Origin of the sequence: Pasteurella bettyae CCUG 2042 (genome assembly GCF_000262245.1) — a bacterium.
GTDB lineage: Bacteria > Pseudomonadota > Gammaproteobacteria > Enterobacterales > Pasteurellaceae > Basfia > Basfia bettyae.
The window spans coordinates 115,343-173,013 of sequence record NZ_AJSX01000047.1 but is presented as its reverse complement, the minus strand read 5'-3'; the positions used below and the strand labels follow the sequence as shown (position 1 = coordinate 173,013).

56 protein-coding genes, 1 pseudogene and 1 other annotated feature (2 of these 58 running past the window's edge) are annotated in these 57,671 nt (G+C 37.7%); of the genes and pseudogenes, 18 read left to right on the top strand and 39 right to left on the bottom strand.

The window, feature by feature from the left end; translation table 11 throughout:
* From dnaA to HMPREF1052_RS11160, 5 genes are all read left to right on the top strand, one after another.
* On the top strand, positions 1 to 977 hold the 3' portion of the coding sequence (dnaA, locus tag HMPREF1052_RS10840; RefSeq protein WP_005761847.1) for a chromosomal replication initiator protein DnaA. It extends 397 nt beyond the left edge of the window; 977 of the gene's 1,374 nt are visible here — the last part of the coding sequence; its start codon lies off the left edge, out of view; it ends in the stop codon at positions 975 to 977.
* Positions 978 to 991: 14 nt separating this feature from the next.
* Entirely contained in the window at positions 992 to 2,089 is a 1,098-nt protein-coding gene (gene dnaN, locus HMPREF1052_RS10835) for a DNA polymerase III subunit beta (protein ID WP_005761731.1), read from the top strand.
* A 46-nt stretch (positions 2,090 to 2,135) separates the two neighbouring features.
* A complete protein-coding gene (gene recF / locus HMPREF1052_RS10830; RefSeq protein ID WP_005761885.1) occupies positions 2,136 to 3,224 on the top strand; it encodes a DNA replication/repair protein RecF in 1,089 nt (362 codons plus the stop codon).
* Positions 3,225 to 3,561: 337 nt separating this feature from the next.
* Positions 3,562 to 4,749 (top strand): TonB-dependent receptor plug domain-containing protein, encoded by a 1,188-nt coding sequence (locus HMPREF1052_RS11165; RefSeq protein ID WP_005761820.1) that lies wholly within the window; start codon positions 3,562 to 3,564, stop codon positions 4,747 to 4,749.
* Positions 4,750 to 4,766: 17 nt separating this feature from the next.
* On the top strand, positions 4,767 to 5,975 hold the full coding sequence (locus HMPREF1052_RS11160; RefSeq protein WP_005761705.1) for a TonB-dependent receptor domain-containing protein: 1,209 nt from the start codon (positions 4,767 to 4,769) through the stop codon (positions 5,973 to 5,975).
* 44 nt (positions 5,976 to 6,019) lie between these two features.
* Here HMPREF1052_RS11160 and HMPREF1052_RS10815 read toward each other — a convergent pair whose 3' ends face one another.
* Complete coding sequence (locus HMPREF1052_RS10815; protein ID WP_005761750.1) at positions 6,020 to 6,784, bottom strand: MmcQ/YjbR family DNA-binding protein; 765 nt, start codon at positions 6,782 to 6,784, stop codon at positions 6,020 to 6,022.
* A 162-nt stretch (positions 6,785 to 6,946) separates the two neighbouring features.
* Between HMPREF1052_RS10815 and HMPREF1052_RS10810 the strand changes: the two genes are divergently transcribed.
* Entirely contained in the window at positions 6,947 to 7,822 is an 876-nt protein-coding gene (locus HMPREF1052_RS10810; protein WP_005761785.1) for a DMT family transporter, read from the top strand.
* Between the two features lie 54 nt (positions 7,823 to 7,876).
* On the opposite strand, the gene HMPREF1052_RS10805 is transcribed toward HMPREF1052_RS10810, so the two are convergent.
* The 5 genes from HMPREF1052_RS10805 to HMPREF1052_RS10785 all read right to left on the bottom strand — a co-directional run bounded on the left by HMPREF1052_RS10805 (position 7,877) and on the right by HMPREF1052_RS10785 (position 12,905).
* Positions 7,877 to 8,518 (bottom strand): bifunctional 4-hydroxy-2-oxoglutarate aldolase/2-dehydro-3-deoxy-phosphogluconate aldolase, encoded by a 642-nt coding sequence (locus tag HMPREF1052_RS10805; protein ID WP_005761725.1) that lies wholly within the window; start codon positions 8,516 to 8,518, stop codon positions 7,877 to 7,879.
* An 88-nt stretch (positions 8,519 to 8,606) separates the two neighbouring features.
* Positions 8,607 to 9,548, bottom strand: a complete 942-nt coding sequence (locus tag HMPREF1052_RS10800; protein ID WP_005761867.1) for a sugar kinase — start codon at positions 9,546 to 9,548, stop codon at positions 8,607 to 8,609.
* An 11-nt stretch (positions 9,549 to 9,559) separates the two neighbouring features.
* The gene (uxaC, locus tag HMPREF1052_RS10795; protein ID WP_005761763.1) at positions 9,560 to 10,963 is read right to left on the bottom strand and encodes a glucuronate isomerase; all 1,404 of its coding nucleotides are present in this window, start codon (positions 10,961 to 10,963) and stop codon (positions 9,560 to 9,562) included.
* Positions 10,964 to 10,978: 15 nt separating this feature from the next.
* Positions 10,979 to 11,824, bottom strand: a complete 846-nt coding sequence (locus tag HMPREF1052_RS10790; RefSeq protein WP_005761858.1) for an SDR family oxidoreductase — start codon at positions 11,822 to 11,824, stop codon at positions 10,979 to 10,981.
* Between the two features lie 85 nt (positions 11,825 to 11,909).
* Complete coding sequence (locus tag HMPREF1052_RS10785; RefSeq protein ID WP_005761741.1) at positions 11,910 to 12,905, bottom strand: TRAP transporter substrate-binding protein; 996 nt, start codon at positions 12,903 to 12,905, stop codon at positions 11,910 to 11,912.
* Between the two features lie 226 nt (positions 12,906 to 13,131).
* On the opposite strand from HMPREF1052_RS10785, the gene HMPREF1052_RS10780 reads away from it, so the two are divergent.
* The 6 genes and pseudogenes from HMPREF1052_RS10780 to HMPREF1052_RS10755 all read left to right on the top strand — a co-directional run bounded on the left by HMPREF1052_RS10780 (position 13,132) and on the right by HMPREF1052_RS10755 (position 20,353).
* Positions 13,132 to 13,623 carry a TRAP transporter small permease gene (locus HMPREF1052_RS10780; protein ID WP_005761874.1) on the top strand — a complete coding sequence of 164 codons (492 nt, stop codon included), beginning with the start codon at positions 13,132 to 13,134 and terminating at the stop codon, positions 13,621 to 13,623.
* Positions 13,624 to 13,642: 19 nt separating this feature from the next.
* Complete coding sequence (locus tag HMPREF1052_RS10775; protein ID WP_005761713.1) at positions 13,643 to 14,944, top strand: TRAP transporter large permease; 1,302 nt, start codon at positions 13,643 to 13,645, stop codon at positions 14,942 to 14,944.
* Between the two features lie 15 nt (positions 14,945 to 14,959).
* A pseudogene (locus HMPREF1052_RS10770) lies at positions 14,960 to 17,339 on the top strand (TIM-barrel domain-containing protein).
* Positions 17,340 to 17,361: 22 nt separating this feature from the next.
* Positions 17,362 to 18,111, top strand: coding sequence for an FCD domain-containing protein (locus HMPREF1052_RS10765; protein ID WP_005761700.1), 750 nt, complete (start codon positions 17,362 to 17,364; stop codon positions 18,109 to 18,111).
* 19 nt (positions 18,112 to 18,130) lie between these two features.
* The gene (gene uxuA / locus HMPREF1052_RS10760; protein ID WP_005761743.1) at positions 18,131 to 19,315 is read left to right on the top strand and encodes a mannonate dehydratase; all 1,185 of its coding nucleotides are present in this window, start codon (positions 18,131 to 18,133) and stop codon (positions 19,313 to 19,315) included.
* A 93-nt stretch (positions 19,316 to 19,408) separates the two neighbouring features.
* Positions 19,409 to 20,353 (top strand): hypothetical protein, encoded by a 945-nt coding sequence (locus HMPREF1052_RS10755; RefSeq protein WP_005761732.1) that lies wholly within the window; start codon positions 19,409 to 19,411, stop codon positions 20,351 to 20,353.
* Positions 20,354 to 20,421: 68 nt separating this feature from the next.
* On the opposite strand, the gene fis is transcribed toward HMPREF1052_RS10755, so the two are convergent.
* From fis to menB, 10 genes are all read right to left on the bottom strand, one after another.
* Entirely contained in the window at positions 20,422 to 20,721 is a 300-nt protein-coding gene (gene fis / locus HMPREF1052_RS10750) for a DNA-binding transcriptional regulator Fis (RefSeq protein ID WP_005761862.1), read from the bottom strand.
* Positions 20,715 to 21,698: a tRNA dihydrouridine synthase DusB gene (dusB, locus tag HMPREF1052_RS10745; protein ID WP_005761701.1), complete on the bottom strand. Its 984-nt coding sequence runs from the start codon at positions 21,696 to 21,698 to the stop codon at positions 20,715 to 20,717. Before dusB ends, fis begins: the two co-directional genes overlap by 7 nt.
* 142 nt (positions 21,699 to 21,840) lie before the next feature.
* Complete coding sequence (gene prmA, locus HMPREF1052_RS10740; RefSeq protein WP_005761893.1) at positions 21,841 to 22,722, bottom strand: 50S ribosomal protein L11 methyltransferase; 882 nt, start codon at positions 22,720 to 22,722, stop codon at positions 21,841 to 21,843.
* Positions 22,723 to 22,794: 72 nt separating this feature from the next.
* A complete protein-coding gene (gene panF, locus HMPREF1052_RS10735; protein WP_005761795.1) occupies positions 22,795 to 24,219 on the bottom strand; it encodes a sodium/pantothenate symporter in 1,425 nt (474 codons plus the stop codon).
* Entirely contained in the window at positions 24,216 to 24,494 is a 279-nt protein-coding gene (locus tag HMPREF1052_RS10730; RefSeq protein ID WP_005761758.1) for a YhdT family protein, read from the bottom strand. The genes panF and HMPREF1052_RS10730 overlap by 4 nt, the downstream gene beginning before the upstream one ends.
* Positions 24,495 to 24,582: 88 nt before the next feature.
* Complete coding sequence (gene accC / locus HMPREF1052_RS10725; protein WP_005761887.1) at positions 24,583 to 25,929, bottom strand: acetyl-CoA carboxylase biotin carboxylase subunit; 1,347 nt, start codon at positions 25,927 to 25,929, stop codon at positions 24,583 to 24,585.
* Between the two features lie 80 nt (positions 25,930 to 26,009).
* The gene (accB, locus tag HMPREF1052_RS10720) at positions 26,010 to 26,468 is read right to left on the bottom strand and encodes an acetyl-CoA carboxylase biotin carboxyl carrier protein (protein ID WP_040596624.1); all 459 of its coding nucleotides are present in this window, start codon (positions 26,466 to 26,468) and stop codon (positions 26,010 to 26,012) included.
* Positions 26,469 to 26,626: 158 nt separating this feature from the next.
* Positions 26,627 to 27,073 carry a type II 3-dehydroquinate dehydratase gene (aroQ, locus tag HMPREF1052_RS10715; RefSeq protein ID WP_005761836.1) on the bottom strand — a complete coding sequence of 149 codons (447 nt, stop codon included), beginning with the start codon at positions 27,071 to 27,073 and terminating at the stop codon, positions 26,627 to 26,629.
* 136 nt (positions 27,074 to 27,209) lie between these two features.
* Entirely contained in the window at positions 27,210 to 28,205 is a 996-nt protein-coding gene (gene menC / locus HMPREF1052_RS10710) for an o-succinylbenzoate synthase (RefSeq protein ID WP_005761767.1), read from the bottom strand.
* A gap of 75 nt (positions 28,206 to 28,280) precedes the next feature.
* Positions 28,281 to 29,138 (bottom strand): 1,4-dihydroxy-2-naphthoyl-CoA synthase, encoded by an 858-nt coding sequence (gene menB / locus HMPREF1052_RS10705; protein WP_005761680.1) that lies wholly within the window; start codon positions 29,136 to 29,138, stop codon positions 28,281 to 28,283.
* 204 nt (positions 29,139 to 29,342) lie between these two features.
* Here menB and yedE point away from each other — a divergent pair, with 204 nt between their 5' ends.
* Complete coding sequence (gene yedE / locus HMPREF1052_RS10700) at positions 29,343 to 30,407, top strand: YedE family putative selenium transporter (protein ID WP_005761748.1); 1,065 nt, start codon at positions 29,343 to 29,345, stop codon at positions 30,405 to 30,407.
* A gap of 35 nt (positions 30,408 to 30,442) precedes the next feature.
* Here yedE and menH read toward each other — a convergent pair whose 3' ends face one another.
* From menH to HMPREF1052_RS10685, 3 genes are all read right to left on the bottom strand, one after another.
* The gene (gene menH, locus HMPREF1052_RS10695; RefSeq protein WP_040596622.1) at positions 30,443 to 31,171 is read right to left on the bottom strand and encodes a 2-succinyl-6-hydroxy-2,4-cyclohexadiene-1-carboxylate synthase; all 729 of its coding nucleotides are present in this window, start codon (positions 31,169 to 31,171) and stop codon (positions 30,443 to 30,445) included.
* Between the two features lie 67 nt (positions 31,172 to 31,238).
* On the bottom strand, positions 31,239 to 32,945 hold the full coding sequence (menD, locus tag HMPREF1052_RS10690; RefSeq protein WP_005761781.1) for a 2-succinyl-5-enolpyruvyl-6-hydroxy-3-cyclohexene-1-carboxylic-acid synthase: 1,707 nt from the start codon (positions 32,943 to 32,945) through the stop codon (positions 31,239 to 31,241).
* Positions 32,946 to 32,947: 2 nt separating this feature from the next.
* Positions 32,948 to 34,252 carry an isochorismate synthase gene (locus HMPREF1052_RS10685; protein ID WP_005761804.1) on the bottom strand — a complete coding sequence of 435 codons (1,305 nt, stop codon included), beginning with the start codon at positions 34,250 to 34,252 and terminating at the stop codon, positions 32,948 to 32,950.
* 195 nt (positions 34,253 to 34,447) lie between these two features.
* Between HMPREF1052_RS10685 and HMPREF1052_RS10680 the strand changes: the two genes are divergently transcribed.
* Positions 34,448 to 35,662 (top strand): pyridoxal phosphate-dependent aminotransferase, encoded by a 1,215-nt coding sequence (locus tag HMPREF1052_RS10680; RefSeq protein WP_005761857.1) that lies wholly within the window; start codon positions 34,448 to 34,450, stop codon positions 35,660 to 35,662.
* Positions 35,663 to 35,709: 47 nt separating this feature from the next.
* On the opposite strand, the gene aphA is transcribed toward HMPREF1052_RS10680, so the two are convergent.
* From aphA to proC, 3 genes are read right to left on the bottom strand one after another with little or no spacing between them, the layout of a single operon-like run.
* The gene (aphA, locus tag HMPREF1052_RS10675) at positions 35,710 to 36,444 is read right to left on the bottom strand and encodes an acid phosphatase AphA (RefSeq protein WP_040596621.1); all 735 of its coding nucleotides are present in this window, start codon (positions 36,442 to 36,444) and stop codon (positions 35,710 to 35,712) included.
* A gap of 60 nt (positions 36,445 to 36,504) precedes the next feature.
* Positions 36,505 to 37,665 (bottom strand): 3-phenylpropionate MFS transporter, encoded by a 1,161-nt coding sequence (locus HMPREF1052_RS10670; protein ID WP_005761875.1) that lies wholly within the window; start codon positions 37,663 to 37,665, stop codon positions 36,505 to 36,507.
* Positions 37,665 to 38,480 carry a pyrroline-5-carboxylate reductase gene (gene proC / locus HMPREF1052_RS10665; protein WP_005761737.1) on the bottom strand — a complete coding sequence of 272 codons (816 nt, stop codon included), beginning with the start codon at positions 38,478 to 38,480 and terminating at the stop codon, positions 37,665 to 37,667. The genes HMPREF1052_RS10670 and proC overlap by 1 nt, the downstream gene beginning before the upstream one ends.
* Before the next feature lie 129 nt (positions 38,481 to 38,609).
* Here proC and rdgC point away from each other — a divergent pair, with 129 nt between their 5' ends.
* Positions 38,610 to 39,518 (top strand): recombination-associated protein RdgC, encoded by a 909-nt coding sequence (rdgC, locus tag HMPREF1052_RS10660; RefSeq protein WP_005761832.1) that lies wholly within the window; start codon positions 38,610 to 38,612, stop codon positions 39,516 to 39,518.
* 85 nt (positions 39,519 to 39,603) lie between these two features.
* Here the strand turns inward: rdgC and hda are convergent, their stop codons facing one another.
* From hda to yczE, 17 genes are all read right to left on the bottom strand, one after another.
* Positions 39,604 to 40,302 (bottom strand): DnaA inactivator Hda, encoded by a 699-nt coding sequence (gene hda / locus HMPREF1052_RS10655; RefSeq protein ID WP_005761747.1) that lies wholly within the window; start codon positions 40,300 to 40,302, stop codon positions 39,604 to 39,606.
* Positions 40,303 to 40,387: 85 nt separating this feature from the next.
* Positions 40,388 to 41,632 carry a nucleobase:cation symporter-2 family protein gene (locus tag HMPREF1052_RS10650; protein ID WP_005761726.1) on the bottom strand — a complete coding sequence of 415 codons (1,245 nt, stop codon included), beginning with the start codon at positions 41,630 to 41,632 and terminating at the stop codon, positions 40,388 to 40,390.
* A gap of 42 nt (positions 41,633 to 41,674) precedes the next feature.
* Entirely contained in the window at positions 41,675 to 42,301 is a 627-nt protein-coding gene (gene upp, locus HMPREF1052_RS10645) for a uracil phosphoribosyltransferase (RefSeq protein WP_005761838.1), read from the bottom strand.
* 151 nt (positions 42,302 to 42,452) lie between these two features.
* Positions 42,453 to 43,091: a bifunctional phosphoribosyl-AMP cyclohydrolase/phosphoribosyl-ATP diphosphatase HisIE gene (gene hisIE, locus HMPREF1052_RS10640; protein WP_005761733.1), complete on the bottom strand. Its 639-nt coding sequence runs from the start codon at positions 43,089 to 43,091 to the stop codon at positions 42,453 to 42,455.
* A 64-nt stretch (positions 43,092 to 43,155) separates the two neighbouring features.
* Positions 43,156 to 43,611: an IS200/IS605 family transposase gene (gene tnpA, locus HMPREF1052_RS10635; protein ID WP_005761868.1), complete on the bottom strand. Its 456-nt coding sequence runs from the start codon at positions 43,609 to 43,611 to the stop codon at positions 43,156 to 43,158.
* A gap of 70 nt (positions 43,612 to 43,681) precedes the next feature.
* Entirely contained in the window at positions 43,682 to 44,455 is a 774-nt protein-coding gene (hisF, locus tag HMPREF1052_RS10630) for an imidazole glycerol phosphate synthase subunit HisF (RefSeq protein ID WP_005761689.1), read from the bottom strand.
* Positions 44,437 to 45,186: a 1-(5-phosphoribosyl)-5-[(5-phosphoribosylamino)methylideneamino]imidazole-4-carboxamide isomerase gene (gene hisA, locus HMPREF1052_RS10625; protein ID WP_040596605.1), complete on the bottom strand. Its 750-nt coding sequence runs from the start codon at positions 45,184 to 45,186 to the stop codon at positions 44,437 to 44,439. Before hisA ends, hisF begins: the two co-directional genes overlap by 19 nt.
* Before the next feature lie 36 nt (positions 45,187 to 45,222).
* Complete coding sequence (locus HMPREF1052_RS10620) at positions 45,223 to 45,879, bottom strand: MOSC domain-containing protein (protein WP_005761761.1); 657 nt, start codon at positions 45,877 to 45,879, stop codon at positions 45,223 to 45,225.
* Entirely contained in the window at positions 45,879 to 46,472 is a 594-nt protein-coding gene (hisH, locus tag HMPREF1052_RS10615; protein WP_005761871.1) for an imidazole glycerol phosphate synthase subunit HisH, read from the bottom strand. Before hisH ends, HMPREF1052_RS10620 begins: the two co-directional genes overlap by 1 nt.
* 2 nt (positions 46,473 to 46,474) lie before the next feature.
* Positions 46,475 to 47,122 (bottom strand): hypothetical protein, encoded by a 648-nt coding sequence (locus HMPREF1052_RS10610; RefSeq protein WP_005761811.1) that lies wholly within the window; start codon positions 47,120 to 47,122, stop codon positions 46,475 to 46,477.
* Positions 47,123 to 47,223: 101 nt separating this feature from the next.
* Complete coding sequence (gene hisB / locus HMPREF1052_RS10605) at positions 47,224 to 48,312, bottom strand: bifunctional histidinol-phosphatase/imidazoleglycerol-phosphate dehydratase HisB (protein ID WP_005761865.1); 1,089 nt, start codon at positions 48,310 to 48,312, stop codon at positions 47,224 to 47,226.
* A 12-nt stretch (positions 48,313 to 48,324) separates the two neighbouring features.
* Positions 48,325 to 49,389: a histidinol-phosphate transaminase gene (gene hisC / locus HMPREF1052_RS10600; protein ID WP_005761734.1), complete on the bottom strand. Its 1,065-nt coding sequence runs from the start codon at positions 49,387 to 49,389 to the stop codon at positions 48,325 to 48,327.
* Positions 49,390 to 49,435: 46 nt separating this feature from the next.
* A complete protein-coding gene (gene hisD, locus HMPREF1052_RS10595) occupies positions 49,436 to 50,716 on the bottom strand; it encodes a histidinol dehydrogenase (protein WP_005761678.1) in 1,281 nt (426 codons plus the stop codon).
* Positions 50,717 to 50,766: 50 nt separating this feature from the next.
* Positions 50,767 to 51,666, bottom strand: a complete 900-nt coding sequence (gene hisG / locus HMPREF1052_RS10590; protein ID WP_005761691.1) for an ATP phosphoribosyltransferase — start codon at positions 51,664 to 51,666, stop codon at positions 50,767 to 50,769.
* Positions 51,667 to 51,705: 39 nt separating this feature from the next.
* Positions 51,706 to 51,837: a sequence feature (His leader region), on the bottom strand.
* 89 nt (positions 51,838 to 51,926) lie between these two features.
* Complete coding sequence (locus HMPREF1052_RS10585; protein ID WP_005761745.1) at positions 51,927 to 52,694, bottom strand: class I SAM-dependent methyltransferase; 768 nt, start codon at positions 52,692 to 52,694, stop codon at positions 51,927 to 51,929.
* 57 nt (positions 52,695 to 52,751) lie between these two features.
* On the bottom strand, positions 52,752 to 54,002 hold the full coding sequence (gene mtr, locus HMPREF1052_RS10580) for a tryptophan permease (protein ID WP_005761722.1): 1,251 nt from the start codon (positions 54,000 to 54,002) through the stop codon (positions 52,752 to 52,754).
* 121 nt (positions 54,003 to 54,123) lie between these two features.
* Complete coding sequence (yczE, locus tag HMPREF1052_RS10575; protein ID WP_005761685.1) at positions 54,124 to 54,795, bottom strand: membrane protein YczE; 672 nt, start codon at positions 54,793 to 54,795, stop codon at positions 54,124 to 54,126.
* A 348-nt stretch (positions 54,796 to 55,143) separates the two neighbouring features.
* Between yczE and HMPREF1052_RS10570 the strand changes: the two genes are divergently transcribed.
* The 3 genes from HMPREF1052_RS10570 to djlA form a co-directional block, all read left to right on the top strand.
* Positions 55,144 to 56,409, top strand: a complete 1,266-nt coding sequence (locus HMPREF1052_RS10570) for a NupC/NupG family nucleoside CNT transporter (protein WP_005761789.1) — start codon at positions 55,144 to 55,146, stop codon at positions 56,407 to 56,409.
* A gap of 273 nt (positions 56,410 to 56,682) precedes the next feature.
* Positions 56,683 to 57,399, top strand: coding sequence for a purine-nucleoside phosphorylase (gene deoD / locus HMPREF1052_RS10565; protein WP_005761677.1), 717 nt, complete (start codon positions 56,683 to 56,685; stop codon positions 57,397 to 57,399).
* Positions 57,400 to 57,561: 162 nt separating this feature from the next.
* Positions 57,562 to 57,671, top strand: partial view of a co-chaperone DjlA gene (gene djlA / locus HMPREF1052_RS10560; RefSeq protein WP_005761801.1) — the beginning only. Its footprint extends 769 nt past the window's final position; only the first 110 of its 879 coding nucleotides appear in the window; the start codon lies at positions 57,562 to 57,564; the stop codon falls past the right edge of the window.

Here is a 57,671-nt window from a genome sequence, read left to right as displayed (position 1 = left end):
GTAAATCAAATCAGCTAGCTCGTGCTGTAGGTCAAAAAGTCGCAAATAAACCAGGTGATAAATCGGCTAATCCACTATTTTTGTATGGTGGAACAGGTTTAGGTAAAACGCACTTATTACATGCGGTGGGTAATGGGATTTTAGAAGATAATCCTAATGCAAGAGTTGTTTATATTCACGCAGAACGATTTGTTCAAGAATATGTAAAAGCGCTAAAAGCCGAACGTATTGATAATTTTAAAAAATTCTACCGCAGTTTAGATGCTTTACTTATTGATGATATTCAATTTTTTGCTGGCAAAGATGGGACACAAGAAGAATTTTTTAATACTTTTAATTCTTTATTTGAGGGTGATAAACAAATTATTTTAACCTCCGATCGCTATCCTCGAGAAATTGAAAAAATTGATGACCGTTTAAAATCTCGTTTTAGTTGGGGATTAAGTATTGCTATTGAACCTCCTGATTTAGAAACCCGTGTAGCAATTCTGATGAAAAAAGCAGAAGAAAAGCATATTCATTTACCTGAAGAAGTCGCTTTTTTTATTGGTCAGAAGCTCCGTACTAATGTACGTGAATTAGAGGGTGCTCTAAATCGTGTACATGCTAATGCAGATTTTACTGGAAAAGCTATCACTATTGATTTCGTGCGAGAAACGCTAAAAGATATGTTAGCTTTACAAGATAAATTAGTTACCGTGGATAATATTCAAAAAATGGTAGCAGAATATTACCGTATTAAAGTATCTGATTTAAAATCTAAAAATCGTTCTCGTTCTATTGCTCGTCCACGCCAATTAGCGATGGCGTTGGCAAAAGAACTGACTAATCGTAGCCTGCCTGAAATAGGTAAAGCTTTTGGTGATCGTGACCATACTACTGTGTTACACGCTTGTCGCACTATTGCCACTCTGCGTGACGAAGATAATAATATTCAGGAAGATTGGTCTAACTTAATCCGTACATTATCCGCATAAAAGGGGAGAAAACTATGCAGTTTATTGTTTCAAGAGAAAATCTTTTAAAACCATTACAGCAAGTATGCAGCGTATTAAGCAGTCGCCCTAATATTCCAGTATTAAATAATGTTCTTCTGCAAATTTCTAATGATCGGTTAATCATTACGGGGACAGACTTAGAAGTTGAGCTTTCTACCCAAGCACAATTAGTCTCTGGCACTACGGGGAATTTCACAATTCCAGCCAAAAAATTCTTAGATATTTGCCGCAGTTTACCTGAAAATGCGGAAATCAATGTAGTATTTGAAGAAGATCGTGCGATTGTGCGTTCAGGTCGTACAAAATTTAACTTAGCTACCTTGCCTGCTGAAGAATATCCTAACCTAGCTGATTGGCAATCTGAAGTGGATTTTGAGCTTGATCAAGCCACTTTACGCCGTTTAATTGAAGCCACTCAGTTCTCCATGGCGAATCAAGATGCTCGTTATTTCTTAAACGGTATGAAGTTTGAAACTGAAGGTAACTTACTCCGCACAGTAGCCACTGATGGCCATCGCTTAGCTGTCTGTACTATTGCCTTAGAGCAAGATTTACAAAATCATTCGGTTATTGTACCACGTAAAGGTGTATTAGAGCTTGTGCGTTTATTAGATGCTACAGAACAGCCAGCGCGCTTACAAATCGGCACCAATAATTTACGTGTTCAAGTAGAAAATGTGCTCTTTACCACAAAATTGATTGATGGTCGCTTCCCTGATTATCGTCGAGTATTACCTCGCAATGCTGACCATATTTTAGAAGCAGATTGGGATATATTAAAACAAGCCTTTGTGCGTGCTGCGATTCTTTCTACAGAACGTTTCCGTAGTGTACGATTACAACTCAGCCAAAATCAAATGAAAATTACGGCAACTAACCCTGAACAAGAAGAAGCCGAAGAAATCATTGATGTATCTTATACTGGTGCTGAAATGGAAGTCGGGTTTAACGTAAGTTATGTATTAGATGTATTAAATGCATTGAAATGTAACCGTGTTCGTATGCGTCTAACCGATGCTTCATCAAGCTGCTTGATTGAAAATTGTGATGATGCAAGTGCTGAATACGTGATTATGCCAATGCGTCTGTAAAATTTTTTAAAATCTGACCGCACTTTTGTTGTATTGAGCGCAAATAATGGCAATTTCTCGTCTTATTGTTGAAAACTTCCGCAATATTGCTGCCGTGGATCTTGAATTTGACCACGGCTTTAACTTTTTGGTAGGTAATAATGGTAGTGGGAAAACCAGCCTACTTGAGGCGCTTTTCTATCTTAGCCATGGTCGCTCATTCAAAAGCTCTGTAACCACTCGTATTATTAGCTATGAACAACCGCATTTTACTTTACACGGTCGTATTCAAGAACAACAGCATGAATGGTCTGTTGGCCTGCAAAAACAGCGTAAAGACGGCAATACTATAGTCAAAATCAATGGGGAAGATGGCAATAAAATCTCTGATCTCGCCCATTTACTTCCTATGCAAATTATTACCCCTGAAGGACTTACACTACTTAATGGGGGACCAAGTTATCGCCGAGCATTTCTGGATTGGGGGCTGTTCCATCATCAAGCTAACTTTCATTCTGCATGGTCAAATTTACATCGTTTACTCAGACAGCGTAATGCCGCACTAAATCAAACCTATGATTACAATATGCTTAAACCTTGGGATATTGAGTTAGGCAAGCTTGCACATCAAGTCAGTGAATGGCGTACTTACTATGCTGAAGCCTTACGACCTGAAATTGAACAAACTTGTAAATTATTCTTACCTGAGTTAGACATTTCTGTGAGTTTTCATCAAGGTTGGGAAAAAGAAACAGATTACGCACAGTTATTAATGGAAAACTTTGAACGAGATAAAGCTATTGGTTACACCGTTTCTGGTCCACAAAAAGCAGACTTTCGTTTCAAAGCCAATGGATTACCAGTAGAAGATGTGCTATCACGTGGACAACTAAAACTTTTAATGTGTGCATTACGTTTGACACAAGGTGAACATCTAATGCAACAAAAACAACGCCATTGTATTTTTCTGATTGATGATTTTGCTTCAGAATTAGATGATAGCAAACGTGCATTATTAGCAGAACGTTTGCAGCAAAGCCATTCTCAAGTATTTATAACCGCGATTACTCAAGATCAATTGAAACAAATGCAACCCGCAAACCACCGCACTTTTTCTGTAGATAAAGGGAACATTCGACATATTGAATTTCTGTGAAATCATTCGCTAAATAAAATTTTCTTTAATAGCTTTTCTTTTTTTATTCTTATTCATTATTTATTTTATGATAATGATTCTTATTTTTAATTGTATTTCTATTCTATTTTGCTATACTCCAGCTCACGTCTTAAATCCATATTTTATTTATGTATTTAAGTTACCACATTTAACAACTTTTTATATTGTTTAGGAGAAAACAATGAACCTGCGAAAAAAACTATTTAAATTCAATATAATAGTTTGCTTTTGCCCAGTTTTATTCACTCAAGCACAAGAAAATGAAGTCTTAGAAAGTATTGAGGTTTAGGCCAAAGCCATTAAAGAAACAGACAAAGTGTTTATCAAAACGGGAGCAATTAGCTCACGAGATAAAATTATGGAATCTAACCAAACCTTAGATAATATTGTTCGTTCGGTACCTGGTGCGTTTACCCAATTAGATAAATCACAAGGCACGGTATCAGTCAATATTCGTGGTGCGACGGGCTTTGGACGAGCGAATACAATGATTGATGGCGTTAGTCAAACCTTTTATGCAAGTTCGACGGATGATGGTGGACGAGGAGGCAGTACTTCTCAATTTGGTGCTTATATTGATCCAACTTTTTTGGTTGGAATGGATGTAGAAAGAGGGACCTTTAGTGGATCTGCTGGTGGTAATTCATTATTAGGCTCTGCAAACTTTAGAACCATTGGCGTGAAAGATTTAGTTAGCGAAGGAAAATCTGTCGGTGGAATGACCAAAATGACATTTGGCAATAATGCTATTGGTCCCAATTATATGGGAATGTTAGGCGCAAAATATCAGCTAAGTGAAGATGCCTGGTTTGGTGGATTATACGGTTATAGCTGGCGAAAAATCTCACAAGATTATAAAATTGGCGGTGGCAGACGAGTAACAGATAGCTCCATTGATTTATCGAAATTTACCGATCCTGATGAAATTGCAGGCACAACCACTTCCCCCTTCAATGCTGAACATTTAAAACAAAAACCCACAAGTCAATTAGCAAAATTGGAATTTGGTACAAAATCACAAACTGTAAGCTTGTCTTACCGTGATTATCAAAGTGAATTGGCAGGAAGAAATTTAAAAAACCAGAACTACCAAATTAATTATAACCTTCACCCAGAAGATTCTCGTTGGTTAGATTTAAATGTGCTTTATGCTCTGAATCAAGGGAAACAGCAATATAAAAAAGGCGCAAGAATCAATAATAAATATTTGCTAGATAATCTAGATATTGAAAATAAAGCAGAAACTTTCAATATCGCCAATACCTTTAGAATCCCCCTATTTAGCCATACTGAACTTGAAACGACTTTTGGTTTCAATCGATTAAAAAACCGCTATTTTAAAAATCGCCACCCTGCTGAACTTAATTTTAATTTAGAAAATGGTGAAACCAACGAAGATAATGATGCAATTGGAATTGGGGCAGTACGTAAAAGCCTTTATACTCAACATTCCAACCAGATGGCGAACAGCGTTTTAATACATTTTATTGGGATAATAGCCTAACTCATGGAATATTTGTTTTGGATATCAATGCAAATATCAATTTAAGTCGTTATAAAGGCACCCGTTTTAAATACTTACCTTTTTATCGCCAAGAAATTGAAGAACAAATTTATCAGCTCAATCGTCAACATGCTTATAATGAAGCCAATGTTTTGCAAGAACAGTTAGAGAAATTAGAAGCACAATATTGCCGATATATTCCTGATCCAGATGATCCTGAAGATGAGGATCTAGCAGAATTTGAATGTGCCGATAAAAACATTTCTACAGAAAGTAAAGGTAAACATCGTTTAGTGAATTATTCGGCAACTTTGTCTGCTTATATTCACGATCTCTTTACCCCCTTTGTAAGCTATTCCAAAACTCATAGAGTACCGAATGTGAAAGAAATGTTTTTTTCAACACTTGGTGATTATGGTGTGAATACAGATCTCAAACCAGAACAAGCTAAAACGGTACAAATTGGCTTTAATGGCTTCAAGGAAAATATCTTTACCGATAACGATAAATTAGGCTTTAAAGCATTAATTTATCGAACTCGTGTGAAAGATCATATTTTTAATGTTAGCAGAGCTGCTCCCGCTTATGTTCGAGGTAGAACGATTTACCATAAAAACTACGATGAAAAAGTGAAGATGAATGGTTTTGAATTAGAACTCAATTACGATATGGGCTCATTCTATGCTAATTTAGCTTATGCTCACCAAAATAACACTCAGCCAATTTCCTTTACTGATGCCAGTGCAAGGGTAGATACGGTTTCTAATAGTGGGTTTAATGAACAAGGTTTTGGGGCAAGTAAAATTTCAATATTGCCAAGAGATTATGCTTCATTAGAACTAGGAACACGTTGGTTCGAAGAGAAGCTTCAAATCGGTGGTGTAATGAAATATTACGGTAAAAGCAGACGTGCAAGCACGAAATTCACCAATATTCTTTATCCAAATAGCACCATTGAGAAAGAAACGCTAAGACGTGATGAAACAATACCCAAACAACCAATGATCTTTGATTTTTATGTTAGCTATGAGCCAATTAAAGATCTCATCATTAAACTAGAATTACAAAATGCATTTGATAAGAAATACGCCGATCCCCTTGATGCAAACAATGATTCCGCAAGCCAAACCATTTTCAATTTAGATTTTGGTGATAAAGATATATCTGTCTTTAACAACTATGCTCGTGGTAGAACCGCTGTATTAAGTGCAACCTATAAATTCTAAAATTACCAATGAAAGTGTAGAAGATCAAAGTAATCTTCTACACTTTATACCTGCTCTAATAATTCAATTTCAGTTTTCAGGCAATAAGGCATATGCCGTGGTCCTCTCACAGCAGACACTCCAAATGCTTTCATTTTATCTCTGGTAATCAATGCGTTATCGTATTCTTTCAAACATTTCACTTTCATTACACGTTTAATCATTAAATCCTCACGTTCTGATTCATAAGGAATATTCACTTCTAGTACTTCACATTTATAACGAATAGCCCCTGTTGGCTCGGTAACATAAATATAAACTTGATCGCCTACAGCAATATTATTACTTTGTTTCCAGAGCGTTTCCATTCCTTCATGTAAATACTTTTCTACATCATAATATTTTGGATTGGCGGGCAAAATCCATTCATTATAACGAACAATACCAAGTTTTTTCTTATGCCGCTTACTTGCAGTTAAATCAAAGCTACTGTTCAGTAGAAAAATAATGGATTCTTTATCCACAGAGCCATCTAATAAAATGCTAATCCAATGTGATTTATTCATATGATAGGCGGGTAAAAATCCTGTCTGAGTCACAAACATACTTTGCATTTCAGGGCTACATTTCACATTCATCACATCTATTTTCTCTGTGCCAAGTAAACCTAAATGTTCTGCACAAACACTCATCAAAATGGCATACCATTTGTTATTATCTTGATGACGCAACACAGCATAAGTAGGATAATTTTTCCACAAATATTCAGGTTCGCAACCATATTGTTGCAAAGCGTAGTGCAAAATTTCTGTTTTTAAATTATTAGCCATTTTACCTATCCTATCGCAGTAATATCTAGGCATATCATATTACTCTTTTAATCATATTATTGATTAAAAATTTTCTATTTTTCTACTGCACTTTGAGCATAATTCATTTCTATTTCTATCATTTCCCCGTATCATATTCAAATTAATTAACGAGGAAAAACCATGCAAAAATATCTGGGTGAATTAATTTTATTCTGTGTCAGCCTATTAGCTGCATTAGGATGGTTTTTCTCTAAATATTCACTCGTAGGATTCCCTTCTGTAGGCTTTATTGCTGTGCGTTTCCTCGCTGCATTTGTCATTTTTTTACCCTTTGCCTATGCACAAATACGAACCTTAGAAAAACGCCAATTTATTATTTCATCTTTACTTGGCACATTATTCGCTACTTATTTTTTAGTGTGGATCTTAGCCATTACCCATAATACTAATTTTGGTGCTGGGGCATTTATTGTCAGCTTAGCTATGTTGATTGCCCCATTGATAGCTTGGATTATTTTCCATAACAAACCCACTCGATCTTTTGCAATTGCACTGCCATTTGCCTTCATTGGCTTATACTTTATTGCTAAAGGAAATTCTGAATTACAATTTTCATCAGATGACTGGCTTTATTTATTAACGGCAATTCTTGAAGCCATTTATTTTGTACTTAATAATCATTATGCTAAGCATATTCCAACACTCTCATTTACTACCATTCAATTTGGTGCAGGTGGCTTAGTTTGTGCTATTTATTCTTGTTTATTAGAAAGTTGGACTGAGCAAATTCCTCTTGAAAGCATCTATTGGTTGGCATTAAGCGTGTTAGTAGCAACAAATTTCCGATTTTTATTACAAACATTAGGACAAAAGCTCTGCAATATTAGCAATGCTGCTTTCATTATGTTACTTGAACCTGTTTGGACACTGATTTTAAGTGCGGTGATTTTTTCAGAAATTTTATCTTGGCAGAAGATTTTAGGTTGTTCCCTCATTCTACTTTCATTAATACTCTATCGCCTACCCAATGTGCTTAATAAAGCAAAAGTGCAGTAAAATTTTCTAAAATCCCACCGCACTTTTTATGTTATTACTTTATTTTATATGAAGTTATTGCTTCACTAACTCAACCACCTCTCTGGTCAATCGCCCAATTTCATCCCAATTTTTCTCATTGATAAGTTTTTTGTCTACAAACCATGAGCCGCCACAGGCTACAACATTTGAAATTGCTAAATAGTCTTTAATATTGCTTACACTCACCCCACCTGTTGGCATAATTTTTAAGCTAGCATAAGGACCAAGCAAGGCTTTGATCATTTTCACGCCACCACTCGCCTCAGCTGGGAAAAATTTAACTGCCGTTATTCCTAATTCTAATGCAGCTTCAATCGCCATTGGGCTGTTTACCCCTGGAGTGACGGGGATGTCTAGCTCTTGGCAATATTTCACGATATTCGGGTTAAACCCTGGGGTGACAATGCAATCTGCCCCTGCATTCTTGGCGGTTAACACCTGTTCTTTGGTCAGTACAGTGCCAGCTGCAATCAGCACTTCGGGGCAATTTGCTTTAACTAATTTAATTGCTTCCTCGGCGGCGGCTGAGCGGAACGTGATTTCTACCACAGGTAAGCCGTTTTCGGACAAGGTTTGGGCTAATGGCAAAATGTCCTCCGCATTGTCTAAGGCAATCACGGGGACGACTTTCAGTTCTGTTAATTTTTCAACAATTTGTTCGGTGGTGTAACGCATTTTTACCTCTTTCTATGCCTAGCATGCAAAGTGCCTACTAGGTTAAGCATAATTAGCCCCTTTGGGCTATAAATAATAATCTAATATCCTAAGCATTAAACTGCGCTTTCAAATTAGCGGTGGCGGCTTTATCAATAATCGCCCCTTTGTGCTGAATCACAATGCCTGCCAGCTGGTTTCCTTGTTGGCAACAGACTTCAAGCGGTTTATCTTGTAAGAAACCTGCTAAAAATCCTGCATTGAACGAATCGCCAGCGGAAGTGGTATCCACTACATTGTCCACGGCAACTGTCGGCACAAATTGCTGCTCGCCATTTTGACAGAAAATTGCACCGCACTTGCCTTGTTTCACCACGATAATTGGAATGCCAAAATCAGACAAACGAGAAATAGTGGCTTGTTCATTGCTGTCAGCCCAAAGCATCTCTTCATCATCAAAGGTTACTAACGCCACATCAACCAACGGCAGCAACGCACGATAGCATTCTTGGGCTTGCTCAAGATTTGTCCAAAGTTTCGGGCGGTAATTGCTGTCAAAGGCAATTTTTACCCCCTGATTTTTCAACTCACGAAGCTGTTCAATTAGCAAAGTGCGGTCTGTTTCTGGCAAAATTGCAAGGCTGATACCGCTTAGGTAAATCATATCCATATTTTGCAATGCTGTTAAAACCTTAGGATAATCAGGATGTTGCAACAAATAACGAGCTGCCGATTGATTTCGCCAATAAAGGAACGTGCGTTCGCCTTGTTTGTCGAGTTGAATCAGATAAAGCCCTGGCTGGCGATGTTTATCACGCAAGACAAAATCGGTGTTGATATTATCTGCTTGCCACGCAGCTAACATTCCTTGGCTGAGTTTATCCGTTCCCATTGCAGAAATGTAGCGAACTTCAATCTGATCTTGCGACGTGATTCGGGCAAGATAAGTGGCGGTGTTTAAGGAATCACCACCATAAGTTTGCCACATATTACCAAACGGCTCGCCATTGAGCTCAATCATGCATTCGCCGATGATTGCGAGTTTTTTCATTGTTACTCCTATTATTTGAAATAACGCTTCGCATTACCGTAGCAAATGTCTTTCACCATATTGCCGAGTAAATTCAGATCGTTTGGTGCTTCGCCTCGTTCTACCCAACCACCAATCATTTCGCATAGAATGCGGCGGAAATATTCGTGGCGTGTGTAAGACAAGAAACTGCGAGAATCGGTCAGCATTCCGACAAATTGGCTGAGTAAACCTAATTGTGAAAGCTGCTGTAATTGGCGTTCCATTCCGTCTTTTTGATCGTTGAACCACCAGCCTGAACCGAATTGAACTTTGCCTGCAATGCCACCAGTTTGGAAGTTACCAATCATACTTGCGAGCATTTCGTTATCACGAGGGTTGAGGCAGTACAAAATCGTTTTTGGCAATTGGTCGGTTTGATCCATATTATCTAATAAACGAGCAAGCGGCTCTGCAAACGGGCGGTCGCCAATGGAATCAAAGCCTGAATCCGCACCTAATAATTTGAACATTCTCGTATTATTGTTACGAATTGCCCCAATGTGCATTTGCATTACCCAACCTCGTTTGTGGTATTCCGTACCTAACCAAACAAGAAGTGCGGTACTAAATTGGGCAATTTCTTCTTCTGTAAGCGGTCGATTTTGCAATCTTTTTTGCAAAATGTGATCCAGTACGTTTTCATCAGGAATCGGGGCAAAACGGACAACTTCAATACCGTGGTCAGCAGATTTACACCCTTGTTGGTCGAAATGTTCAAGGCGTTTAAATAACGCTTGTTTAAGCGTATCAAAGCTGTTGATTTCAATATCGGCAACTTTGCCTAGCTGTTCGATGTAGTCATTGAATAGTGGTAACTCAATTTTGAACGCTCGGTCAGGTCGCCAACTTGGTACGACTTCAATATCAAAAGTATTATCTGTCGCAATCGCTTTGTGATGTTCAAGTGAATCAATTGGGTCATCAGTTGTGCCAACTAACTTCACATTCATTTCTTGCATAATGCCACGAGCAGAAAACTCAGGTTGCTGTAACAAATCTTTACCTTGATGCCAAATTTTTTCAGCAGTTTCAGGTGAGAAAAGCGTATTGGTAATACCAAATGGACGGCGTAATTCTAAATGCGTCCAATGGTAAATCGGGTTGCCGATACATTTTGGCACGGTATGAGCGAAAGCAAGATATTTGCTGTATTTATCCGCATCGCCTGTGATTAAACGCTCTTCTACACCAGCAGAACGCATTGCTCGCCATTTGTAATGATCGCCCTCAAGCCAAATTTCTGTCAAATCATTAAATTGGCGGTTTTCGGCAATATTTTTTGGGTTTAAATGGCAGTGGTAGTCAAAAATCGGCTGATCTTTGGCGTAATCGTGATAGAGCTTTTGAGCTATTGGGGTTGAAAGTAAAAAGTCTTCACATAAAAATTGTTTCATACAAACCTCTTTAGGTTATACACCGCTATATGCTGAGAAACCGCCATCGACAGGCACAATCACACCGTTTACAAAGCTGGAGTATTGGCTATCAACCAAGAACAGTAATGCGCCTAATAATTCTTCTGGTTCACCAAAGCGTCCCATTGGAGTATTGGTTAAGATTTTATTAGCTCGTGCGGTTGGTTTTCCATCATTATCAAACAGCAATGCACGGTTTTGGTTGCTGACTAAAAAGCCTGGTGCGATGGCATTGCAACGAATTCCCACTTTTGAGAAATACACCGCAAGCCATTGAGTAAAGTTACTGATTGCCGCTTTTGCACCTGAATAAGCAGGGATTTTGGTTAGTGGCGTAAAGGCGTTCATACTGGAGATATTAACGATATTCGCCCCTTCTTTACCAATCATATCTTTAGCGAAAACTTGGGTTGGGAGAAGCGTGCCTAAGTAGTTTAAATTAAAGACAAATTCAATTCCGCTTTTATCAAGTTCAAAGAAAGATTTGGTGCTATCGCTCAAATCAAAGGTATGAAATTCATTGTCTGTGGTCGCTTTAGGACTATTACCGCCTGCACCGTTAATTAAAATATCACAAGTACCAAAATCAGCAGCAATTTGGTCACGCACGGCTTTGATATTGTCTAATTCCAAAACGTTGGTTTGATAGGCTTTAGCAATACCGCCTGCGGTATTGATTTCATCCGCCACTTTTTGGGCTGATTCAAGGTTAAGATCGAGTAATGCTACTTTCGCTTTCGTTTTAGCAAGTTCTTTTGCTAAATAAGCACATAACACTCCCCCAGCACCAGTTATAACAATAACTTTATCCCGTAAATTATGATTTTCTGAAATATTCATAATATCTATCCTCTTTATATGAATTCTTCACATTAAAAAGATCTATTGCTACCAAATGGTAGCAATAGATATATGTAATTAATATTTATTGAGCTGGTGCCAATGTATCAATTTTCTCAATAAAACCACCAATAACAGGATTGTCTTTAGCTTCATCATGCATTGCTTTAGTTGCATCAATAAATGGTTGTTTCTCAACAGTTACAAATTCAACACCCATTTCAGCAATTGCTTTTTCTTTTTCTTCTTTAATCATTTTTATCCATAAATCTTTATGAAAAATCATTGAATTATCAGCTGCTGTTTTTAAAACTTGTTGCTGTTCTGGGGTTAATTTAGCCCAAGTCTTTTCACTAATTAATAATACATCTGGAATCATAGTATGTTCATCTAAGCTAAAGAATTTAGCAACCTCACCATGGCGGGCTAATGTCAACGCAGTTTCATTATTCTCTGCAGCATCCACTACTTTTTGTTGCAATGCAGTATAAAGTTCACCATAAGCTAAAGGTGTAGCATTTGCACCTAATAATTCCATCATTCTTACAGCACTTGGGCTTGGTTGTACACGTACTTTTAAACCTTTCAAATCAGCAGGTGTTTTTATTGGCTTACCAGCATAGAAGCTACGTGCACCGCCATCATAATATGTTAAACCGATGAAACCTTTCCCTTTAGATGCTTCTAATATTTTTTGCCCAACCTCAGGATTTTTTAATGTAGCATAGTAGTGTTCTGAATTACGAAATAAATAAGGAATATTGAATGCTCCATAAGTTGGCTCAAATGCTTCCATTTCACTTGCATTAGATTTTGCCATATCAAGTGAGCCCGATTGTAATAATTCTACTGATTCACGTTGAGTACCTAATTGACTATTAGGATAAACACGAATTACGACCTCACCATTTGTTAATTTTTTTACTTCATCAGCCATATGCTGCATAGAAATATGAACAGGATGAGTTTTATCATTATTATGATTCAATTTTAATGTTATTTTAGCTGCTACAGAAAAAACAATGCCCAAAGATAAAACCGCACCTAATGAAATAGAAAGAATAGTTTTTTTAGCGAACATATTTAGGTTCTCCTAATGTGGTTAACATTCAAAATTACAATTCGAACAATTTGCAAAATAAATTGTGAATTTAATCTTACTTTTTTTATCCTACATATCAAACCATTTTTACTAAATTGGTGAACCAGATCACAAAAACAATCTTTTTTATTTGCATAAAAATACTTTTATCCACAAAATTGGTATTCCAATTATCCCGATTAATATTAATTAAAAAAGAGGCTATATGATAAAATTTATATCCATCATAGATAAAATACTATCAACCTTATGCACATTGCTTAGCGTCATGCTTGTAATTAGCGTAATTTGGCAAGTATTCTCACGTTTTGTCTTAAATGAACCAAATACCTATACTGATGAACTTGCTCGCTTTGCTTTCATTTGGGTTGGGCTCATAGGTGCAGCTTATGCATTAGGACAAAAAAAACATTTAGCCATTGACTTATTAGCAACTAAATTAGAATCATCTCCCATAAAACATAAGCGTCTAAATCTTATTATCAATGTAATCACCCTATGTTTTGTTATTCTCATTATGTGCTATGGAGGTTTGAAATTAGTTAATGATACTCTGGCAGTGGGACAAATTTCTCCGGTGCTTGGTATCGAAATGGGTTTGATTTATGCCGCAATTCCACTGAGTGGCTTCTTTATGCTAATTTATACGATTCGTGATTTATTTAACTGCTTACAATCACCTTCATCAATTAATTAAAAACAGAGGATACTTTATTATGGAATGGTCCACAGTTATTGTTCTTTGTACTACTTTTTTCACCCTTTTATTTATTGGTGTACCAATTTCATTTTCTATTGGTATAGCCTCTCTTATCACTGTAATGATGTCAGTATCTTTTGATGCTGCGATCACAGTAATTACCCAAAAAATGGCATCAGGTTTGGATAGTTTCTCATTGCTTGCGATTCCATTTTTTATTCTTGCTGGAAATATTATGAATCGTGGCGGTATTGCTTTGCGTTTAATTGAATTTGCTAAAGTAATCGGAGGTCGTTTACCAGGTTCTCTTGCGCACGTGAATGTGTTAGCGAATATGATGTTTGGTTCAATTTCAGGTTCAGCAGTAGCATCTGGTGCTGCGATGGGCGGTATTATGTCTCCTTTACAAAGAAAAGAAGGTTATGACCCAGCATTTTCAGCAGCGGTGAATATATCTTCTTGTCCAACAGGATTACTAATTCCACCAAGCAATACTTTTATTGTCTATTCATTAATTACAGGCGGTACATCAATTGGGGCATTATTCTTAGCAGGCTATATTCCAGGTATTTTAATGGGATTATCCATTATGTTCGTCATTGGATACCTTGCTAAAAAACGTAATTATCCAGTTTCACCAAAACCAACCAAATCTGAAGTAATTAAGAAAACCTTAGATGCTTTACCGAGCTTAGGTTTAATTATCGTCATTATGGGCGGTATTATTGGTGGTATTTTTACTGCGACAGAAGCCTCTGCTTTTGCAGTGGTTTATACCTTAATTTTAGCGGTACTAATTTATCGTGAAGTGTCTATTAAAGAATTGCCGAAAGTGATTTTAGAATCAGTAGTAACCACCTCCATCGTATTGTTACTAATTGGGACTTCAATGGGAATGTCTTGGGTAATGGCGAATGCTGATATTCCTTATACTATCAGTGATGGTTTGTTATCTGTATCTGATAACCCAATTGTGATTCTGTTAATCATCAACATTATCCTCTTAATTGTTGGTGTGTTTATGGATATGACGCCAGCGTTGCTTATCTTTACGCCAATTTTCTTCCCTATCGTCACAGATTTAGGAATGGATCCAGTTCATTTCGGTATTTTAATGGCATTTAACTTATCTATCGGAATTTGTACGCCACCAGTTGGCAGTGCCTTATTTATTGGCTGTTCTGTAGGTGGCGTGAAAATTAACCAAGTGATTAAACCATTATTACCATTCTATGCGGTATTGATTTTAACGTTATTCCTCGTGACTTACGTACCTTCACTGAGTCTTGCGTTACCACAATGGTTACTCGGTTATTAATCAAGGAAGTATTAGATGAAAACATTAAAATATTGGCAGTTTAGCCGAAATGAAAATAACCGCATTGATATTCAATGTGAACGTGGAATTGGGCTACATATTTTTGTACTAGAGCAAGATATGTTCCGTGTGGCATTTACTCGCAACAATGAATTTAAAGTGCCAGCCACTTGGGCGATTAGCCCGAATGCTGATGATGTTGAGTGGCAAGGGCGGGATAAATGGTCGGTTGAAGAATTTTCGCTACCTCACTATGACGTTCAGCAATTTGCAAATTCTTTGGAAATTTCGACCGCTTGTATTAAGCTCATTGTGCATCAACCGCTTTATTTGGAATGGCAACATAAGGTAAATGGTGAATGGAAAACCTTTGTTTCAGACCGCAGAACAGGGGCTTACTTGTTTGGTGTGTCTAACACGAACGTAACCCATTATTTGAATCGTAGCGTAAACGAGCAATATTACGGTTTGGGTGAAAAAACAGGGAATTTGAATCGTCACGGTCGCCGTTTTGAAATGCGAAATATTGATGCGATGGGTTATAACGCAGAGTATATGGATCCGCTTTATAAGCATATTCCATTCTATATTACTCACGCTGATGAAGTGAGCTATGGTATTTATTACGATAATTTAGCGCCGTGCTGGTTTGTACTTGGCAGCGAAATTGATAACTACCACGCATATTATCGTAACTACAAAGCGGAAGATGGCGATCTTGATTACTATATGATTCTCGGCCCGAAAATTGTGGATGTGACCAAGAAATACACCAAGCTTACAGGCGGTACGATTTTCGGACCTCGTTGGAGTTTGGGTTACAGCGGTTCAACAATGAGTTATACCGATGCTCCGGATGCCCAAGAACAGCTGAAAAAATTCGTCGATTTATGCCGAGAACACAATATTCCGTGCGATTCGTTCCAGCTTTCCTCTGGTTACACCTCAATTAACGGTAAACGCTATGTGTTTAACTGGAACTATGACAAAGTGCCTCAGCCGAAATTAATGAGTAAATATTTTCTTGATGCGGGCATGAATTTGGCAGCTAATATCAAACCGTGCTTGTTGCAGGATCACCCACGCTACAATGAAGTGGCAGAAAAAGGCTTATTTATTCAAGATTCCGAATCGGATAATCCAGAACGTTCAATGTTTTGGGACGATGAAGGTTCACATTTAGACTTTACTAACCCTGCAACCGTGGATTGGTGGAAATCCAATGTGAAATCTCAACTAATGGAAATGGGCATTGGCTCGACTTGGAACGACAACAACGAATTTGAGGTGTGGGACGATTACGCCAAATGCCATTTCTTCGGCAAAGGTCTGCCGATTAAATTGCTTCGTCCGCTGCAACCTTTATTGATGATGAAATCCTCTTTTGAGGCTCAAAAAGAATTTGCCCCAAATGTCCGCCCTTATTTGATTTCCCGTTCCGGTTCGGCAGGCATGAACCGCTATGTGCAAACATGGTCGGGGGATAATCGTACCAGCTGGCATACATTAAAATATAACATCAAAATGGGCTTAGGAATGAGTTTGTCGGCACTTTACAATGTAGGACACGATGTTGGCGGCTTCTCCGGTAATAAGCCTGAACCTGAATTGTTTGTACGTTGGGTGCAAAACGGGGTAATGCACCCTCGTTTTACCATTCACTCTTGGAATGACGATAAAACGGTGAATGAGCCGTGGATGTACCCTGAGGTGACGAACATTATTCGCGATGCCATTCAGTTGCGTTACCGCTTAATGCCGTATATCTACAATTTATTATGGCAGGCACACACGCAAGCAGAGCCAATGCTACGCCCGACTTTCTTAGATCACGAACACGATGCAAACACCTTTGCTGAAAATGATGACTATCTGTTTGGTAAAGATTTATTAGTGGCTTCAGTGGTAGAAGAAGGGCAACGCAAACGAGACATTTATTTACCGTGTAACTTATTCTGGTTGGTATGATTTTTATACGCACCAGTGGTATTATGGCGGCGAAAAAATCCTGGTGGATGCACCACTAGAACGTATCCCATTATTCCTAAGAGCAGGCTCGATTATGCCGCTTGGTTCAAAAGGACGTTCTAATACTTTAACTGATGATTACCGTGAATTACTCATTATGCCGTTTATCGATCAAGGCAAAGCGAATATGTCTATCTTTGATGACGATGGTGTAAGTTTTGATTATTTAAACGGTAAACATTTAACCCTAGACATTGAATTGAATTGCTCAAGCAAAGCGATTGAAATCAATATAACGAAAAAAGGTCATTATGAGCCACAATATAAAGAGTTAGTCTTTACTTTACCTCATACAGAACAACGCCAGTTAATCGTAAATGGTAAATCTGTTGAGAGTGGCTATAAATTACCTATTTCAGAAATTTAATTAGAGGCATTATCAAAAAATTATGACACCCGAAGATTTACGTTCTTATAAGAAAATCGGACAAGAATTAAAAGTAGAGTTATTAAGTGGGGCTTATAAAGTCGGTGATAAGTTACCAGCAGAGCGTGATTTATCTAATTACTTTAATGTAAGCCGTACGGTCATTCGTGAGGCAATTATTATGCTTGAGCTTGAAAATCTGGTTGAGGTACGCAAAGGCTCAGGGGTTTATGTTATTAATTTACCAAAATTAAATTCTGAAGGCATTGAACACTTACCCGATGTTGGTCCCTTTGAGCTGCTGCAAGCTAGACAATTATTAGAAAGTAGTATTGCCGAATTTGCAGCAATTCAAGCAACACGAGCAGATGTTTTACAGTTAAAAGAAATTTTAGAACGTGAACGAAATACCTTGGAACACGGTGACGAAGATTACATTGCGGATGAAGATTTTCATAAAACGATTGCGGAAATTACACAAAACGAAGTGATTATCCGCATGCAAAAAGATTTGTGGGAATATCGAATAAATAGCCCAATGTGGAAAGGGTTGCACGCCCATATTCCAGATCAAAGTTACCGTCATCTATGGTTAAAAGATCACGAAAATATTATTGCAGCTATACAACGAAAAGATCCTGTATTAGCAAGAAAAATGATGTGGCAACATTTGGAAAACGTGAAACAAAAGCTGTTTGAATTATCGGATTTAGATGACCCGAATTTTGATGGCTATTTATTTAAAGTAAGTCCATTAGTTGTCAATTTATAAACTTAATTAGGAGTTGAGTATGGAACAAACATGGCGTTGGTATGGACCTAATGATCCAGTTACTTTATCTGATATTCGTCAAGCTGGTGCAACAGGTGTAGTAACTGCCTTACACCACATTCCGAATGGACAAATATGGTCAAGTGAAGAAATCAATAAACGCAAAGAAATTATTGAAGCTGCTGGTCTAACATGGTCTGTAGTAGAGAGTGTCCCTGTTCATGAGGACATTAAAACCCAAACAGGTCAATATAAGACTTGGATTGAAAACTATAAACAAACATTACGCAATTTAGCACAATGTGGTATTGATACTGTATGTTATAACTTTATGCCTGTTCTAGATTGGACACGTACTGATTTAGCTTATGAATTACCTAATGGTTCAAAAGCATTGCGTTTTGATCAAATTGCATTTGCTGCATTTGAATTACATATTCTAAAACGCCCAGGTGCAGAAAAGATCTATGCAGAGGAAGAAAAAACAGCTGCTAAAATCTATTTCGACAATATGACTAAATCTGATATCCAAAAACTAACAAGCAATATTATTGCTGGTTTACCTGGTGCTGAAGAAGGTTATACTCTGGAAGAATTCCAATATCAATTAGATCGCTATAAAAATATTTCTCCTGAAAAATTTCGTACCCATTTAGCTCACTTCCTAAATGAAGTTATTCCAATAGCTGAAGAAGTTGGCATTAAAATGGCTGTGCATCCAGATGATCCTCCTCGTCCGATTTTGGGTTTACCACGTATCGTCTCCACTATTGAAGATATGCAGTGGTATGTAGATACACAATCATCACCAGCAAATGGGTTCACTATGTGTACTGGTTCTTATGGTGTTCGTGCTGATAATGATCTTGTTGAAATGACTAAACGATTTGGAGACCGTATCTATTTTGCTCATTTACGCGCAACAGAACGTGAAGAAAATCCGTTAAGTTTCCATGAAGCAGATCACCTTGGCGGAGATGTAGATATGTTTAATGTAATTAAAGCATTATTAACCGAAGAATATCGTCGTCTTAATAATGGCGAGACTCGATTAATTCCAATGCGTCCTGACCATGGACATCAAATGTTAGATGACCTAAAGAAAAAAACCAACCCTGGTTATTCAGCCATTGGACGCTTAAAAGGTTTAGCTGAATTTCGAGGTTTAGAATTAGGACTAAAAAAAGTTTTTTTTGAAAAATAATCTCTCAGGTATTAGAGAAAATCTAATACCTTTTTATTATATAGTAGCTGTTTCGTTAAAATTATTTATATTACTTAAGTAAGGAGCATACCTATGAAAAAATTACTTTTTCGCCTTTCATTACTTTCCATTATATCCACATCATCATTTGCTATTGATAATTTAACTTATGATAAAATAGTAACGAAATCTTTATCAAAGGGTAACATTGAATACTTTATTCAAGGAAAAGGTGGTATTGGAGAAAAAAATAATACCATGTGTGAAGATGGATTATTTTTTAATGATTATTATCTTGCAGTATTTGATGGTGCTACCGACAAATCAGGCAAAAAATATGACGGTAAAAAAGGGGGAAGAGTCAGCCGAGATATTATTCAAGAAGTATTCCAATCTTTACCAGCTGGGACAGATAAAGAAAAAATTATTACATTAATCAATGAAAAATTTAAAAATTTTTATGCTAAGTACCCAGATATTGATTTCAAAAATACCCCTCATTTACGTCCAACTGCAACATTAATATGGTATGATTTTACAAAAAATGAATTAATCGCGATTGGGGATTCAAAAGCGCGTATTGATAACGTGAAATATAATAATGAAGTCAAATATGTTGATGAATTAAATAGTACTTTACGCGTAAAAATCTTAAAAGATCTTAAACTAACCAATGAGCAAATTGAAGAAAATGACATTGGTCGTTTTTACATTATGCCATTATTAACTCGCCAATCAGAATTCCAGAATAATCCTAATGCTCCTAAAGCTTTCCAATATTGGGAAATAGATGGATTTGATATTCCGATATCTGAATTAAAAGTATGGAAATTTGATAAGACACCAAAAGTTATTGAATTATCATCTGACGGATATGAAACCTATCCGAAAGATATCACTATTGATGCATATGAAAACACATTAAAACAAGAGTTATCAGAAGATCCATTAAGAATAAAAAATCCTTCTACTAAAGGTATAACAAAGGGAAATTATACTTTTGATGATAGAGCAATATTAATATATCGTAGTAAATGATAACCAATAAAAAGCCTCTTAATGATCTAATCATAAGAGGCTTTTTATTTAATTAACTAAGTTAAAAACTAACCCATACCGTATTTTTTTAATTTTTTACGTAATGTGCCACGGTTAATACCTAACATTGTTGCTGCACGAGTCTGATTACCGCGAGTATATTGCATTACCATATCTAACATTGGATGTTCAACTTCAGCTAATACTAGTTCGTAAAGATCATTTACGTCTTGACCATCTAATTGTGATAAATAATTTCTTAACGCTTGTTTTACTGAATCACGAAGAGGTTTATTAGTTACTTGAGATTGTGAATTTAAAACTGATACGGTTAATGCATCAGAAGGACTACGTTGTTGTTCTAACATTGTTGTTTATCCATTACGATTAAATTGAAAAACTCTTCTAAAGCCAATAACTGTTCTTTAGGGACGGTTATTGCATTAAAAGTCTGTTTAAAATCGGAATTAGGTTGAATTCCTTGCAAATACCAAGCTACATGTTTGCGTGCTATGCGATACCCTTTTTCTTCACCATAAAATTTATGAAGATCCTGAATATGCTGCAAAATAACACCGCACTTTTCATCTAAACTTGGCTCAAAAATTATCGAATCGTGTTCTACTAAGCTCTCTATTGATCTAAATAACCAAGGATTGCCTAATGCACCACGTCCGATCATGACACCATCTGCACCTGTATAAGCCAGTACAGACTTAGCCTTCTCCGCTGATGTTATATCGCCATTTGCGATAACAGGAATTGAAACTTGCTGTTTAACCGCTTTTATATTGTCATACTCAGCATTCCCCTCAAATAAACATTCACGAGTTCGCCCATGAATGGTTAATGCTTGAATACCACTTTGTTCTGCAATTTTTGCGATTTCTACACAATTTTGATGTTCAAGATCCCAGCCTGTTCTAATTTTTAATGTTACAGGCACATCAACCGCATTTACTACTGACTCAAGAATTTGGCGGACTAAATCAGGATATTGTAATAATGCTGAACCTGCCATTTTTCGATTCACTTTTTTAGCAGGACAACCCATATTAATATCAATAATTTCAGCACCATAATCCATATTGACTTGAGCAGCTTTTGCCATTTCATCTGGATCAGAACCAGCTATTTGCACAGCGTTTATTCCTGCATCTTGATGATGAGCCAAACGCAAACGCGATTTTTCTGTATGCCAAACTTGCGGATTAGTTGACATCATTTCCGAAAACGTTAAGCCTGCACCATAAGTGGCACAAAGTTTTCGAAAAGGTTGATCGGTAATACCAGCCATAGGTGCAAGTAAAATGCGATTCCTGAGTTGATAAGGTCCAATTCGCACCTTTCTATTTCCTCTTCAAAAGTAGATAACACCCACTCACCAGTATATCCGACAAGGGGTGCTATGATACGCATTTTTGATGCATTTGAAAAGCATATTTTTTATACAAATTTATAAAAAATTTACTGAATAGGGATTGAAATTATTTAGTTTTTCCTGTAATGCGACACCATTCTTCACGTTCTTGAATTGGATCTAATTCAAAACTGGCACTATACGCCTCTAAAACTGATTTTGCCTGTGTAGCTAAGATACCTGATAAACCTAATACACCATTCTTTTTAACTAATTGGCTTATGATTGGGTAAAGCTCTCTTAATGGACCAGCAAGAATATTAGCGACAACAACATCTGCTTTCATATCTGTAGGTTTATCATCTGATAAATACAATTTTAATCGATCAGCTACACCATTTTGTTCTGCATTATTACGACTAGCTAAAATTGCTTGCGGATCAATATCAATGCCAATTGCTTCTTTAGCGCCTAATTTTAAAGCTGCAATAGCTAAAATCCCTGAGCCACAACCAAAATCTATAATAGTCTTACCCGCTAAATCTAAACTATCTAACCATTCTAAACAAAGAGCTGTAGTTGGATGCGTTCCTGTACCAAAGGCTAAACCAGGATCTAACATTACATTAACTGCATTTTCATCTGGTACTTCACGCCAGCTAGGGCAAATCCATAAACGTTTACCAAATTGCATCGGATGGAAATTATCCATCCATTCACGCTCCCAATCCTTATCTTCAATTTGTTCAATTTTATAAGCAGTATCATCGGTTAAATGTCCTGCTTGTTGTAATAAACGAACAATTTGCTGCATATCTGTTTCTGCATCAAATAAAGCAATTACATCTGTATTACCCCATAAACGGGTTTCACCAGGTAAAGGTTCAAAAATTGGTGTATCCTGACTATCCATAAATGTAACAGAGACAGAACCAACTTCTTCTAAATAATCACTAATTACTTCTGCTTTTTCATTTGTACTGTTTAAACGAATTTGTACCCAAGCCATATTCTTTCCTTACTTGTTATAAAATAATGGTATTAATAACTTCTCAACCATTTACTCAAATTTAAATGAGATTTAATCTTTTTTTTCACCTATTTTATTCGCTATTAAAAAAGCGACTAATCCTAATATTAAGGCAGGTACAATTGCATGAAAATCAAATAATTTAATTTTACTAATAGTTAAATAAATATAACTGCCTAATCCGATAAGCATAGAAGCTATCGCACCATAGGCATTAGCTTTTTCCCAATAGATCCCTAATACAATCACCCACAAGAAAGTTGCCTCTAGCCCACCAAAAGCAAATAAATTTAACCAAATGATCATATCTGGGGGATTAAGTGCTAAAAATACTAAAACTATTGTAAGAACCAAGGTAATCGCTGAAGAAATATAAGTGATCAAGCGCTGATTCTGTGCTTTTTCTGGTTTAGCTGCAAGAAAAATATCTTTTACAAAAATAGCTGATGATTGAATTAATTGAGCATCAATAGTTGACATAATTGCAGACATTGGAGCTGCTAAAAAGATTCCTGCCACAATGGGAGGTAAGACTTTTATCATCAGTGTTGGAATGACTTGATCTGGAATCGTCAAATCGGAAATAACCGCTCGACCTAAAGCACCTGATAAATGCATGCCAAACATAATAATAGAAAGGATTACCGTACCGATAAGCATACCATTATGCAAAGCCTTACTATCTTTAAAAGCCATACAACGTACTGCGGTATGTGGTAAACCGACTACACCAAAACAGACTAATACCCAAAATGATGTCATAAATTGAAAATCTAACATATCATTTGGACCGTAAGGAGAGACTAAGTGCGGGTCAATTTCGGTCAATTTTGCAATCGCTAACTCTGTTCCCCCCGCAGCATAAATAACTGCAACAAGCAAAATAATAGTACCAAGGATCATGACCGTTCCTTGAATAGTATCTGTCAATACAACGGCACGAAAACCGCCAATAAATGTATAAAGCCCAACGGTAATTGCGAAAATCAGTAACGACTGCGTATAATCAATACCAATAGTGGTTTCTAATAAACGCCCACCACCTATAAATTGGGTAGTCATGGCAGCAAAGAATGCGATTAATAAGGAAATACTTGAAATCCATACTAAATATTTATTTTTGTAACGATAGAGTAATAAATCATTAATCGTTAGTGCATTAGTTTCTCGAGATAACATGGCAAACTTTTTACCTAATGCTCCTAATGCTAGCCAAACAGCAGGTACTTGAATCATGGATAACAATACCCAGCCTAAACCATATTTATAAGCTGCCCCTGGACCTCCAACAAAAGAACTTGCACTAGCATAAGTTGAAGCGGTTGTCATCGCTAAAACAAAACCTGTCATCGAACGATTACCCACATAATATTCTGTAAGAAAATCCCCCCGCTGACGTTTTACATAAGCATAAATTGCAGCACCGAAAACAAATGCGAGATAAATAACAAGAGGTAAAACAATTCCTAGATTCATCTTGGTATTTCCCCTTTATTTTTATCTTCCAACGAGCTGTTAGTTTCTAAATCAATCTCTTGATAAACAATCTGAACTACCCAATAAGCAATAATCAAAAACAGAATTGGTAAATAAATACAAGATAGTTCAAACCATAATGGAAAGCCAATAGGGCCCATTGTACCTTTAGGCAAATAGGCACATAGACACCAACCTATCACATATAAAATTGTGAGCGCTAACGCCCAGCGAGCTTCTTTCGCTGCTTGTCGATAACGTTGTTGAATATTCATTATGATCCTTACATAAAATCAATAAAATTAATAGAATAATGGAGAAAGGATAATTGTAAAAAAAGTGGATATAAAATCCACTTTTTATTTATTCAGCCATACCTAATTTTTTCTCAAGATAATGAATATTCGTACCACCTTTTTGGAAATTTTCATCATCTAAAATTAAATGCTGTAGTGGAATATTGGTTTTAATACCATCAATGATAGTTTCAGATAAAGCATTTTGCATGCGACGAATAGCACCTTCACGGCTATCTGCATGGACAATAAGTTTAGCAATCATGGAATCATAATGTGGTGGCACACTATATCCAGCATACACATGAGAATCCCAACGTACCCCTAAACCACCTGGTGAATGTAAATGTACGATTTTGCCAGGTGAAGGTAAAAAGGTTTTAGGATCTTCCGCATTAATACGGCACTCAATAGCATGTCCATGCACTTTAATATCATTTTGTGTCACAGAAAGTGGTAAACCTGCGGCAATACGTAATTGTTCTTTGACAATATCTACTCCTGTAATCATTTCTGTAACAGGATGCTCTACTTGTACACGAGTATTCATTTCAATGAAGTAGAATTTACCATCTTCATATAAAAATTCGAATGTACCCGCTCCACGATAACCAATTTCGATACAAGCTTTAGCACAGCGAGAACCAATATCACGACGAATTTCTTCAGTAATGCCTGGAGCGGGTGCTTCTTCTAATACTTTTTGATGACGACGTTGCATTGAACAATCTCGTTCTGCAAGATAAACCGCATGTCCGTGAGTATCTGCAATTACTTGAATTTCTACATGGCGAGGATTTTCTAAATACTTTTCCATATAAACCATATCATTATTAAATGCAGCTTTAGCTTCTGCTTTGGTCATAGCAATAGATTCTTCAAGAGCCTCATCACTACGCACAACACGCATACCACGGCCGCCACCGCCACCCGAAGCTTTAATAATCACTGGATAACCGATACGGTTAGCAATTTGTTTATTTTTCACCATATCGCTACTTAATGGACCATCAGAACCTGGTACACAAGGTACACCAGCTTTCTTCATGGCATTAATCGCAGAAACTTTATCTCCCATTAAACGGATAACATCTGCAGTAGGACCAATAAAAATAAAACCTGAACGTTCAACCTGTTCTGCAAAATCAGCATTTTCAGACAAAAATCCATACCCAGGATGAACGGCATCTGCACCAGTCACTTCTGCTGCTGCAATAATAGCAGGCACATTTAGATAACTTTTTGTTGAAGGTGCTGGCCCAATACAGACTGTTTCATCTGCTAATAATACATGTTTAAGATCTCGGTCAGCCGTTGAGTGAACAGCAACAGTTTTAATGCCTAGTTCTTTACAAGCGCGTAGAATACGTAATGCGATTTCACCGCGATTGGCAATTACAACTTTTTCTAACATAAGAATTCCGTTTTTAATTGGTATGATGGAAACCCATCATAAAAATATAAATTGAGTGGGCTAATTAGCCCACCTTTAAACTATTCGATAATAATTAACGGTTCATCAAACTCAACAGCATCACCGTCATTAACAAGAATGGTTTTAACTATACCCGCTTTATCAGCCTCAATTCGATTCATCATTTTCATTGCTTCGACAATGCATAATGCATCGCCAACTTTCACAGCCTGACCAACTTCCACAAACACTTTTGCTTCAGGACTTGGGCTACGATAGAAAGTTCCTACCATTGGTGAACGAATCACATGACCTGATAACTCTTCTGCAACTGTTGGTGCAACAACTGCCATCACTGGAGCTTGAGCAACAGGGGCAACAACTGGAGCTGGTGTTGTCGCAGGTAAAGTATATTGCACTGAACTTGGTGCTGAACCACGGCTAATACGAACTGATTCTTCTCCTTCAGAGATTTCTAATTCCATAATGCCTGATTCTTCAACTAACTCAATAAGCTTTTTGATTTTACGAATATCCATTGCCATAATATTTGATCCGTGTGTTAATAAAATAAAATAACAGCCACACCTAGAATCATCTTCTCAAATGCAGTTGTGTAAAATAATCACTCTATGAAAGAGTACCTGAAATCTAACCATTTTGCGATAAATTTCTGCGATTATACGTGAAATTATGCTTATTTTGCTAAATATTCTATTGCAAATTCAAAAGCACATTCATAACCTTTTGCTCCTAATCCACAAATAACGCCTTCTGCAACATCACTTAAATAAGAATGATGGCGAAAAGGTTCACGTTTATGAATATTAGATAAGTGAACTTCTACAAAAGGAATAGATATTGCCAATAATGCGTCTCTTAATGCTACACTAGTATGCGTAAATGCCGCTGGGTTAATAATAATAAAATCGACTTGTTTAAAACTTTCATGGATTTTATTAATTAACTTTTCTTCACTATTCGTTTGAAAACATTCTACTGAAACTTGATATTTTTCTGCTAAAACTCGGACTTTAGCTTCAATTGCGGCTAATGATAATGAACCATAATGTGTTGGCTCTCTCACCCCTAACATATTTAAGTTAGGACCATTTAACAGCAAAATTCGAGAAGTTTGCGACATATTTATTCCTTTTTTAATTAAAGGCGATGCATTATAACGTTTTTTTGATAATTTGCAGTGCCTATGTGGTCAAACCTTTACTAATTTCTAAATAAATTAAAGAAAATAATCAATATATATTGCAGTTTGAGTTTAATTAAACTTTTATTTCCGTAATAAATTCAGAATTAAAATCAATTAACGGCAAAGCAGAATTTGGCCAAGCTCTTACTACTTGGTATTCCATTAAATCTAAGGTATCCAGACCTGGTGTAGTATCTGGCGTATATTGTTGAGCAATACGTGCCAATTGCGATAAACCAAAACTACTTTCTATTGACGAACTAATTACCGCTTGCATACCCAAGTTATGTGCTTTTTCAATTAAGGAAACGCAATATTCTAATGAGCCTACTAATGTAGGCTTAATCACAATGGCACTCACATTAGGTTCCGCTACCACCTCAAAACCTGGCTCACGGACAGATTCATCCCAAGCAATTGCGATACCTGTTTCCGCAGCAAATTGACGACTTTCATCACGGGTTTTGCAAGGTTCTTCTAAAAATTGAATACGGGCTCGATGTTCTGGTTTGACATATTTAGCAAACATTTGTGCTTTTGTAGGTGTCCAGCTACGATTAGCATCTAGACGCAGATAAAGATCGGGAATTGCTTCAAGTAACATATCGGCAATTAAACCATCTCGATTTGCTTCATACATTCCCACTTTTATCTTTGCAACTTTCTGACCTTTCATATTATCTAAAGGCTCATATAATTCATCAGGATCACCATAACATAAAGGTGCAGCCTGATAATTGCCTGCTTCATTTATACGACCTTTCATCTCTGCTAACGCACAGCTTAAACCAAATGCAACCGAAGGATACAAGCCCTCAAAGGAAAGTTTTTCATCACGACTACGAGCTGCATTCCAATCTTTTAACCACTGAATAGTCTGTGTTTGTGCTTGTTCTAAGGTTTCTTCACTATATTCAGGTAAAGGAGCTATTTCCCCCCAACCTTCATTGTCTTTACATTTAATTTGTACTAATAAGCCTTCACGTTGTTTTAAAAAACGATTACGTAAAATCAATTTGCTATCTACAGGAATTGAGTATTTATATAAATGATATTCTCGACTTGTCATCACGACTCCTAAAGATAAATAGGAAAAGTGCGGTCAAAATTTCTTAAAAATCTACCGCACTTAGATTAGAACTGATTAAGGGTTGCGTTTGAATTTACTAAAATCTGGCTCACGTTTTTGATTAAACGCATTACGACCTTCTTGACCTTCTTCTGTCATATAGAACAACATGGTTGCGTTACCTGCTAATTCTTGAAGACCTGCTTGACCATCACAATCCGCATTTAATGCAGCTTTTAAGCAACGCAATGCGATTGGACTGTTTTGTAACATTTCACGACACCAACGTACAGTTTCTTTTTCAAGATCTGCATAAGGCACAACGGTATTGACTAAGCCCATATCTAATGCTTCTTGAGCATCATACATACGGCATAAGAACCAAATTTCACGTGCTTTTTTCTGACCGACAATACGTGCCATGTAACTTGCACCCCAGCCACCATCAAATGAACCAACTTTAGGTCCTGTTTGACCAAATTTTGCGTTATCCGCTGCGATAGTTAAGTCACATATCATATGCAACACATGTCCACCGCCTACAGCATAACCAGCAACCATTGCCACAACGGGTTTTGGACAAGTACGGATATCACGTTGGAAGTCTAATACATTTAAATGATGGACACCACTTTCATCCTTATAACCACCGTAGTCACCACGAATTTTTTGGTCACCACCAGCACAAAATGCATATTCACCTTCGCCGGTTAATACGATAACACCAATTTTTTCATCAAAACGAGCATCTGAAAATGCGTGGATCATTTCTTTTACTGTTTGTGGACGGAAAGCATTACGTACTTCTGGACGGTTAATAGTAATTTTTGCAATACCATCTTTTGATTTATGATAACGAATATCGGTATAACCTTCGCTATGGTCAACCCATTCAACTGGTGCATAAAGAAATTCTTCGCTTGGGTATAACATTATGAGTCCCTGTCTATAAGTTAATAAAAAGTGCGGTCATTATAGCGGAAATATTTAGGAAATTCATAAAAAATCCAATATTGATCACAAATTATAAATAATTTAAATGAACAAAAATTACTAAGTTTTATAATATGTGTGATTATTTTCGAATAATCATCACAATTCAATTCTATAACTTACTGATATCACAAAGGTCTTATTATGAAATTAATTACTTGGCCTGTGGTTGCAGGTGCTGCACTTGGTATCATTGCTCCACTTCTAACCTATTATGGCAATCCTGGCAATATGGGATTCTGTGCTGCTTGTTTCATTCGAGATACTGCAGGCGGACTAGGTCTGCATCGAGCCGCTCCACTTCAATATATTCGTCCTGAATTAATTGGCTTAGTGCTTGGTGCTTTAGCAAGCGCTTTATTATCTAAAGAATATCGTCCACAAGGCGGTTCCTCCCCCATCACACGTATTGTGCTTGGTTTCTTTGCGATGATTGGTGCCTTAACCTTCTTAGGTTGCCCATGGCGTGCTTATTTACGTTTAGGTGGTGGCGATTTAACTGCAATCGCTGGAATTATTGGTTTATTTGTCGGGGTCTTAGGGGGTATTTTCTTTGTAAAAAGAGGATTCTCACTAGGTCGGTCAGAACAACAACATAAAGCAACGGGACTCATTCCAATTTTCTTTGTTTTATTATTGTTATTTTTAGTCTCAACTCAATTTAGCTTTGGAGAAAACCTAGGAATTTTTTTCTCATCTAAAGGTCCTGCCTCACAACATGCCAATCTCTGGCTCTCTTTAGGTGCAGGGATAATTCTCGGAGTATTAATGCAAAAATCCCATTTTTGTACTATTGGCGCATTCCGTAATTTTGTTTTATTTAGAGATACTCATTTATTAAATGGTGTCATTTCCTTAATTATTTTTGCCTTTATTACCAATATTGCATTAGGCCAATTTCACTTAGGTATGGAAAATCAACCTATCACTCATACGCAGCATCTATGGAGTTTCTTTGGCATGTTGCTATGCGGTTTATGTTTTTCATTAGGTGGTGGCTGCCCTGGTAAGCAATTAGTACATTTAGGAGAAGGAGATAATGACTCTGCCTTGTTTGTATTAGGTATGTTATTAGGCGCTGCTACAGCACATAACTTTGGCTTTGCAGCTTCAGGGTCTGGTATTGGTGCCTTTACTATTCCTGCTCTGATTACAGGTTTTCTTTTCTGTTTATATGTAGGCTTCACTCATAAAAAATTAGAAGCTTAATAATAAAGGCGGAAATTCCGCCTTTATAGCCAATATTAACTGATTAATTGTGCAATCACCTTTGCATATTCCTGTGGATTTTCGAGATGAGCATTATGACCTGCTTGATTAATCACAATCATATTTAATTTCTCTTGTCGTGCCAGTTCCCTGAACTTACGATCTTTTTCACCAACTAAATAATAAACAGGTAGCTCACATTCTCGCAGCTTATCACCTAAATAAGGTTGTTTTGCTAAAGATGTCGCTTGCAACATTTTACCAATATTTTTACCGCAGTTGGCAGCACGTTTTGCAATTAAAGCGGTACGTTGCATTTCAGTTAAATGTGCAAAAACAGGCTGTTGATACCAATCATTGAGTACATTTTCTATGGGATCATCCATAAAACGTTGTGCCCAAAATTTATCATTTTTCCACCGCACTTTGCGTGCATTATCATCCGTTAAACCGAGATTTACCCCTTCTAAAATGAGCCCTTGCAAGTTTCCCTTAGCACATTGCGCTTGTAAAGCATAATAGAGGGCAATTCGTCCGCCTAATGAATAACCAACAATCATATAAGGTTGATGACCTACTGCAATTTTGATCTGTTTAGAAAGATAACTCGCAGTATCATCAAAGCTCTTCACTTCTGTCAATTTAGCACTTCCATGGAAAGGTAAATCTAAAGTAATACAATGAAAGTGCGGTAGCAATTCAGAAATTTTTGACCAATCTTCCGGTGTACCCAGTAAACCATGGAGAAAAACCATATTCATCATTGTTTCAAATTCCATCTATAAAAAAACCTTGATCAGCCATCAAGGTTTCTTTTTATTAATTGAAGTATTATGCACCAATAACCGCATAACTAATTTGTTCAATAAGACGTTTATAAATATTACTACCGTCTGTTGGACCAACTTTAATTTCAATTACTGTTGCCTCTTTGCGAGCATATGCTTGTTTTAATACAGAACTTAAATCAGCCCAAGTATATGGACGTGCATATTTTAAATCAAACATAGAAGCGGCTTGAGAAAATTCCGTATGATGTGGCATACGATATAAATCACTTTTCACTGAAGCATCTACAGGCAACATATCAAAGATCGCCCCGCCATTATTATTAATTAAGAAAATAATGGTGGGTTGTGTGACATTCTTAAATAATGCAAAGGAATTCAAATCATATAATGCGGATACATCACCAATCATCGCAACGACTGGCTGATTTGAACCAATACCTACACCTGCGGCTGTTGCTAATAAACCATCAATGCCACTGGCACCACGGTTTGTTACCACAGGATAGCCCTCAGGTAATTTGGCTAAAGCATCTGCTAAACGAACAAATAAACTATTTCCTAAAAACAATACACCATTATTAGGCAAAATTCGTGCAATATGATGTGCTAATGAGGCCTCATTTAAATTGCCTCCAACTTGCTGTTCAATAAAACTTGCACAGAATTTTGATAATGCTAGAGGCTCTAGCAACCAAGGTTTTTGACGTAATGGCGGATGAGAACGCAACCAATGATGCACTTTTGCTGTAAAACGAGTATGAATATGATGGTAAGGATCAACCCGTTGTACGCTTTCATCTACAATCCAATATTCTCCATCAAAATCAGCTAAAAATTGATTAATGCGTTTACTGATAAAACCATGTCCAAGTTGCAAGACAAGATCCGCTTGTAATAATTTCTCACGTACGGTTTTATTGGCTAACCAAATATCTGCATAAGGCAAACTGGCTTCTACACCAGATTGAATATCGGTTAGCACAACCCAACCCATGGTATTTGCCCAAGTGGTGATACCCATACCTTGTTCAGGAGTTAAACGTCCTACAACAATGACACCTCGTTTGGTACGCCAATAATCCCAATGCTCATGCATTACTACTTCTTCTTGTAAACTTTGATGCTCTGCCCAAGGTTTATTATGAGTAAGCCAACGTTGTACTGGTGCTAACCATGGATGACTATCAATTTCATCTTCATTGGCATCATATAATGGTTCTGCGAATGGCACATTAATATGCACGACACCAGCTTGTTGTTTCTGTTGATGGCAAGCATGATCTAAAGTTGAAATTAACCAAGTGACAACATAATCCTGGCTAGGACGGGGTAAATTTACGCTGGCTACGGGATAATTGGCAAACATATTCTCTTGAAGAATAGCTTGGTTTGCACCACATTCAATGAGTTCATCTGGACGATCTGCAGTCAGAACAATTAAATTAATTCCTGTCTGACGAGCCTCCACAATGGCAGGATAAAGATTAGCAGCGGCAGTTCCTGAAGTCACAATTACAGCCACTGGCATTTTCGAGGATTTTGCTAGACCTAAAGCAAAAAAACCCAGTCCACGTTCATCCCAATGTGTGTGAATATTGATACGATGCTGATCTTGCAAACGATTTGCTTCTAATGTTAAAGGCGTTGAGCGAGAACCTGGAGCAATACAAATGTGTTTCACTCCATGACGTGTTAAAGTCTCAAGAATCACTTTTGACCAACAACGATTAAATGTACTGACTGACATATTTATTCTCCACTGCTCTGTAATAAAGATAATAACCCTGATGCTTTTCTTTCAATTTCTTGCCATTCTAATAACGGGATAGATCCGGCGACAATCCCTGCGCCTGCAAAAATACGAATTCGATTTTGTTCAACAAATGCAGAACGTAACGTCACACAAAATTCTGATTTCACCTGGCTCATAAAACCTAATGTGCCAGCATACCAACTACGATCAAAAATTTCTATTTGTTTTAAAAATGCCAATGCAGCTTGCTTTGGCAAACCAGCCACTGCCGCAGTAGGATGGATTGCTTTTAAACAAACTTCATCTCCATTAAGTGCGGTTAATTTTGCAAAAATTTTTCTACGTAGATGTTGTACCACACGAAGACGTTTTAATTCAATAGGTTGTACTTCAATTTGTGTTGTGAATGCCTGAATATTACCACAAATATCATCTACCACGAGGCGATTTTCATATTCATTTTTCTTATCGTTTAATAACCATTCGCCAAATTTCTGATTCTGTTCAGCATTTTCAGTCATACTGGCAGTTCCCGCTAAAGCCTCAGTTTTTAAATCGCACCCATCACGTAAATATAAACGCTCTGGTGATGAACCAATAAATACTGAATTGGCTTGTTCAGCGAATAAGAAATGGTAACAGCCTGTATTTTTCGATTCACTTTCTGCTAATAAATCAATAGCATCAATCACATCTTCACTTTCAAATAGGCTTTCATTAGCTAATACAGCTTTATTAAAGGTACCTTTCTGAATTTCAGCCAGTGCCTGTTCAACCCATTCACACCATTGTTGTTGATTAGCTCGCTGACTAACCAATTTCACAGATTGGCGAAGGGGTAAAAGTGCGGTATTTTTAGCAAAAATTTCTAAGCATTTTACCGCACTTTGTTTTTCATTATGCCAGTTTAGACGATTATCAATACATAAACTCGCAATCAGTTGATGATCTTTTTGTTGCAATAAAATACGAGGTACATAGAAATCACTTTGCCCATTGAAAGTGATGCCACCAACAAGGATAAGAGCGTGATTGTGAATAAATGCCTGAGCAGAATTTATATCAGAAAATGACCGCACTTTACCTACCGCGGCAAGACAATGTTGATTATCAGAAAGTGAATCAACTCGAGAATTTAAATAAAACTGTGGATAATCTGATTGTGCTTTTAACCATGCTAAGAGATTTAATTCAGCCTTAACTTGGGCAGTAAAAACGACGACATCCTGCTTAAGATCTAAAGGTTGATGCGCATCAATTTGCTGCATTAACTGCTGTTGTAATGAGTGCAAACTATCCATTTGGTAAAATATATTGGTTATAAATCAAGCTAAACTGAATAAGTTTTGTCTTTTTCTGTAGAAGAAAAAGGTTAATCAAATTTTGTATTTTACCGCAATTTGAAAAAATTTTTTAGTAAATCTTTTATTCTTCATAAAATAAGCGTAAATTGATTTAATCTCAGTCAATACAACGCAATATATAAAGGTCGCTATATGGAAATCTTCCCTAAATCCAATAAATTAGAACACGTATGCTATGATATTCGTGGACCAGTACACAAAGCCGCCATAAAACTTGAAGAAGAAGGCTACAAAATTCTTAAATTAAATATTGGCAATCCCGCCCCTTTCGGTTTTGATGCTCCTGATGAAATTCTGATTGATGTCATTCGCAATTTGCCCACCGCACAAGGTTATTGTGAGTCAAAAGGGTTATATTCTGCTCGTAAGGCGATTGTGCAATATTACCAATCTAAAGGGATTATTGATTCCACTGTAAATGATGTTTATATCGGTAACGGTGCTTCAGAATTAATTACTATGTCAATGCAAGCGCTGTTAAATGATAACGATGAAGTTCTTGTTCCCGCACCAGATTATCCTCTTTGGACTGCCGCAGTGACCTTATCTGGAGGAAAAGCAGTACATTATATTTGTGATGAACAACAAGATTGGTTTCCTGATATAGAAGATATAAAAAGTAAAGTGACATCTCGAACCAAAGCCATTGTGATTATCAATCCTAACAACCCAACAGGTGCGGTATATAGTAAAGAATTATTGTTAGAGATTGCTGAAATTGCACGTCAAAATAAGCTGTTAATTTTTGCCGATGAAATTTACGATAAGATTCTATATGATGGTGCGGTTCATCACCATATTGCAGCCCTTGCACCTGATTTATTAACGATTACTTTGAATGGCTTATCCAAAGCCTATCGAGTATGTGGTTTCCGCCAAGGCTGGATGATTCTTAATGGACCAAAAGAAAAAGCAAAAGGTTATATTGAAGGTCTAGATATGATTGCCTCAATGCGTTTATGTGCGAATGTACCAATGCAACACGCCATTCAAACGGCATTAGGCGGCTATCAAAGCATTAATGAATTAATTTTACCAGGTGGTCGTTTATTAGAACAACGCAATAAAGCCTTTGAATTAATTAATAATATTCCAGGTGTGAGTTGCGTGAAACCAATGGGAGCACTTTATATGTTCCCGAAACTTGATATTAAGAAATTTAATATTTATGACGATGAAAAACTGGTGCTTGATTTATTAGCACAAGAAAAAGTGTTATTAGTACATGGAAGAGCCTTTAACTGGTCAGAACCAGATCACTTCCGTATTGTGACATTACCTTATGTCAATCAATTGGAAGATGCATTAACTCGATTTGCTCGTTTCTTAGAAAACTATCATCAGTAATCATCAAAATGAAAAGGCGGATTTTTTATAATCCGCCTTTTTAATTTTTAGTAAGATGAATCAACTAAAACTTCTTCACCATAGCCACCGTTAACAGGCAATGGACGGTTAGTACTCACCGCAGAGCGAATCACTCGAATACCTCGAACCCCAGCTTCACGGGCAGCCAACACATCATCATTGCTATCGCCATAGTGAATGCTCACTTTATTCTCAACAATAAATTTGGTTTTATCGTATTTATACGGATCTTTCGGAGTATCAAAAGTATAGTTGATAGGTTTCATATTTTTTACTTTGAATGTTTTTTCAAGAATACGACCTAATTGATCAATTTGTGTTAAATCTTGATCAGCATGAGGAGTACGCCCCGTAATAAAGATAACTTGGTCACCTCGCTCTTGATGCATTTCAATTAACTTCTTCGCTGATTCTTTTGGAATAGAATATTTATCGCAACCATCTGCTACAAAATTCCAATAGGCTTGATTCTTTAAATAATCATAGCTATCAGGTGAAAATGTGTTTTTACCGTAGTAAAAGCATTGTGAAGATACTAAAACAGTATCATCAATATCAAAACTTACGGTAATCGGTTTTTGACCTTTTAATTGTTCACGAATCTCATCTACAGAAATCCATTTGACATCCGCTTCGTGCTTATGATCAATCGCTGTAATACCAGGATGAGTATAATCTACTTTAGGTCCTTTTGCTGAAACTGAAAATGCCATTGCGGCAACAGATAAACCAATTAAACTGACTTTAAATAAAGACATAATTATTCCCTTAATGTGAGTAATGAAAAATTCCATAGACTGATGAAACCAATTCAACAGAAGTTAATTATAGCAAGTCAAATGTGTTTTTACAGTGCGGGGGATCACAAATAACGCAAAAACTCCACATAACATCATTAATAAAAATACCCAATGGGTTGAAATCGGATAAATTAATCCTGAAAGTAAGGTAAATAATGCTACCGCAGCATTAGTGGCTAACCCGCTATAAAGGGATTGTAGCCTTACCATGGTATGACGAGGTTGCATAGCAATATAACGCACCATAGCATAATGCATGGCTGCAAAGGTAATACTATGCAAACATTGCAGAATCGCCATACTCCAAATATCCTCAACATAGCTAAATAATCCCCAACGAATGACTACAGCTATCGCTGCTAAATAGAAAATACTGGAGATTGACCAATGTTTAAATAACTTACCTGAAAAGAAAAATAACAGAATTTCTGAAGCAACACTTAATCCCCATAATAAACTGGTGGTTTCAACAGGAATGCCTGCACTTGCCCAATAAATCATACTATATACATAATAGGCAGCATGAGAGCCTTGAATAAGCATTGCACTGATCATTAATCTAAGATGCGTTTTATTATTTAATAATTCTAAAAAACCTACCGCACTTTTTGCCTCGACTTTCTTTTCATCTTGAGGTTTAGGTTCAGGAGACACTAGCTGAACAATACTATATAAAGTAAATAACCCAACTAATATCCAAATAATATATTGCTCACCAATAGCACCAATCAAATGACCAAAAACCGTTACACCAATAACAAAAGCCAATGAACCAATTAATCTTGCCCGTCCATAATCTAATTTTACCTGACTTTGCCAAGTGGTAGCCATGGAATCAGTTAAAGGCATTCCCGCTGAATTAATCATGCTAAATAAGCCAATTGCAATAAAAATCATCCAAAAACTTTCTGCCACAAAGGCGATGATTAACGTCATCAGCACAGTCGCCCAAGCAAGTAATCGCAAGCTTGGTAAAATCTGTGAAACTCGTTTAACTAAACTTGGAAAATAAATTCCTCCAATAAAACGAAATAAATAAGAAGAGGCAATCACCGTACCAATTAATTCTTCGCCATAAGATTGAGATTTCAACCATACAGGTAAAAAAGGAACAGTAACGCCATAAGCCACATAATAGCCAAAGTAGCTCAACGCTAGCCAAGTAAAAGGACGAACAGTCATTAAAATAATTTTTCCATTTCTTTAGAACGAGCAACACAAGCCTGCATCGCTTGTTTAACTGTCTGCTCAAGTTGTTGTTGATTAAATACAGCTAATGCAGCAGCTGTTGTACCACCTTTTGAGGTCACATTTTCACGTAAAGTCGAAAGCTCTAGCTGTGGGTTATTCACCACCATTTTTGCGGCACCTAATGCGGACTGTTGAACTAAAGTGCGAGCATTTTCAGCAGAAATATCCATCTCTAATAAAGCTTTTTGCATCATTTCCATAAACAGGAAGAAATAAGCAGGGCTTGAGCCTGAAGCCGCAGTAACCACGTGCATTTCCTCTTCATTAGCCGCCCAGTAGGTTTCACCGACCGCATTCAATAAATCTTCTGCAAATTGACGATATTCCTCGCTCAATGTGGATTTTCCATATAATCCAGCCATGCCTTCAGACACTAAAGCGGGCGTATTTGGCATGACTCTAACAATGCTTTGAGCCGTGGGTAAAAGTGAACTAATACGTGCAATAGAAATACCTGCCGCAATGGAAATCACTAATTTTTTGCTAAAATCTACCGCACTTAATGCTCTACAGGTTTCCGCCATTGCTTGCGGTTTTACAGCCAATACAATGACGTCTGCTTTCTCTACCGCTGCTAAATTAGATAAATCTACGCACACATTTTTCTCTGCAAATAATTCACGTTTATGTGCATTACGATCACAGACAATTAATTTATTTGCAGGATAACCTTTATTCAACAGACCGAAAACTATCGCCTGAGCCATATTTCCACCACCAATAAATGCTATTATTTTCTGTTGCATAAGCTTCACCTTAAGTAAAATTTTTGAAAATAAGACCGCACTTTTATGAAAAAAAGTAAGCGATTTATATAAATCCCTGTAAAATGTCGCTTATTCTACCCTACAAACAATATAAAGGTTAAGGACAAAATGTACTGGTTTAAAAATGCGATGATTTATCGTTTAACAAAAGATCTAGATTGGTCAGAAGATCAACTACAACAAAATTTAGCTCAATGTGAATATCACCCTTGTGGTCAATCAGATACGAGTAAATTTGGTTGGACTAATCCATTACGTGGCTCTGAATTATTGCATTTTTCAGTGAATAAACAGATTCTTTTAGTGGCACATAAAGAAGAAAAAATCATTCCAAGCCATGTGGTAAAACGTGAATTAGACAACCGAATTAACGAATTGGAAGAAAAAGAAAACCGCAAATTGAAAAAAACTGAAAAACAGTCATTAAAAGACGATGTGGTTTCTGTGCTATTACCCCGAGCATTCAGCAAAAATCAACAAACCGCGATTTGGATCAATACTGAAACCAACTTAGTTTATGTGGATACAGCTTCCAGTAAGCGTGCGGAAGATGTGTTGGCATTATTACGTAAATCTCTTGGTTCATTACCTGTAGTGCCATTAGCTTTTGCAAATGAACCTGCTGTAATAATGACAGATTGGATTGTGAAAGAAGAGGTTCCGCAATGGTTGATGCCATTAGAAGAAGCAGAACTTAAAGCGAGTGATGATAAAGGTATTATTCGTTGTAAAAACCAGGCCTTAGATAGTGATGAAATTATCAGTCACTTACAAGCTGGAAAATTTGTGACTAAACTTGCTCTTGAATGGGAAGAACATCTTAGCTTTGTGCTGAACAATGATGCAACTTTGAAGCGTTTAAAATTCGCTGATATGATCCGAGAAAAAAATGATGACATTCTAAAAGAAGATTTTGCACAACGTTTTGATGCTGATTTCCTTCTGATGACGGGAGAGTTGGCAAAATTAACTGCGAATCTAATTGATGATTTTGGTGGTGAGAAACAACGTTTATAAACTGAGGGTGATTTTATATGGTGGGCTTGTTAGTCCACCTTTTTGATCAAAGTGCGGTCCAATTTTGGAAAATTTTCCCCTTCAATTACAAGCCCAATGTTTCTTTCACAAAAGGAATTGTCAACTTACGTTGGGCTTGTAAAGACGCCTTATCTAATTTGGCTAAAGCATCAAATAAAGTGTGCATATCACGATCAAGACGTTTTAAAAGAAAATTAGCTGTTTCTTCAGGCAATTCAATACCACGCTCACGAGCATTACGTTGAAGCATCTCTCTCTTTTCTTCATCGCTAAACATCTTTAATTGATAAATTTCACCCCAAGTTAAACGAGAAGCTAAATCAGGTAATTTAATCGCAAGTGATGTAGGAGACTGATTAGCGCTAATTAATAGCAAAGATTTACCCGTTTCTTTAATTCGATTAAAAAGATCAAAAATCGCTAATTCCCATTCTTCATTGCCTACAACAGCTTGTAAATCATCTAAACAAACGACATGTTGGTTCTCCAAATTTTCTAACACTGCAGGAGAAAAATATTGAGACTTACTCAAAGGCACATAAATAGCTGAGCCTTGTTGTAATAAGAAATGGTTGGAAACCGCTTTCAGCAAATGGCTTTTTCCACTGCCTTCAACGCCCCAAATATAAAAGAATTGTTGCTTTACTGAATCAAAATTTTTAGATAACGAATCCATTAAAAGTTCATTATGACCTACAAAGAAGTTATCTAAAGTCTCATCATCAATTTGATGAATAGGTAAAGGTAATTGTCCAGTAAACATAGCTTGCTAAATAAAAATAAAACTTGCTTAGAATAAACGAAAAAGGGCTAAATACGCAATATTTAACCCTTTATTTTATTTCCTTTTAATCAATCTCTTGATTGATCGCCTTTGGTAATACCAAATTAAGAATAATTGCCACTAAAGCGCATAGGCTGATACCTTTAATAGAAGCATCACCTACATTAACAAACATATTACCAATCCCAAAGGTCATGACAACAGAAATAATACAAAGATTACGAGCTTCCGTCACATCCACTTTACCACGAATTAATGTACTCATGCCAACCACAGCAATAGAACCAAACACTAACATCATTATCCCGCCCATTACAATGGTCGGAATTGTGGATAAAAATGCTCCGACTTTACCGCAGAATGAAATTGCAATCGCCCATACTGCCGCCCACGTCATGATATTAGGATTGAAATTACGAGTAAGCATAACCGCACCTGTAACTTCCGCATAAGTGGTATTTGGTGGGCCGCCGACTAATGCAGCCGCTGAAGTTGCAATACCATCACCTAATAAAGTGCGATGTAATCCAGGTTTTTTCAGGAAGTCTTTACCCGTCACTGAACTAATTGCCATAATTCCACCCACATGCTCTACTGCAGGAGCAATCGCAATAGGCAGCATATAAAAAATGGCTTCTAAATGAAATTCAGGGGTAGTAAAAGTCGGTAAACTAAACCAAGGCGCATCCAATACGGGTTGAAAGTTAATTAGCCCTTTGAATAAACAAATGATATAGCCGACCAGAATTCCAAACATAATTGGAATCAACTTCATCATTCCTTTACCAAATACCGCTACAATCAATGTTGTTAACAATGTCGCCATAGAAACCAAAACAGCATCTGTATATTGGTAACTACCATCTTGAGCTAATGCCATATTCACTGCAACAGGTGCTAATCCCATACCGATAATAATAATCACAGGTCCCACAACAACAGGAGGGAAGAATCGTTGTAAAGCTTCTGCACCACGCAATTTCACTAATAAGCTTAAAGCAAAATAAACAAAGCCTGTACAGGCGAGACCGCCCATCGTAGTTGCAATACCCCAAGTTTGGATACCATATTGGATAGGTGCAATAAATGCGAAAGAAGATGCGAGAAAAATAGGGACTTGTTTTTTAGTACAAAGTTGAAAGAGTAATGTACCAACACCAGCTGTTAATAACGCTGTATTTGAATTTAAGCCTGTAATAAGAGGCACTAACACTAATGCTCCGAAAGCAACAAATAACATCTGTAAGCCAACGAAAGCCTGTTTTCCCTTACTTTGGGTCTCTAAAGGGGTAATAGTTTGATTTTTCATATAAGTTTTAACTCTCAGATTAAATTAACTTTAAAAAATAAATTATTTAGTACCAAAAATCTTATCGCCAGCATCACCTAAACCAGGAATGATATAACCATCTTTATTTAAATGACTATCAATTGATGCGGTATAAACTTCAATATCTGGGTGTGCTGCTTCTAATGCTTTAAGACCTTCAGGGGCTGCCACTAAGACCAATACTTTAATATTTTTACAACCTTTTTGTTTTAATAAATCAATAGTCGCAATCATTGAACCACCAGTTGCTAACATCGGGTCAACCACGATAGCCAAACGTTCTTCAATATCACTGGCTAATTTTTGGAAGTAAGGAACAGGTTCTAAAGTTTCTTCATCACGATACATACCCACAACACTGATACGCGCGCTCGGAATATGTTCTAACACACCATCCATCATACCAAGACCTGCACGTAAAATTGGTACCACCGTAACCTTTTTACCTTTAATTCGCTGAACTTCAACTGGCCCATTCCAACCCTCGATAATTACCGTTTCAGTTTCAAGATCAGAAGTTGCTTCATAAGTTAATAAACTACCCACTTCTGTCGCTAACTCACGGAAATGTTTTGTGCTGACTTCAGCTGCACGCATTAAACCGAGTTTATGTTTGACTAGAGGATGTTTAACTTCTACAAGTTTCATATTTATGCTCCCTTTTTTTGATTATTTTGGTCAAATTGACTGATTTTAAAATGAAAGAGAACGACATTCAATATCTTCTCGATAAAAAAGATTAAGTTCGGTATAAATTTTTAAAATTTATACCGCACTTTAGAAAACGATAACACAATCTTTATTTATTTGAACCCTCAGGGTGCAGTCCAATCCCTTTGTTGCGTGCTTTCAACTTCGCATTTACCTCCGACCACGAGAGATCAGCATTGTGCAACATCACTGTGAGATGATACGCTAAATCTGCCACTTCGCCGATTAACTCTTCCTTATCATTCGCCATGGCTGCAATCACTGTTTCTACCGCTTCTTCCCCCACTTTTTGGGCGATTTTGTGCGTACCTTTGGCGTAGAGTTTGGCGGTGTAGGAACTTTCAGGATCGGCATTTTTGCGTTCGGCGATCATTCGCTCTAATTTGCTGAAAAAGATCCAATCGGGCTGTTCTTGTTCAAACTGATGAAAACAGCTCTCCGCCCCTGTGTGGCAGGTTTCGCCGATCGGATCGGCAAGAATCAGCAAGGTGTCGTTATCACAATCTAAACTCATATCCACCACATTCAAAAAATGCCCCGAAGTTTCGCCTTTCGTCCAAAGGCGTTGTTTGGTGCGGGAGAAAAAAGTCATCCGTTTTTCCGCAAGCGTTTTTTCCAACGCTTCCGCATTCATATAGCCAAGCATTAGCACTTCGCAGGTTTTGGCGTTTTGGACGATAACGGGGAGGAGGTCATCTACTTTTTGCCAGTTGATTTTGTTTTGCATATTTTTTCCTTTTCCCAGCACGGCAAGCCGTACTGGGTTACGCATAATTAGGTGGCTTTGCCACCTATAAATTTCGTTCAAAATACACTTCATTATATTCAATACCATAATCCATCAATAAAAATTTAATTTCATCAACGAAATTTTGGCTTTGATGATGTGCTTTTTGATTTTTTATGTAATTGATAATTTTGTCTTTTTCTCGTTGGCTATAAGTTAAAGCACAATAACCTTTTGACCACGCATAAAAATCGGGGAAATACTTACGATGTCGTTCTAAAAATAAATGAGTACTATTTTTCAAATGCTTCACGAAATCTGCAACATTGGTAGTTGCCTTCAATTCCACAAACAAATGTAAATGATCTGGCATTCCATTAATTCGGTAAAGTACTGCATCTTGTTCTTGCACATAACCCCAAATATAACGATACAACATTGCTTCGTGTTCTTCTACGATTGTTGGCTCACCATATTTAGTACGAAAAACAATATGATAGAGTAATTTTGTATAACTCATTTTCTTTCCTAACAGGGTGGCAAAGCCACCGAATTATGCATAACCGATTGCGACAAAGTCGCTGTCGGTATTAGCGACGAACTTCAACACCCTCTTTCACTAAATAATCCTTCAATTCCCCAATATCAATAATCCGCTTATGAAACACACTTGCCGCCAAAGCTCCATCCACATTCGCTTCTACAAACGCATCACGGAAATGCACCATTTCGCCCGCACCGCCTGAGGCGATAAGTGGCACATTGCACACTTCACGCACTTTTTTCAGCTGCACCAAATCGTAGCCGTTACGCACGCCGTCTTGATTCATCATATTCAGCACGATTTCGCCCGCTCCACGCTTTTGCACTTCACGCATCCAATCCAGTAGCTGCCAGTTGGTTTGGCGGGTGCGGCTTTCATCGCCCGTGTATTGATTGACCCAATATTTGCCCGTTTCTTTTTCAAACCAGCTGTCAATGCCTACCACAATCGCCTGCACACCGAAACGATCCGCCAAACGGCTGATTAAATCAGGATCGGCAATGGCAGGCGAATTAATGGAAATTTTATCCGCCCCGAAAGCGAAAATCTGCTCCGCATCAGCGATAGTTTTAATGCCGCCAGCTACGCAAAACGGAATATCGATCACCTGTGCTACACGCTCCACCCAGCTTTTATCCACGGTGCGACCGTCCGATGAGGCGGTGATGTCGTAGAACACCAACTCGTCCGCCCCTTCTTCCGCATAACGGGCGGCAAGCGGCACAATATCGCCGATAATTTCGTGGTTACGGAACTGTACGCCTTTTACCACCTGCCCATCACGCACATCTAAACAAGGAATTACCCGTTTTGCCAACATTCGATTGCCTCCACCACATTAAATTTACCTTCCAACAACGCACGTCCCACAATCACGCCAGCCACACCTGTGCCTTTTAACGCTTTGATGTCGTCAAGTAAGCCGATACCGCCCGATGATTGGAATTGGATTGCAGGGTATTTTGCACAAACTTCTTTATACAGAGCTACATTTGAGCCAGCCAGCGTGCCGTCTCGGGAAATATCGGTGCATAAAACGTGTTGCAAACCGACCGCTTGATAATCGTCAATCAAGGCTTCCAACGACACACCGCTTGCTTCCTGCCAGCCGCTAATCGCAATAATTTTTTCACCGTTTGCGTTGATATTCACATCCAACGCCAATACGAATTTCTCCGCACCGTATTTTTCAAACCAGCCTTTGACCATTTCAGGCTGTTTTACTGCGGTGGAGCCAATCACCACACGGTTCGCCCCCACAGCCAGCAGATCCGCCACATCTTTTTCGCTACGGATACCGCCGCCCACTTGGATTTTGCAATTCATTGCCGCAATAATTTTGCCGATAAGTGCGGTCTGTCTTTGGGCAGGATCTTTCGCCCCCGTGAGATCCACCAAATGCAGCTGCTCCGCCCCCTGTGCCAAATAATCGGCAAACTGCGAAATCGGATCATCGCTGTAAGTAGTCTGCTTGGCGTAATCGCCCTGATGTAACCGCACCACTTGACCGTTAATCAGATCAAGGGCGGGGATAATGATAGATTTTTTCATATTACGTCCCATCCTCACCATAAATGAGGGAAAACATTAGCTAATACGTGATAACTGATTTCTCAAGGCTCTTTTAAAGGCTTCTGCCAACAGCTCACAAGCAAGCGCTTGTTCTAAATCTTTACGAATCGCTTCCGTTGGCTTTTGGCTAATCAGTTGGTTTAAGTGCATAATATTAAGTGTTGGGAAAGGTCGCTGTAAGCGGTGGATTCTGTCACCTTTTTGGCAACCACCAGATTGAATCACACGAACATACCAGCCTGTTAGCCCTTGCTCACGTACGATATGTTGAGTTTCTTTAACACCTGAATTAAGTGACAACCATTCGCAAGGTTTACGAGGTTGAGAAACTTCTAAAACCGCTGAGCCAATTTGATACCGATCGCCCACACAAACATTTGTTTCATCTAATTCAGAGACGATAAAATTTTCACCATATATCGCCGTGCCTTGCCAGTTAAAGTTTTTTCCAATAAGTGCGGTCAATTTTTCAAAAGTTTTATCTGCCATAAAGAATAAGGCTTTGTCTACGCCACCATGATGTGCTTTTAGTCCCACATCATTGCCTAATGCACCTAATTCATTAATAACCATTTCATCTACAGGTTGTTTACGGATAGCACTTGCCAAGGTTGCCCCATCTGCAAAAGTGACTTCTTCCACTAAACCAATTTTTAATGCCAATACTTCCATTACACATTCTCCACAAAATTCCGCAATAACTTCGCACCAGCCGCCCCTGAACGCTCTGGGTGGAACTGTACGCCGTAGAAGTTTTTACTTGCAATCGCTGCTGAAAAATCCACGCCGTAATTGCAAGTGGCAATGGTATTTTCATTCGTCAGTACGCCATAACTATGCACAAAATAGAAATGGCTGTCCTGCTCGATGCCGTGGAACAGCGGATGGTCTTTGGCGTAATTGACCTTATTCCAGCCCATATGCGGCAGCGGCAAACCTGTGTTCGACAACAAATCAGTTTTGCCGCTCATTAGGTTCAACGTTTCCACATTGCCTTCGCTGGAAAATTCGGTCATCAGCTGCATTCCCAAGCAAATACCAAGCATCGGCTGGGTGGCGTTTTGAATGGTTTCAATCAGCTGGCGATCCTGTAAGTTTTTCATCGCCGCAATCGCTGTCCCTACACCGGGCAGCAGCAGTTTGTCCGCAGATTGGATTTTGCCGAGATAACGAGAAATCTCCGCCTGAATGCCAAGGCGGTCAAACGCAAATTTGACCGAAGACAGGTTGGCACAGCCTGTGTCGATGATTACGAGGTTTTGCAATTTTAATCCTTCTTTTCAATTTTAGAAAATTCACTACGAATAGAATTATAAAACCGTTGATGTTGACTCTGATGTTCCTTTATAAAATTATCAATCTTTGCTTCCAAAGATAACATCAAATTATTGTAGTCTATAATTAAATTCTCATATTTCTCCCATATTATATCTTGATATAATTTTTTAATCTTACTTGTTAATTCTCCTTTACTTTCATGTCCAGTAAATGGATCTAAGATTTTAGGTATAAAAACTACATTCCAAGGAGCACAAAAGGAATATGGATTTTTGGTATTACCAAATATATGAGACACCTGATAATTTCTTAAGTTAGGGCTCTTTCCTTTTTTATTCAATCCTGTCAAATCCTGTAACATTTTGGTCGGATAATTATTATTAGTGGGGTCAACTTTCACATTACAATTAAAAAGATATTTATAAAATTCCTGATATAAATGATTTCCTGAACCATTTCTACCATAAGATCTTACATATATAGACTTATCTTTTTGGTCTATTTTATTTTTCAATGCTTCCCATTCAGCATCAGCTTTATCTTTTTGAATTAGAATAATAGATGAATGAGCAAAATCTAATAAATTGTCATCTGTAATCTCGAATCTTTTAAAAAATTCTAAATAGCCATCTTTCATACATAAACTCTTGATAAAATAAATTCACAAGCGGTCAATTTCCCCAAAAACTTTGCAAAAACCACCGCACTTTTCGGGCTTGCGATGCACGACCCTACCATTTACAATACACCCTTCGAACTCGGCAACGCATCCCCCTCAATCCGAATCGCTTGTCTAAGCGTTCTGCCGAACACTTTGAACAGGCTTTCGATTTTGTGGTGGTCGTTGTCGCCTTTGGCTTTGAGGTGCAACGTGGCAAGCATAGTGAAAGCGATGGATTGGAAGAAATGCTCGGTTAGTTCGGTGCTGAAATCGCCCACTTTGTCGCGTTTGAATTCGGCTTTGAACTTGATGAACGGTCTGCCCGATAAATCCATTGCACATTCGGCTTTGCATTCGTCCATCGGCAACACGAAGCCGAAGCGGGAGATGCCGCGTTTGTCGCCGATGGCTTGTTTTAAGGCAGTGCCAAGGGCGAGAGCGGTGTCTTCCACGGTGTGATGTTCGTCAATCCACAGGTCGCCTTTGGTGGTGATGTTCATTCTAAAACCGCCGTGGGTGGCGATTTGGTCGAGCATATGGTCGAAAAAGCCCACGCCTGTGCTGATTTCATTCACGCCCGTTTCGTCCAGCCACACTTGCACTTTGATGTCGGTTTCTTTGGTTTTGCGAACCACTTCGGCGTAGCGTGGCGTGCGGTTGCCGTGGTTGGTGACGCTTTCGCCTAGCAATTTTTCCGCAATCAAATCCCAATTCAGTTTTTCAGGGTGATATTGCAAGGCACGAATGCCGAGATTTTCCGCCAGCTGCACATCAGTGGCACGGTCGCCAATCACGAAACTTTGGGCAGGGTCAAACAGCTCACGATCAATGTATTTTTGTAACAATTTCGTGTGCGGCTTACGGCAATCACAGCCGTCCTCAGGCTTGTGCGGACAAATCAAAACTTCATCAAATTCAATGCCTTGCGAGCTGAATAACGCCATCATCGCATTGTGTGGCTTGTCAAAATCCGCCTGCGGAAAAGCACTCGTGCCTAAGCCATCTTGGTTAGACACCATCACAAAACGGTATTTATGTTTGAGTTTCAGCAGAGCAGGAATCACATTCGGCTCAAATTTCAGCTTTTCAAGGCTGTCAATTTGGAAATCGGTTTTCGGCTCGTCAATCAGCGTGCCGTCACGGTCGATAAAAAGGATTGGTTGCATTTGGTTCTCCTGTTAGATATTTTTAATGGATTCAATCACTTTCGCATTTTCTTCATCTGTGCCGATGGTAATTCGCACGCAGTTGGCTAAATTCACTGCTTTGTGTTGGTCACGCAGGATAATTCCCTCGTCCCACAAGGCTTTGAACACTTTTTGTCCATCTTGGAATTTTACCAGCACATAGTTGGCGTGGGTGTCGAAAATTTCTACCACATTTGGCAATTTGGCGAGTTCTTTAATCAGCCAATCCCGACCGTTGAGAATGCCTTGCACACGTTGTTTGACGAGCTCAATATTCGCGGGGCGTAAGGCTTGCTCAGCAATATCGGCACTCGGCACAGGGATTGGGTAAGGGGCGATGACTTTGTTGAGAATTTCAATTAGCTCTGGGTTCGCCAACACAAAACCGCAACGCAGCCCTGCCAAAGCAAAGGCTTTAGAGAGCGTGCGGATAATCGCAAGGTGCGGATAATTTGCAATTTCTGATACAAAAGTGACCGCTTGCGTAAATTCGATATACGCCTCATCGAGCACCAAAATTGCACGGTTGCGAGTCATTTCGAGCAATTCCAGCACATCGGCTCGGTTGAGTAGCGTGCCAGTCGGGTTGTTCGGATTGCAGACAAACACCACCTTGATATTCGATTTCTCCGCCAAAGCCTGTTTGATTTTCGGCAAATCGAGCTGGAATTCGGTGGTTTGGTTAATGGTCACCATTTCCACACCGATGGTTTCAGCACTCACCGCATACATTCCGTAAGTAGGCGGACAGTATAAAATCGCATCTTGATCAGGCTGGCAGAAGGCTTTAATCGCCAGCTCAATGCCCTCATCGCCGCCACGAGTGACGATCACATTTTCAGGCTGCACGCCTGCATAACGAGCGTAGTTTTCAATCACTGCCTGCGGTTGCGGTTCTGGGTAGCGGTTTAAATCTTTACCGCTGAGCTGAAAATCAGGCGAAGTTGGGTATTCGTTCGCATTGAGCCAAATCGTGCCGTTGCCGCCCAATTTACGGGCGGATTGGTAAGGAGTTAAAGCTTGTATATTTTTTCTTGAAAGTGTTGTGATTGACATATTGTTCATCCTATAAAATTTTTTCAAAAACGACCGCACTTTTATATTATTTAATCTTGGCTAAACGCAAAGTCACTGCATTTTTATGTGCATCCAGTAGCTCTGCGTGAGCCATGAGTTCCACCGTCTGTGCTAATGTTTTAAAGCCTTGCGGAGTCAGTTCTTGCACCGTCATACGCTTGCTAAAGTCCGCTAAACCTAAACTTGAATAGGTTTTGGTGTAACCGTAAGTAGGTAATACGTGATTCGTACCGCTTGCGTAATCTCCCATGGACTCAGGTGAATATGCGCCTAAGAAAATAGAACCTGCGTTGTCTAAACTATCCAGTAATGATCGTGCATTTTCAGTTTGCACAATTAAGTGTTCTGGTGCGTATTCATTGCTTATTTGAACAGCTTGTTGTAAATCTTCGGCAATAAATGTGCGACTATGTGAAAGGGCTTTACGAGCAGTTTCACTACGAGGCAAAACGGCAACTTGTTTTTCAAGTTCTTGATTCACCAATTTTGCTAATTTTTCACTGGTGGTAACTAAAATAACTTGGGAATCAGGACCATGCTCAGCTTGTGAAAGAAGATCGCTAGCAATAAAGACTGGATCGGCTTTTTCATCGGCGATTACTAACACTTCTGATGGGCCTGCTGGCATATCAATAGCGGTGCCTTGTTGTGCTACTTGGCGTTTTGCTTCGGTGACAAAGGCATTTCCAGGTCCAAAAATCTTATCCACTTTTTCAATAGTTTCAGTGCCATAAGCAAGGGCAATAATCCCTTGCGCACCGCCGACCGCATAAATGGTTTCCACACCGCAAAGCTTGGCAGTATAAAGAATTTCTTTTGCAATCGGAGGCGGAGAACAAAGTACAATACGTTTACAACCTGCAATTTTTGCTGGAATCGAAAGCATTAATACGGTTGAAAATAATGGTGCTGAACCACCAGGAATATATAACCCCACCGCATTAATCGGACGTGTTAGCACTTGGCAACGCACACCGGGTTGAGTTTCTATATCGACCATTGAGGGTTGTTGAGCTTTGTGGAAAGCCTCAATATTCGCTTTTGCATTTTGAATGGCTTTTTTTAATTCTTCTGGAATAGCCTCTTCTGCTTGTTGAATTTGTTCTTGTGAAATCAATAAGCTATCTAATTTTACTTTATCGAATTTTTCACTAAGCTCAAATAAGGCTTGATCGCCATTCGCCAACACCTTTGCTTTAATTTCATCTACGGCAAGTTTGATTTTGTCTCCAATCACTTGTGCAGGTCGAGAAAGATATTGTTGTTTTTCTACAACTGTTAAATTATTCCAAATTAGGGTTTTCATACCTTATCCTTAATTGATATTTAAAAATTTCTGAAAATCTGACCGCACTTTTATGCCAACATTTTTTCAATAGGCAAGACTAAAATTGAACTTGCTCCCATTTCTTTTAATGCTTCCATGGTTTCCCAAAATAGATTTTCCTGACTGACCACATGCATTGCAACTTTGCTATCATCATGAGCTAATGGCAGAATGGTTGGATTTTCCACACCTGGTAAAAGTGCGGTGATTTTTTCTAATTTATCTTTTGGTGCATGTAGCATAATGTATTTAGATTCACCTGCTTGTTGTACGCCTTGAATTCGTGTCAATAATTTATCCACTAAGGCTTGTTTTTCCTCTGAAAGCGGTTCTGCACGTTGAATTAAACAAGCCGTTGAGCGATAGATGACTTCCACTTCCTTCAAACCATTAGCTTCTAATGTTGCTCCTGAAGACACTAAATCACAAATCGCATTAGCAATGCCCGCACTTGGTGCAACTTCTACAGAACCATTTAATAAGATGCTTTTAAAAGGTACGTCCTGTTCTTTCATATAACGTTTCAATAAGTTGGGATAAGATGTGGCAATTAATGCATCATTTAAATCTTTTACTCCTTGATATTGACGATCACGATCAATGGCTAAAGATAAACGACAACCACCAAAATCTAATTGACGAAGCTTTTTATACTCGACAGTTTCGCCAGCTACTAAACGACCTAATTCTTCTTCCTCCAAAACATTTTCACCAATAATGCCAAGATCCGCCACGCCTGCAAAAATCAAACCTGGAATATCATCATCACGTACACGTAAAATTTCAATTGGTAGATTTTCTGAATAAGCAATTAAACGTTGATCATTCCAAATAATTTTTACCCCACATTGTTTAAGAAGTTCACTACAATCTTGGCTTAAACGTCCTTTTTTTTGTATTGCAATACGTAAACGATTTTGTGTTTGCATAATATGTCCTCTTATTGATTCTTTAACTAAATTCTGTGTAAAAAAAAACTCTCGGAATTCGACTTCCGAGAGTTTTTTTATTTTGTTATATCGTACTTGAGCTCGGAAGAATTTGAATCTTCCGCATACACCAAATACCCGAAAGATTAATCAGGGTGATGGTGATGATGGTGAGTAGTACGATTAAAATTCATTTTGTTTTCTCCAAAAACTTGATGTGTTTAAAATTACTCCAATGCAAACGTTTTCGCAAGTATTTTTTAAATTTTTTTTGCTTTAATGAATAATAACACTGGGCGATGCTGTAAATCTTTAAATTCTGATTGCCAATGTGCTTGATCTGCTAGCATGGGTTCTGCAATTTGCTCAATCTGAAAACCAGCTTGAATCAGATTATTTATAATCGTAGCCAGTGTTCGATGATAAGTGAAAAATGATTGTTTAAACCAACTTCGCTCACGAACGCCTTCATCACGATAAAAATTCAAACGATAAGCCACTTGTCGTTTATTTTCATCTTTCTCCCAACGCTCTCCGCCTTGGTAAGCGGTAGTAATAGGATGTTCTTGAGAAAAGATTAAACAGCCTTGAGCTTTTAAACGTTGTGAGATTTTAGCCAATAGCGCTGGAAAATGTTCAATGTAATGAAACGCAAAAGAACTCGTAATCACATCAAATTGCTCATTAGGCAGTTGATCAATATCTTCCATTGGTAGCTGGTGTAGGCTAAAACGTTCTGCAGAAAAGTGCGGTAGATTTTCAGAAAATTTTGTTAAATTAAGCTCTGCTTGCTGTAACATCTTAGCGGATAGATCAATTCCCACAACTCGCATTGCCCCTTTCTGCAAATAACATTGTAAATGTCCGCCCGTTCCACAGCCCATATCTAATAATGTTTTACCAGCTAAATCATGTAGAAGAGAAAGCATCGTTGGCTTTTCCACAATTTCATTTAAACTTATTGGATTGGAACGTAATTTCTGATAAAGCTCAAAAAAGCTTTCTGCATCATAAACTGATTTTTTCATAGCAACTAAGATAATAAAGGACGCCCATTGACGCCCTTAAATGTAATTAATTTAAAACTAACCTTTAAAGGTTGGCAACCAAGCAAATTGCATTGCAACTTGAGCAAGTATATTCAATAAACCAAATAGAATGACAAAATATATCATAAAGTTACCACCATACACAGTATAACTACGTTGTGGGAACTTTAAACGACAGGCTTTTGCCAATAATGCTGGCACAATCGCCGCCCAAATTGTTGCCGCTAATCCAGCATAACCAATAGCAACCACAAAACCATAAGGAAATTGTAAACTTAATAATAAAGGCGGTAAAAAAGTAACTAAAGTGGTTTTTGTTCGCCCTGCTACACTATCATCAAAATGACATAAGTCTGCGATATAATCAAATAGACCTAAAGTCACGCCTAAAAAGGAACTGGCAATTGCCATATAAGCAAAGAATCGTAATAATTCACCAATATAATTGGTTTGAATATAAACATTTAATGCTTCTAAAAGTGCGGCAATATCGCCGCCTTTTTCAATTACAGGGGCAAATTCAGCGCGAGGTAAATTGCCTTGAATCGCTAACTGCCATAATACATAAATCACCAATGCTATAGTCGTACCGAAGAAAATAGATTTCATCACCCGATTAGCATCTCGATCATAATACTTTACTAAACTTGGCACGTTACCATGAAAACCAAATGAAACTAAACAAACTGGTAATGCCGTAATGGCATAAGGTAAATATAAATCTTCACCTGAATGAATACTATTAAATAGAACTTCAGTATTAACTGAACCTAATAAACCTGCTGTTGATAAAATAAAAGCAATCACCATACCGCCAATTAAAATAGTGGTAAAACGATCAACTGCTTTAGTGGATAACCATACAAAAGCAGCCAACACGAGGCAGAAAAGCAATGAGCCTGATGAACGACCAATTTCTACTGTATTATTAGGTGAACTGAATAACTGGTTAATGAAAGATTCTGTTAAACCACCACCTGAAGTCACATAAGCATAAGTCAGAATATAAAGCACAAATGCGATAGAAATCCCATTAATAATATTCCAACCTTTTCCTAATAGATCTTTTACAATAGTGTCGAAACTTGCACCTGTTGGATAATGTAGATTAGCTTCTAAGATCATTAAACCTGAAGTGGTCATACAAAACCAAGTATAAATCAACAATACTAAAGAACCTAAAAACCATATCCCAGCTGTTGATGTAGGATTTGCTAACATACCAGCACCCACTGCTGTTCCAGCAATGATCATGGCTCCACCAAATAAAGAAGGTTGTTTTTTCATATTGATTCCATTATATAGAAGAGTGATTTTGAACTATTATAGTAGTACAAAATATAAAAACAAGAAGATAAATGCTAAAAATGATGAAAAATTAAACAATTAATTTATAGAACAAAAAAGATTAAATCGTTGGTCCTTCAATTTTACTTAATAAACATGGAGAACGATTGATCATAGAAACTGTAAATTGAACTATCCAACCGATCAAAAAGGCAAATAATAAAGTACCGATACCAACAGTTCCACCTAATATAAAGCCAAGAATGCAAGCCGATACTTCAAGAATCGTACGCACAATACCAATTCGTAAATGGAAATGCTGACATAGTCCAACCATCAATCCATCACGCGGTCCAGCCCCCTGGTGACAAGTTAAATAAAAAGAAGATCCTACCCCAAAACATAAAATACCAACTATCGCAAAGGTAAAGCGTCCAATTAAAGCACTAGGAGCAGAAAACAGAGACACGGTCATGCCAAGCACAAGAGCTATAATAAAAACATTAAAAAGTGTGCCAATCCCCACTTTTAATCTAAGTGGAATCCAAGCTAACATCACTAATATACTAATTATAAAAGAAGCCCAACCCACACTAAAATGCCCTTGCAATGCGATACCTTGTGCCAAAATAGTCCAAGGAGATGAACCTAAATTAGATAACAGTAACAATCCTTCTCCAATGCCCATAATCGCTAAGGAAAAAACTAATACCCCCAAGGATTTAGCTTCTAAGGACCAAAAAGATGTGGCAGTCCAACGTGTTTGAGGAAGAAGAGAAAACATTTTTGACATGATGAATATACAAACTTTAGCTAATGAGAGCTAATTCTAATTAAATTCATCAGAAAATTAAATGATATTAATGGCATAATATAGATCGAAAGTATATAAAGGATAAATCATCATACTTTGGTGAACGCTTGTTCATTTTCTTCATAAATTTAAAAATAGTTAAATTATTAATGAATAATTTGTTACAAAAACATCTTTTTTTGCTAACAAAAACGATTCCCTTCTCATTTTTTAATATTTGTACAAGATTTTTATAAAAAAAATCAGTATAGTAGCCGCACTTTTTCAACTCTACTTTTTTTAAGCTTTTTAGTTTAACCCATATTAACCCATAGATTTGAGGACCATATGAGCATATTAATGAGTATTCTTGGTATAATTGTATTACTTGCCATTGCCTATTTATTATCCACCAATCGTCGTGCAATCAATTTCCGTACCGTTGGTGGTGCATTATTGATTCAATTTCTCATCGGAGCATTGATTCTTTATGTGCCAGCAGGTCGAGATATTTTACTTGGTGCAGCTAATGCGGTGAGTAAAGTTATCTCTTATGGTAATGAAGGGATAAAATTTGTATTTGGTGGATTAGCAGGAGATAAAATTTTCGAAGCATTAGGCAATGAAGGTTTTATTTTCGCAGTTCGAGTACTACCAAGTATTGTTTTCTTTTCAGCCTTAATCTCACTGCTCTATTATATTGGCGTGATGCAATGGATTATCAAAATTATTGGTGGTTCATTACAAAAAGTGTTAGGTACATCCAAATCTGAATCAATGTCTGCCGCTGCTAATATTTTTGTAGGGCAAACCGAAGCACCCTTAATTGTAAAACCTTATATTAGTAAAATGACTGAATCTGAATTATTTGCTGTAATGTGTGGCGGTTTAGCCTCAATTGCAGGTTCAGTAATGGCGGGTTATGCAGGCATGGGCGTACCACTTACTTATTTAATCGCCGCTTCATTTATGGCTGCACCCGCAGGTTTACTGTTTGCTAAAATTTTAGTACCTCAAACAGAACGATTTGATGATGCGATGAAACATGTTCAATTAGAAAAACCAGCCAATATCTTAGATGCGGCAGCAAGTGGTGCATCTTCAGGTATGCAATTGGCATTAAATGTTGGCGCAATGTTAATTGCATTCGTAGCATTAATTGCTTTAATTAATGGCATCTTAGGTGGTGTTGGTGGTTGGTTCAGTATGCCTGAACTATCATTAGGACAAATCTTCGGTTGGGTCTTCCGTCCATTAGCATGGTTGATCGGTGTGCCTTGGCAAGAAGCTGAAGTCGCAGGTCAAATGATTGGTACCAAATTAGCAATTAACGAATTCGTAGGCTATCTAGAATTTACTAAATACTTATCACCTGAAGCCCCTATGGTATTAGGCGATAAAACCAAAGCGATCATTACCTTCGCTTTATGTGGTTTTGCTAACTTCAGCTCTATTGCTATCTTAATTGGTGGTTTAGGAGCAATGGCACCAAACCGTCGTGGTGATATTGCGCGCTTAGGAATTAAAGCGGTGATTGCGGGCTCATTAGCAAACTTAATGAGCGCTACTTTAGCAGGTTTATTTATCGAATTAAGTGGCGTTGCATTAGGTTAATCAACAAGCAAATTACGCTTAAATTTAGCCATAAAGTGCGGTATAATTTCCGAAAATTTGCAGTTTATATATAAATTAAAAACACCACGATGTATCGTGGTGTTATCATTTTAATAACAGGAAAACGGTTGCCTAATAGGCTATATTCACGTTGTTGTTATACATAGGCATATCAATATGAACTCTGATATGCTCATTTACATTTAATCTATTGATATATTCATATGGATTATGATGATATACATTCACTCTTTAGAATAGAAGGATAAATCTATGACTCCACATATTAACGCACCTGAAGGTGCATTTGCTGATGTCGTTTTAATGCCAGGCGATCCACTCCGAGCAAAATACATTGCAGAAACCTTCTTAGAAAACCCACAACAAGTCACCAATGTTCGTAATATGTTTGGTTACACAGGCAGTTATAAAGGTCGCCGAATTTCTGTGATGGGACATGGCATGGGTATTCCATCTTGTTCAATTTACGCAAAAGAATTAATCACTGAATATGGCGTGAAAAAAATTATCCGTGTAGGTTCTTGTGGTGCTGTACGTAATGATGTCAAAGTTCGTGATGTGATTATTGGTTTAGGTGCTTGTACCGATTCAAAAGTTAATCGCATTCGTTTTAAAGATAATGACTTTGCCGCAATTGCTGACTTTGAGATGACTCAGGCTGCCGTACAAATTGCCAAACAAAAAGCAGTTAACTACCACGTTGGTAATCTTTTCTCAGCGGATCTTTTCTATACTCCAGATGTAGAAATGTTTGATGTTATGGAAAAATATGGGATTTTAGGGGTTGAAATGGAAGCGGCTGGGATCTACGCCGTGGCAACAGAATATGGTGCAAAAGCCTTAAGTATCTGTACTGTATCGGATCATATTCGCACAGGTGAACAAACCTCTTCTGAAGAACGTCAATTAACCTTTAATGATATGATTGAAATTGCTTTAGAAAGTGTATTATTAGGCGATAAAGCTTAATTTCATCTCATAAATCCAGTAAAAAGTGCAGTTAAAATGCTAAAAATTTTACCGCACTTTTTTCTTTACCCAGTTTTACGCTTATTTGTCTTGATATTCCATTCACTCAACCCAATTAATCAGGTAAACTAATCTTGTTATTTTTTACTCACGGAGTACACAATGAATTTTATTGGGAAAATCCTAGGTTTTATTATTGGTTATCGCTATGGTGGATTTGCTGGAGCCATTGCAGGTGTGATTTTAGGTCATATTGCTGATAAAAAGCTGTA

What these genes read in the sequence shown, in the direction of transcription:
- HMPREF1052_RS10805 (WP_005761725.1), bottom strand. Translation starts at nt 8,518, where the DNA reads ATGCGTTACACCACCGAACAAATTGTTGAAAAATTAACAGAACTGAAA.
- aroQ (WP_005761836.1), bottom strand. Translation starts at nt 27,073, where the DNA reads ATGTCGCAAACTTCTCGAATTTTGCTGTTAAATGGTCCTAACTTAAAT.
- hisIE (WP_005761733.1), bottom strand. Translation starts at nt 43,091, where the DNA reads ATGCAAAACAAAATCAACTGGCAAAAAGTAGATGACCTCCTCCCCGTT.
- mtr (WP_005761722.1), bottom strand. Translation starts at nt 54,002, where the DNA reads ATGAAAAAACAACCTTCTTTATTTGGTGGAGCCATGATCATTGCTGGA.
- yedE (WP_005761748.1), top strand. Translation starts at nt 29,343, where the DNA reads ATGAAATTAATTACTTGGCCTGTGGTTGCAGGTGCTGCACTTGGTATC.
- HMPREF1052_RS10780 (WP_005761874.1), top strand. Translation starts at nt 13,132, where the DNA reads ATGATAAAATTTATATCCATCATAGATAAAATACTATCAACCTTATGC.
- tnpA (WP_005761868.1), bottom strand. Translation starts at nt 43,611, where the DNA reads ATGAGTTATACAAAATTACTCTATCATATTGTTTTTCGTACTAAATAT.
- proC (WP_005761737.1), bottom strand. Translation starts at nt 38,480, where the DNA reads ATGCAACAGAAAATAATAGCATTTATTGGTGGTGGAAATATGGCTCAG.
- hda (WP_005761747.1), bottom strand. Translation starts at nt 40,302, where the DNA reads ATGTTTACTGGACAATTACCTTTACCTATTCATCAAATTGATGATGAG.
- hisD (WP_005761678.1), bottom strand. Translation starts at nt 50,716, where the DNA reads ATGAAAACCCTAATTTGGAATAATTTAACAGTTGTAGAAAAACAACAA.
- hisG (WP_005761691.1), bottom strand. Translation starts at nt 51,666, where the DNA reads ATGCAAACACAAAATCGTTTACGTATTGCAATACAAAAAAAAGGACGT.
- HMPREF1052_RS10815 (WP_005761750.1), bottom strand. Translation starts at nt 6,784, where the DNA reads ATGGCTAATAATTTAAAAACAGAAATTTTGCACTACGCTTTGCAACAA.
- uxuA (WP_005761743.1), top strand. Translation starts at nt 18,131, where the DNA reads ATGGAACAAACATGGCGTTGGTATGGACCTAATGATCCAGTTACTTTA.
- HMPREF1052_RS10670 (WP_005761875.1), bottom strand. Translation starts at nt 37,665, where the DNA reads ATGACTGTTCGTCCTTTTACTTGGCTAGCGTTGAGCTACTTTGGCTAT.
- HMPREF1052_RS10610 (WP_005761811.1), bottom strand. Translation starts at nt 47,122, where the DNA reads ATGAAAGATGGCTATTTAGAATTTTTTAAAAGATTCGAGATTACAGAT.
- fis (WP_005761862.1), bottom strand. Translation starts at nt 20,721, where the DNA reads ATGTTAGAACAACAACGTAGTCCTTCTGATGCATTAACCGTATCAGTT.
- hisF (WP_005761689.1), bottom strand. Translation starts at nt 44,455, where the DNA reads ATGTTGGCAAAACGGGTAATTCCTTGTTTAGATGTGCGTGATGGGCAG.
- HMPREF1052_RS10765 (WP_005761700.1), top strand. Translation starts at nt 17,362, where the DNA reads ATGACACCCGAAGATTTACGTTCTTATAAGAAAATCGGACAAGAATTA.
- recF (WP_005761885.1), top strand. Translation starts at nt 2,136, where the DNA reads ATGGCAATTTCTCGTCTTATTGTTGAAAACTTCCGCAATATTGCTGCC.
- prmA (WP_005761893.1), bottom strand. Translation starts at nt 22,722, where the DNA reads ATGGCTTGGGTACAAATTCGTTTAAACAGTACAAATGAAAAAGCAGAA.
- accB (WP_040596624.1), bottom strand. Translation starts at nt 26,468, where the DNA reads ATGGATATTCGTAAAATCAAAAAGCTTATTGAGTTAGTTGAAGAATCA.
- dnaN (WP_005761731.1), top strand. Translation starts at nt 992, where the DNA reads ATGCAGTTTATTGTTTCAAGAGAAAATCTTTTAAAACCATTACAGCAA.
- rdgC (WP_005761832.1), top strand. Translation starts at nt 38,610, where the DNA reads ATGTACTGGTTTAAAAATGCGATGATTTATCGTTTAACAAAAGATCTA.
- HMPREF1052_RS10680 (WP_005761857.1), top strand. Translation starts at nt 34,448, where the DNA reads ATGGAAATCTTCCCTAAATCCAATAAATTAGAACACGTATGCTATGAT.
- hisC (WP_005761734.1), bottom strand. Translation starts at nt 49,389, where the DNA reads ATGTCAATCACAACACTTTCAAGAAAAAATATACAAGCTTTAACTCCT.
- HMPREF1052_RS10730 (WP_005761758.1), bottom strand. Translation starts at nt 24,494, where the DNA reads ATGAATATTCAACAACGTTATCGACAAGCAGCGAAAGAAGCTCGCTGG.
- HMPREF1052_RS10800 (WP_005761867.1), bottom strand. Translation starts at nt 9,548, where the DNA reads ATGAAAAAACTCGCAATCATCGGCGAATGCATGATTGAGCTCAATGGC.
- HMPREF1052_RS10755 (WP_005761732.1), top strand. Translation starts at nt 19,409, where the DNA reads ATGAAAAAATTACTTTTTCGCCTTTCATTACTTTCCATTATATCCACA.
- HMPREF1052_RS10810 (WP_005761785.1), top strand. Translation starts at nt 6,947, where the DNA reads ATGCAAAAATATCTGGGTGAATTAATTTTATTCTGTGTCAGCCTATTA.
- HMPREF1052_RS10790 (WP_005761858.1), bottom strand. Translation starts at nt 11,824, where the DNA reads ATGAATATTTCAGAAAATCATAATTTACGGGATAAAGTTATTGTTATA.
- HMPREF1052_RS10775 (WP_005761713.1), top strand. Translation starts at nt 13,643, where the DNA reads ATGGAATGGTCCACAGTTATTGTTCTTTGTACTACTTTTTTCACCCTT.
- menD (WP_005761781.1), bottom strand. Translation starts at nt 32,945, where the DNA reads ATGTCAGTCAGTACATTTAATCGTTGTTGGTCAAAAGTGATTCTTGAG.
- accC (WP_005761887.1), bottom strand. Translation starts at nt 25,929, where the DNA reads ATGTTAGAAAAAGTTGTAATTGCCAATCGCGGTGAAATCGCATTACGT.
- uxaC (WP_005761763.1), bottom strand. Translation starts at nt 10,963, where the DNA reads ATGAAACAATTTTTATGTGAAGACTTTTTACTTTCAACCCCAATAGCT.
- menC (WP_005761767.1), bottom strand. Translation starts at nt 28,205, where the DNA reads ATGACAAGTCGAGAATATCATTTATATAAATACTCAATTCCTGTAGAT.
- HMPREF1052_RS10570 (WP_005761789.1), top strand. Translation starts at nt 55,144, where the DNA reads ATGAGCATATTAATGAGTATTCTTGGTATAATTGTATTACTTGCCATT.
- HMPREF1052_RS10785 (WP_005761741.1), bottom strand. Translation starts at nt 12,905, where the DNA reads ATGTTCGCTAAAAAAACTATTCTTTCTATTTCATTAGGTGCGGTTTTA.
- upp (WP_005761838.1), bottom strand. Translation starts at nt 42,301, where the DNA reads ATGAAACTTGTAGAAGTTAAACATCCTCTAGTCAAACATAAACTCGGT.
- HMPREF1052_RS10620 (WP_005761761.1), bottom strand. Translation starts at nt 45,879, where the DNA reads ATGGAAGTATTGGCATTAAAAATTGGTTTAGTGGAAGAAGTCACTTTT.
- hisA (WP_040596605.1), bottom strand. Translation starts at nt 45,186, where the DNA reads ATGAAAAAATCTATCATTATCCCCGCCCTTGATCTGATTAACGGTCAA.
- HMPREF1052_RS10585 (WP_005761745.1), bottom strand. Translation starts at nt 52,694, where the DNA reads ATGAAAAAATCAGTTTATGATGCAGAAAGCTTTTTTGAGCTTTATCAG.
- menB (WP_005761680.1), bottom strand. Translation starts at nt 29,138, where the DNA reads ATGTTATACCCAAGCGAAGAATTTCTTTATGCACCAGTTGAATGGGTT.
- HMPREF1052_RS10685 (WP_005761804.1), bottom strand. Translation starts at nt 34,252, where the DNA reads ATGGATAGTTTGCACTCATTACAACAGCAGTTAATGCAGCAAATTGAT.
- hisB (WP_005761865.1), bottom strand. Translation starts at nt 48,312, where the DNA reads ATGCAACCAATCCTTTTTATCGACCGTGACGGCACGCTGATTGACGAG.
- panF (WP_005761795.1), bottom strand. Translation starts at nt 24,219, where the DNA reads ATGAATCTAGGAATTGTTTTACCTCTTGTTATTTATCTCGCATTTGTT.
- yczE (WP_005761685.1), bottom strand. Translation starts at nt 54,795, where the DNA reads ATGTCAAAAATGTTTTCTCTTCTTCCTCAAACACGTTGGACTGCCACA.
- HMPREF1052_RS10650 (WP_005761726.1), bottom strand. Translation starts at nt 41,632, where the DNA reads ATGAAAAATCAAACTATTACCCCTTTAGAGACCCAAAGTAAGGGAAAA.
- menH (WP_040596622.1), bottom strand. Translation starts at nt 31,171, where the DNA reads ATGATGAATATGGTTTTTCTCCATGGTTTACTGGGTACACCGGAAGAT.
- deoD (WP_005761677.1), top strand. Translation starts at nt 56,683, where the DNA reads ATGACTCCACATATTAACGCACCTGAAGGTGCATTTGCTGATGTCGTT.